The sequence below is a fragment of the Neptunomonas phycophila genome (assembly GCF_001922575.1).
GTDB lineage: Bacteria > Pseudomonadota > Gammaproteobacteria > Pseudomonadales > Balneatricaceae > Neptunomonas > Neptunomonas phycophila.
Genome location: NZ_MRCI01000001.1, coordinates 2,998,920 through 3,052,931, shown reverse-complemented (window position 1 = coordinate 3,052,931; position 54,012 = coordinate 2,998,920). Strand labels below are relative to the sequence as shown.

Annotated in this window: 41 protein-coding genes, 1 tRNA gene and 1 rRNA gene (1 of these 43 cut by a window edge); 30 read left to right on the top strand and 13 right to left on the bottom strand. The window is 47.1% G+C overall.

Annotated features, from left to right (window positions below):
- The 4 genes from rrf to pbpC form a co-directional block, all read left to right on the top strand.
- Positions 1 to 103, top strand: a 5S ribosomal RNA gene (gene rrf / locus BS617_RS13875); the annotation flags it as partial.
- Positions 104 to 250: 147 nt separating this feature from the next.
- Positions 251 to 1,021, top strand: a complete 771-nt coding sequence (fabI, locus tag BS617_RS13870) for an enoyl-ACP reductase FabI (protein ID WP_075173356.1) — start codon at positions 251 to 253, stop codon at positions 1,019 to 1,021.
- A gap of 83 nt (positions 1,022 to 1,104) precedes the next feature.
- The gene (locus tag BS617_RS13865) at positions 1,105 to 6,105 is read left to right on the top strand and encodes an alpha-2-macroglobulin family protein (protein WP_075173355.1); all 5,001 of its coding nucleotides are present in this window, start codon (positions 1,105 to 1,107) and stop codon (positions 6,103 to 6,105) included.
- A 3-nt stretch (positions 6,106 to 6,108) separates the two neighbouring features.
- Entirely contained in the window at positions 6,109 to 8,451 is a 2,343-nt protein-coding gene (gene pbpC, locus BS617_RS13860; RefSeq protein WP_139303169.1) for a penicillin-binding protein 1C, read from the top strand.
- On the opposite strand, the gene BS617_RS13855 is transcribed toward pbpC, so the two are convergent.
- The 6 genes from BS617_RS13855 to ectA all read right to left on the bottom strand — a co-directional run bounded on the left by BS617_RS13855 (position 8,441) and on the right by ectA (position 15,421).
- Positions 8,441 to 9,223, bottom strand: a complete 783-nt coding sequence (locus BS617_RS13855) for a TSUP family transporter (protein ID WP_075173354.1) — start codon at positions 9,221 to 9,223, stop codon at positions 8,441 to 8,443. The genes pbpC and BS617_RS13855 overlap by 11 nt on opposite strands.
- A 65-nt stretch (positions 9,224 to 9,288) precedes the next feature.
- Positions 9,289 to 11,517: a putative bifunctional diguanylate cyclase/phosphodiesterase gene (locus BS617_RS13850; protein ID WP_083610048.1), complete on the bottom strand. Its 2,229-nt coding sequence runs from the start codon at positions 11,515 to 11,517 to the stop codon at positions 9,289 to 9,291.
- Between the two features lie 154 nt (positions 11,518 to 11,671).
- Positions 11,672 to 13,108: an aspartate kinase gene (locus BS617_RS13845; protein ID WP_075173352.1), complete on the bottom strand. Its 1,437-nt coding sequence runs from the start codon at positions 13,106 to 13,108 to the stop codon at positions 11,672 to 11,674.
- A 27-nt stretch (positions 13,109 to 13,135) separates the two neighbouring features.
- Positions 13,136 to 13,534, bottom strand: a complete 399-nt coding sequence (locus tag BS617_RS13840) for an ectoine synthase (RefSeq protein ID WP_075173351.1) — start codon at positions 13,532 to 13,534, stop codon at positions 13,136 to 13,138.
- Between the two features lie 49 nt (positions 13,535 to 13,583).
- Positions 13,584 to 14,861 carry a diaminobutyrate--2-oxoglutarate transaminase gene (gene ectB / locus BS617_RS13835; RefSeq protein WP_075173350.1) on the bottom strand — a complete coding sequence of 426 codons (1,278 nt, stop codon included), beginning with the start codon at positions 14,859 to 14,861 and terminating at the stop codon, positions 13,584 to 13,586.
- 50 nt (positions 14,862 to 14,911) lie between these two features.
- A complete protein-coding gene (ectA, locus tag BS617_RS13830; RefSeq protein ID WP_075173349.1) occupies positions 14,912 to 15,421 on the bottom strand; it encodes a diaminobutyrate acetyltransferase in 510 nt (169 codons plus the stop codon).
- A 214-nt stretch (positions 15,422 to 15,635) separates the two neighbouring features.
- On the opposite strand from ectA, the gene BS617_RS13825 reads away from it, so the two are divergent.
- From BS617_RS13825 to BS617_RS13785, 9 genes are all read left to right on the top strand, one after another.
- On the top strand, positions 15,636 to 16,118 hold the full coding sequence (locus BS617_RS13825) for a MarR family winged helix-turn-helix transcriptional regulator (protein WP_075173348.1): 483 nt from the start codon (positions 15,636 to 15,638) through the stop codon (positions 16,116 to 16,118).
- Positions 16,119 to 16,555: 437 nt separating this feature from the next.
- The gene (locus BS617_RS13820; RefSeq protein WP_075173347.1) at positions 16,556 to 17,398 is read left to right on the top strand and encodes a response regulator; all 843 of its coding nucleotides are present in this window, start codon (positions 16,556 to 16,558) and stop codon (positions 17,396 to 17,398) included.
- 27 nt (positions 17,399 to 17,425) lie between these two features.
- Positions 17,426 to 17,791 (top strand): response regulator, encoded by a 366-nt coding sequence (locus tag BS617_RS13815; protein WP_083610047.1) that lies wholly within the window; start codon positions 17,426 to 17,428, stop codon positions 17,789 to 17,791.
- Positions 17,792 to 17,817: 26 nt separating this feature from the next.
- Positions 17,818 to 18,267, top strand: coding sequence for a chemotaxis protein CheW (locus tag BS617_RS13810; RefSeq protein ID WP_075173346.1), 450 nt, complete (start codon positions 17,818 to 17,820; stop codon positions 18,265 to 18,267).
- Positions 18,268 to 18,391: 124 nt separating this feature from the next.
- On the top strand, positions 18,392 to 20,500 hold the full coding sequence (locus tag BS617_RS13805; RefSeq protein WP_075173345.1) for a methyl-accepting chemotaxis protein: 2,109 nt from the start codon (positions 18,392 to 18,394) through the stop codon (positions 20,498 to 20,500).
- Between the two features lie 11 nt (positions 20,501 to 20,511).
- Positions 20,512 to 23,880, top strand: coding sequence for a hybrid sensor histidine kinase/response regulator (locus tag BS617_RS13800; protein WP_083610045.1), 3,369 nt, complete (start codon positions 20,512 to 20,514; stop codon positions 23,878 to 23,880).
- A 48-nt stretch (positions 23,881 to 23,928) separates the two neighbouring features.
- A complete protein-coding gene (locus BS617_RS13795; RefSeq protein ID WP_083610044.1) occupies positions 23,929 to 24,792 on the top strand; it encodes a type IV pili methyl-accepting chemotaxis transducer N-terminal domain-containing protein in 864 nt (287 codons plus the stop codon).
- A gap of 214 nt (positions 24,793 to 25,006) precedes the next feature.
- The gene (locus BS617_RS13790; protein WP_083610043.1) at positions 25,007 to 26,752 is read left to right on the top strand and encodes an autotransporter assembly complex protein TamA; all 1,746 of its coding nucleotides are present in this window, start codon (positions 25,007 to 25,009) and stop codon (positions 26,750 to 26,752) included.
- Positions 26,749 to 30,471 (top strand): translocation/assembly module TamB domain-containing protein, encoded by a 3,723-nt coding sequence (locus BS617_RS13785; protein ID WP_075173344.1) that lies wholly within the window; start codon positions 26,749 to 26,751, stop codon positions 30,469 to 30,471. The genes BS617_RS13790 and BS617_RS13785 overlap by 4 nt, the downstream gene beginning before the upstream one ends.
- 154 nt (positions 30,472 to 30,625) lie before the next feature.
- Here BS617_RS13785 and BS617_RS13780 read toward each other — a convergent pair.
- A tRNA-Phe gene (locus BS617_RS13780) sits at positions 30,626 to 30,701 on the bottom strand.
- Between the two features lie 336 nt (positions 30,702 to 31,037).
- On the opposite strand from BS617_RS13780, the gene BS617_RS13775 reads away from it, so the two are divergent.
- From BS617_RS13775 to BS617_RS13705, 15 genes are all read left to right on the top strand, one after another.
- Positions 31,038 to 31,943 carry a type IV pilus biogenesis protein PilM gene (locus BS617_RS13775; protein WP_075173343.1) on the top strand — a complete coding sequence of 302 codons (906 nt, stop codon included), beginning with the start codon at positions 31,038 to 31,040 and terminating at the stop codon, positions 31,941 to 31,943.
- Positions 31,940 to 32,608, top strand: coding sequence for a PilN domain-containing protein (locus tag BS617_RS13770; RefSeq protein WP_075173342.1), 669 nt, complete (start codon positions 31,940 to 31,942; stop codon positions 32,606 to 32,608). The genes BS617_RS13775 and BS617_RS13770 overlap by 4 nt, the downstream gene beginning before the upstream one ends.
- Complete coding sequence (locus tag BS617_RS13765) at positions 32,605 to 33,333, top strand: type II secretion system protein GspM (protein WP_075173341.1); 729 nt, start codon at positions 32,605 to 32,607, stop codon at positions 33,331 to 33,333. The genes BS617_RS13770 and BS617_RS13765 overlap by 4 nt, the downstream gene beginning before the upstream one ends.
- The gene (locus BS617_RS13760) at positions 33,326 to 33,697 is read left to right on the top strand and encodes a hypothetical protein (RefSeq protein ID WP_075173340.1); all 372 of its coding nucleotides are present in this window, start codon (positions 33,326 to 33,328) and stop codon (positions 33,695 to 33,697) included. Before BS617_RS13765 ends, BS617_RS13760 begins: the two co-directional genes overlap by 8 nt.
- Positions 33,694 to 35,331, top strand: a complete 1,638-nt coding sequence (mshL, locus tag BS617_RS13755) for a pilus (MSHA type) biogenesis protein MshL (protein ID WP_246283286.1) — start codon at positions 33,694 to 33,696, stop codon at positions 35,329 to 35,331. Before BS617_RS13760 ends, mshL begins: the two co-directional genes overlap by 4 nt.
- A gap of 21 nt (positions 35,332 to 35,352) precedes the next feature.
- A complete protein-coding gene (locus tag BS617_RS13750; protein ID WP_075173339.1) occupies positions 35,353 to 36,264 on the top strand; it encodes an ExeA family protein in 912 nt (303 codons plus the stop codon).
- Entirely contained in the window at positions 36,261 to 37,736 is a 1,476-nt protein-coding gene (locus BS617_RS13745) for a tetratricopeptide repeat protein (RefSeq protein ID WP_075173338.1), read from the top strand. Before BS617_RS13750 ends, BS617_RS13745 begins: the two co-directional genes overlap by 4 nt.
- A 12-nt stretch (positions 37,737 to 37,748) precedes the next feature.
- The gene (locus BS617_RS13740; RefSeq protein WP_075173337.1) at positions 37,749 to 39,512 is read left to right on the top strand and encodes a GspE/PulE family protein; all 1,764 of its coding nucleotides are present in this window, start codon (positions 37,749 to 37,751) and stop codon (positions 39,510 to 39,512) included.
- A gap of 2 nt (positions 39,513 to 39,514) precedes the next feature.
- On the top strand, positions 39,515 to 40,747 hold the full coding sequence (locus BS617_RS13735) for a type II secretion system F family protein (protein WP_075173336.1): 1,233 nt from the start codon (positions 39,515 to 39,517) through the stop codon (positions 40,745 to 40,747).
- Positions 40,748 to 40,760: 13 nt separating this feature from the next.
- Positions 40,761 to 41,294 (top strand): hypothetical protein, encoded by a 534-nt coding sequence (locus BS617_RS13730; RefSeq protein WP_075173335.1) that lies wholly within the window; start codon positions 40,761 to 40,763, stop codon positions 41,292 to 41,294.
- Between the two features lie 109 nt (positions 41,295 to 41,403).
- Positions 41,404 to 41,910 (top strand): type II secretion system protein, encoded by a 507-nt coding sequence (locus tag BS617_RS13725; RefSeq protein ID WP_075173334.1) that lies wholly within the window; start codon positions 41,404 to 41,406, stop codon positions 41,908 to 41,910.
- A 21-nt stretch (positions 41,911 to 41,931) separates the two neighbouring features.
- Positions 41,932 to 42,426, top strand: coding sequence for a prepilin-type N-terminal cleavage/methylation domain-containing protein (locus tag BS617_RS13720; protein ID WP_075173333.1), 495 nt, complete (start codon positions 41,932 to 41,934; stop codon positions 42,424 to 42,426).
- Entirely contained in the window at positions 42,407 to 42,931 is a 525-nt protein-coding gene (locus BS617_RS13715) for a type IV pilus modification PilV family protein (RefSeq protein WP_083610042.1), read from the top strand. Before BS617_RS13720 ends, BS617_RS13715 begins: the two co-directional genes overlap by 20 nt.
- Positions 42,931 to 43,755 (top strand): PilW family protein, encoded by an 825-nt coding sequence (locus BS617_RS13710; protein WP_075173332.1) that lies wholly within the window; start codon positions 42,931 to 42,933, stop codon positions 43,753 to 43,755. Before BS617_RS13715 ends, BS617_RS13710 begins: the two co-directional genes overlap by 1 nt.
- Positions 43,745 to 44,152, top strand: a complete 408-nt coding sequence (locus BS617_RS13705; protein ID WP_075173331.1) for a hypothetical protein — start codon at positions 43,745 to 43,747, stop codon at positions 44,150 to 44,152. The genes BS617_RS13710 and BS617_RS13705 overlap by 11 nt, the downstream gene beginning before the upstream one ends.
- Before the next feature lie 3 nt (positions 44,153 to 44,155).
- On the opposite strand, the gene pyrE is transcribed toward BS617_RS13705, so the two are convergent.
- Entirely contained in the window at positions 44,156 to 44,803 is a 648-nt protein-coding gene (gene pyrE / locus BS617_RS13700; protein ID WP_075173330.1) for an orotate phosphoribosyltransferase, read from the bottom strand.
- Between the two features lie 156 nt (positions 44,804 to 44,959).
- Here pyrE and BS617_RS13695 point away from each other — a divergent pair, with 156 nt between their 5' ends.
- Positions 44,960 to 45,733, top strand: coding sequence for an exodeoxyribonuclease III (locus BS617_RS13695; RefSeq protein ID WP_075173329.1), 774 nt, complete (start codon positions 44,960 to 44,962; stop codon positions 45,731 to 45,733).
- Positions 45,734 to 45,798: 65 nt separating this feature from the next.
- Here the strand turns inward: BS617_RS13695 and rph are convergent, their stop codons facing one another.
- Positions 45,799 to 46,572: a ribonuclease PH gene (gene rph, locus BS617_RS13690; protein ID WP_075173328.1), complete on the bottom strand. Its 774-nt coding sequence runs from the start codon at positions 46,570 to 46,572 to the stop codon at positions 45,799 to 45,801.
- A gap of 106 nt (positions 46,573 to 46,678) precedes the next feature.
- Here rph and BS617_RS13685 point away from each other — a divergent pair, with 106 nt between their 5' ends.
- On the top strand, positions 46,679 to 47,542 hold the full coding sequence (locus BS617_RS13685; RefSeq protein WP_075173327.1) for a YicC/YloC family endoribonuclease: 864 nt from the start codon (positions 46,679 to 46,681) through the stop codon (positions 47,540 to 47,542).
- 350 nt (positions 47,543 to 47,892) lie between these two features.
- Here BS617_RS13685 and BS617_RS13680 read toward each other — a convergent pair whose 3' ends face one another.
- The 4 genes in view from BS617_RS13680 to BS617_RS13665 are tightly spaced (at most 1 nt apart) and all read right to left on the bottom strand, a layout consistent with a single transcriptional unit that may run on beyond the window.
- Entirely contained in the window at positions 47,893 to 49,956 is a 2,064-nt protein-coding gene (locus BS617_RS13680) for an AIPR family protein (protein ID WP_075173326.1), read from the bottom strand.
- A gap of 1 nt (position 49,957) precedes the next feature.
- On the bottom strand, positions 49,958 to 50,929 hold the full coding sequence (locus tag BS617_RS13675) for a PD-(D/E)XK motif protein (protein ID WP_075173592.1): 972 nt from the start codon (positions 50,927 to 50,929) through the stop codon (positions 49,958 to 49,960).
- On the bottom strand, positions 50,919 to 53,621 hold the full coding sequence (locus BS617_RS13670; RefSeq protein WP_075173325.1) for a Z1 domain-containing protein: 2,703 nt from the start codon (positions 53,619 to 53,621) through the stop codon (positions 50,919 to 50,921). Before BS617_RS13670 ends, BS617_RS13675 begins: the two co-directional genes overlap by 11 nt.
- Positions 53,608 to 54,012, bottom strand: the 3' end of a protein-coding gene (locus tag BS617_RS13665) for an ATP-binding protein (protein ID WP_075173324.1). The gene runs 1,086 nt beyond the window's last position; 405 of the gene's 1,491 nt are visible here — the last part of the coding sequence; its start codon lies beyond the right edge, outside the window; it ends in the stop codon at positions 53,608 to 53,610. Before BS617_RS13665 ends, BS617_RS13670 begins: the two co-directional genes overlap by 14 nt.

The following is a 54,012-nucleotide window of genomic DNA, read 5'->3' as shown; positions in this document are numbered from 1 at the left end:
GCGAAGTGGAACCACCTGATCCCATCCCGAACTCAGTAGTGAAACGCTTTAGCGCCGATGGTAGTGTGGGGTCTCCCCATGTGAGAGTAGGTCATCGCCAAGCTTTTATACCGAACCCCTGATTGCGTTGCAGTCAGGGGTTTTTTTATGGTTATTGCTTTTTTAATGATGCTTTATTTGTTTTGTGTCTACTGCTTGTCATAAATTCAGGTTTATACTGCACTGCAGCAATATAAATTAGGAGGCAGGTATGAGCTTTTCAATAGCGGGTAAGCGCGGCATCATATTAGGCATTGCTAACCGTCACTCCATTGCCTTCGGCTGTGCAAAAGTGCTTCATGAGCTGGGTGCGGAGTTATGTATTACCTACCTTAATGAGAAGTCTAAACCTTATGTTCAACCGTTAGCTGATGTGCTGTCCCCTGCTTTGTTTTTGCCGTGCGATGTATCTAATCCGGGTGAGTTGGAGGCGGTTTTTGAAGCGGCAGAAAAAGAATGGGGCGCAATAGATTTTGTTATTCATTCTATCGCGTGGTCACCACTTGCAGAGCTACAAGGCCGGTTAGTTGATACATCAGGGGATGGATTCAGTAAGGCGGTAGATATCTCATGCCACTCATTCATACGTTCGGCAAAACAGGCCGAGCGGCTCATGAAAGAAAGAGGCGGAACTTTAATAACTATGAGCTATTACGGGGCGGATAAAGTGGTTGCTCATTACGATATGATGGGACCAATTAAAGCCGCTTTAGAGTCATCAGTTAGGTACTTAGCCGCTGAGCTGGGTGAATCTAAAATTCGAGTACACTCCATTTCACCCGGACCTATGCCTACTCGAGCGGCGTCTGGATTGGCTGAATTTACGCTGCTGATGGATGCGGCAATAGAACATTCCCCCTTACACCAATTAGCGACACCGGATGATGTAGGCCATATGGTTGCTTTCTTAATCAGTGATTGGGCGAAAGCACAGACAGGAAGTCTTATTTATGTCGATGCAGGGCACCATATTATGGCATAAAAAAGCACCTGCTCCTTGGAAAGAGGTCTATGTCGCTTCATACTAGCGCTCGTTGTATAGACTACTTTTTCAGGGAGTGATTAATGCTAGGCCACGCAAGGAAGTTAACAGCTTTTCTACTAATTAGTTTCGTTAGTATCTTTTTGATCGCTTGTAATGGTTCAGGTGATGAGACGTCGTCATCCACTAGTGTGGTATCAGAAGGGCCACAGGTTACTGCTGAGGCTTTACCAAAGAGTACAGGCACGAGTTTAGCTGTTAATGATCAAGCCGCGGGCAGTAATCAGGTTACAAGTACCAATGAAGAGTCAGATGACCCCGCTGATTCTTTATATAAGCAGTCTGATTTTGTGGTTTCTGATGTAAGTGCACAAACCTATCAAGGCCGGCTTGCCGCGGCAGTCACGTTTAGTACCCCTTTGCCCTCCGATCAGTTGTTTAATGATTGGCTAAGTGTCACCACCGATGATCAGGAATCACTGAGCGGAGAGTGGGCCGCTAACGATACTCGCACCGTCCTATATTTCCCGGGCTTATCTCCTAATGAAACCTATCATATCACTGTGCGTAAAGGCCTTCCCTCTGCTTTTGGTAAGTCGCTAGAGTCAGATAAAAGCGTCTCTTTTACAACCGATACCTTAGAGCCGATGATCGGTTTCTTAAATCAAGGTAACTTATTAGCTCATCAATTAACCAAAGGCTTACCCGTCCTTACCGTTAATGTTAGTCAGGTGGATCTTGATTTTTATCGTATTCCTGAAAGTAAATTGTACGATTTTTTGAGTGAAAATAGTGGGCGTGGTCAATTAGATTTTTGGCGTGTGCGTGATTCCCTAAAGCAATTTGATTTGGTGTACACAGGGCGTTTTGATCTTAAAGTGTTAGAAAACCAACAAGCCACGCGCTATATCCCTGTTAAATCAATAGCACCTCTTCAAAAGCCAGGGGTGTATCTTACTGTGATGAAGCCTGCGGGAAGTTACGACTACCAATACCCATCCACTTGGTTTGCAGTAACTGATTTGGGGGTTCAGTTAAAAATCTTTAAAGATCAGATCGATGTACATGTTAATTTACTGGCCTCTGCCGATGAAAAAGAAGGCGTTCACGTTACCTTGCTTGATGCTGAAGGTGGTGCGCTGGCCGATCAGGTGACTAATAAAGAGGGCGTTGTAAGCTTTGAGCGGTCTGCATTGAAAACGGAACCTAAGCTATTGTTAGCGCAGTCGGGTAAAGACACGACTTTGGTTAAGCTTTTTGGGCCTGCATTGGACTTGTCTGAGTTTCCAGTTACAGGGCACGCCTCTCATCAACAAACATTGTTTCTTTATAGTAGTCGTGATTTATACCGGCCTGGTGAAAGTGTAACAGTCAGTGGATTGCTTCGGGGAGCTGACGGCGACATGGTTAATGGCGCTACATTAGAAGCTTCATTGCAGCAACCGGATGGCCGGATTGTCGCTACTAGGCGGCTAGCTGCGTCAGCACTTAATTATTATGAAGTGACTTTTCCGATTACAAATGATGCACCGACTGGGCAATGGCGAATCACCATGACGTTGCCTGATAGTCGAGTTGTTGAGTACCCAATACAAGTTGAAGATTTTTTGCCTGAAAGGATGACGCTTGATTTAAAAGCCCCGGAACAATTATCACTCGACAGTCAATATAAGTTAGAGGTTGATGGACAATACCTTTATGGGGCTCCGGCTATTGGTAATAAGCTGCAGAGTAAGCTGATAGCGTCAATGGAACCTCACCCATTTAGAGCGTTTGAGGCATTCCATTTTGGGGATATACAGCAAACCGAATTGGATCGACAAGTTGATCTTGATCCGCTTGTATTGAATGGAGAGGGTAAGGCGACGGTTAGTGTTCCTTCGTTTTGGCAAGAGGCTAAAGTCCCACTGCGCTTAAAGCTGTTTGAGAGTTTGCTGGATACAGGAGGCCGGCCAGTTAGTCGCAGTGTAACCAGCACAGTCATGCCGGCCGATGAATTAATAGGCATCCGACCATTATTTGAGCAGGGTACGGTAGATTACGGCAGTACAGCTAATTTTGAGCTAGTAGTGACGAACGGGGTGGATAAATTCGCACGCCAAGGCGTAATAGTCCAGCTGATTCGTGAGCATCGTCAGTACCATTGGGTTTATTCCGATTCTGATGGCTGGAGTAGCAATTATACAGAGCGCCACTATCCCGTTTTTTCCCAAATTGTTGATATTAATGCCGATTCAAGTACCTCGATATCGGTACCTGTCGAGTGGGGTTATTATCGTTTAGAAATTAAAGACCCTAGCACCAACTTGGTATCGAACTACCGTTTTAATGCTGGCTGGAGTGAGCAGTCACAAACCTTATCGGGTAGGCCTGATCGAATAGGTATGTCACTGGATAAGCAAAAATATATGCCAGGCGATAAGGTCAAAGTGCGTTTGCAACCGCCAGCAGCAGGTAAAGGTTGGTTAATAGTGGAAGGCGATAAACCGCTTCATTCACAACCGATTGATATACCCGCGGATGGAGGGGCAGTTGAGTTCACCATGAGCCCTGAGTGGAAACAGCATGATTTGTATATTTCTGTCACCTTGCTACAAGCAGGTCAGGAACGCGAGGAACATTTACCGCGCAGGATGATGGGTATACAGCCTCTACCGCTAGACAGAGAGGATCGTCGTTTAACGGTTAGCTTAGAACTGCCTGAGCGAGCGCTGCCCGAGAAACAGCTCACTATTCCAGTGAAGGTATCGACCTCGAGTGGCAAATTACCCTCTGCTGTGCAGATGACATTGTCTGCTGTTGATATGGGGGTGCTCAATATCACACGGTTTAAAACGCCGGATCCTTTTGACGGGTTATTTGGTCAGCGGGCTTACTCACCACAAGTACGTGATAGTTATGGTGAGTTAGTCGATGGAGATGAAGGTGCGTTGGCTGAGTTGCGCTTTGGTGGTGATGCTGACCTCCAACGAGGTGGAACGGAAGCACCTTCCGATGTGCAAATAGTCTCTTTGTTTTCGGGTGTTATTCCTGTAGATGAGCAAGGTAACGCCGAGATACCGCTAAACATGCCTGATTTTAATGGTCGGGTTCGATTAATGGCCGTTGCTTTTGGCGAAAACCACGTTGGTTCGGCAGAGGCCGAACTGCAGGTAGCCGCACCGGTAGTAACACAGTTATCGATGCCGCGTTTTCTTGCGATAGGTGATCAGTCAGAGCTTGCTTTAGATTTGGATAATTTAAGTGGCAGCGAGCAGCAGATGACGATAGAAGTTACGTTAGGTGAAGGCTTAGAGTCTAGCGAAGGCGCCGCGCCACTCACAAAGGCTATCACGCTCGCGGATCAAGAAAAGACGACGCTAAGAATTCCGGTTAAAGCGACGGAGGTTTTTGGTCGCACCCCGATTGTTCTTCAGGTAACAGGATTGACCAATCTACCGCAAGGCAGCGATCACTCATTTACACGCCAATGGACACTGAGTTCTCGTCCTGCATGGCCCTCCATTACCGAGCAATGGCAAAAGCGTCTTGCACCTGAAAAGTCGCTCGTGCTCTCTAAAACAACACTTAATACTTTGATTCCAAGCAGTGCTACGTTAGCCATGAGCGCCTCATCACGCCCACCGCTGAACCTTGCATCTTATTTACGCGCCTTAAAAGCTTATCCCTATGGTTGTTTGGAGCAAACTACCAGTGGAATGTTTGCTCAAATTTATACAGACCCTGCGTTACTGCTTGAATTGGGTTTAACGGGAGAGAGCAACGAACACCGTGAAGAGACGATGAGAGTCGCTATACAACGGCTGATGGGAATGCAAAATAGTAGTGGTGGGTTTGGACTATGGGGAGCGGATAGCCCAGAAGAATATTGGCTCACTGTGTATGTCACCGATTTCTTGTTACGCGCGCAACAGGCAGGGTATGACGTGCCGGCTCATAATGTGGAGCGCAGTGTGAAGCGCCTACAAAGCTATGTACGAGATCCGCGGCGGATCAGCAGCGAGTATACTCATGATGATTCGGTCACTCGCTTTGCTGTGCGTTCGTACGCCGCGCTGGTGTTAGCTGATTTAGGGCAGGCCTCGTTGTCTGATCTACGAACGATATATGATCAGCGAGGGGATAAATGGAATGGTCTTGGGCTACTGCAGCTAGGAATGGCGCTAGATACTGCCGGTGATAGCACACGGGCTCAGGCCGCGCTAGCAAGCGCCTCTGAACGCTTACTATCTTCTACTTGGCGATATTCTGATTATGGCAGTCGTGTGCGAGATTTAGCGTTGGCTGTTTTTATGAGTATTGAGCACCATCAACCGGCTGAGTTTTGGGAGCCGCTGCTTTATCGTTTAAAAGAGCAGCTAACGAAACGCCGATGGTTGAGCACCCAAGAACAAAATGCGCTTTTCTTAGCCGGACGCCAACTGCAAATAATGGGTGGCGAACCGCTAGCGCTCACTTTATTGCAAGGGGCGGGTACGTCCGCTATTCAGTCTGAAGGTGATTGGCGGGAGCAGCGCTCAGGAACCTCGGCGGTTGGCGATCTAACATTGATTAATGCCGGCGATAGGCCTGTTTATGTCGATGTTCAGTTACGTGGCTACCCTAAGAATAACCCTAAAGCCCAAAGCAACGGGATACGGGTTCAACGCCGGTACTTTGATGCCAATGGAAACGCACTACAGCCGCTTCATCTTGCAACGGGTGATATGGTGATTGTTGAGTTAACGGCGAAAACGGATGATCCAATGCCGCATGCCTTGATTGTTGACTTGTTACCTGCAGGGCTTGAATTGGAAAACCAAAACCTTGCTACTTCTTTGGATATGGAAGATTTAAAGATTGGAGGTCAGTCAATTGTTGAACTGATGCAACAGCAGGATATTCGTCATCAAGAGTTTAGAGATGATCGATATGTAGCAGCGGTAAATATTAACTGGAGTCGTGAATCAAAACTATACTACCTAGCTCGCGCAGTATCGCCGGGGACGTTTATTATTCCGCCGACGTTTGCGCAAGATATGTATAAGCCTGATTATCGCCACATTGGTGGGCAGGCCGGTAAGGTAACGGTACAGGTTCCGTAATACGTGGTAGGAACGCCGAAAAAAGAAGGATGGTGCTGGCGGCTACGCCTAGCCGTTCTTAGCATCGGGTTGGTCGTTCTCGGGTGTTTGCTGCTTAAGTATTTAGATTGGCGATACCCGTTAGCACCGTTGCCACAAGTGAGCACTCTTGTGTTGGCTGATGATGGTACTCCTCTGCGTGCCTTCCCCAGTGATGGAGATCAGTGGCGTTACCCTGTTGGTATTGACGAGATATCGCCTCATTATTTAGAGGTGCTGCTTACCTACGAGGATCGATGGTTCTATTGGCACCCTGGTGTGAACCCATTCTCTTTAGTACGTGCTTTTTGGCAAAATGCACAATCGTCGGGCATTGTCTCAGGTGGCTCCACCTTAACGATGCAAGTCGCTCGTTTGTTGCATCCACACGACCGCAGTTATCGAGGAAAGCTGGTGCAAGTGCTGCGTGCTTTTCAGTTGGAGTGGCACTACAGCAAACCCGAAATTATCGACTTGTACCTTAACTTAGCGCCCTTTGGTGGCATGTTGTCCGGAGTGCAAGCAGCCAGTTTCTTTTTTTTTGGCAAGCAAGCCAACCAATTGAGTGATGCCGAAGCCGCTTTACTTGCTGTTTTACCGCAAAGACCCAGCGACTATCGCCCTGATCGGCATCCGCAGGCGGCTTTAAAAGCACGCAATAAAGCATTGGCTCGTATGGCGGTGCTCGGTGTGTGGAGCCAAAGCCGGGTGGCAGAGGCGCAAGCTGAGCCGTTGCTTGTTTTTGCAGAAGGGGTACCCAAGGTTGCACCAATCTTGAGTCGTCGCCTTTATCAGCAATGTACGTCGTGTAATGTTATCCACTCCACTATTGATTACGGGCTGCAATTGCAGCTTGAGGCGCTGGTTGATCAGTATCTTTATCAGCTTTCACCGGAGCAATCCGTGGCGGTTATGGTAATGGATAACAGAGACGGCTCTGTTAAAAGCTATATCGGCTCTGGCGATTTTTGGTCGGCGACACGCCATGGGCAAGTAGATATGATACAAGCGGTTCGTTCGCCGGGGTCTACGCTCAAACCCTTTCTCTATGGTATGGCTATTGATGAGGGGTTAATCCATTCGCATTCGTTGTTACTTGATGCGCCTCGATCGAAAAGCCAATACCGACCTCACAACTTTACAGGTCAATTTAACGGCCCTGTCACGGCGACCGAAGCCCTGCAACGCTCGTTGAATGTTCCGGCTGTTCAGTTAATAGAATTTATAGAAGCCGGGCGCTTTTTGACACGTTTACAACACGGTGGCTTGAAAAGCTTTGGTCCGGGTAGCGCTGATCCTAATCCATCAGTGATACTGGGTGGAGTGGGTGTCAAGATGGAGCAAATGGTGGGTTTATACAGTGCGTTTGCCCGCCAAGGGTTGGCAATTAAGCCGCGTTTGCGCCCAGAGCAACCTCAGCAGGAACGCCGGTTATTATCAGCGGGCAGCGCCTGGATTATTTGGGATGCGCTCGCTCAGCACCCGTATCGTAGTATGCATCAAAAAACACAGGGACAATGGAATCTCGCTTGGAAAACGGGAACGAGTTACGGTTACCGAGAAGCCTGGGCGATGGGCGTCTCACCTCGGTGGACAATAGGAGTATGGGTTGGACGGCCCGATGGTAGCCCTAGCCCAGGTAAGTTTGGTCGTGACACTGCCGCACCTTTGTTGTTCCGCGTACACAGTGCCTTGTCTGATGGCGAACGGCGTCTCATAAAGCCTAGTGGGGTTACAAAAGAAGAGATTTGCTGGCCGTCTGGCACGGCGCTAACGCGCCCAGAGAATCAGAATGGTCAATGCTTACGTCATCATGCGGCATGGGTGTTAGAGGGCGTTGTTCCTCCGACATTGCATGAGCTACCTGATCTAACGACCCAGCGCCTTATTACTCAAATTTGGGTGGATCCTGTCTCTGGGCTGCGGGTCGATCCCTCGTGCGCTAAACGATCACCTTTATTAACGAGGAAAATTGCACTTTGGCCAGAGGCGGCGGAGCCCTGGCTACCGACGTTTTGGCGAAACCAGCAGCGTCTGCCTTCCTTAGCCCCCGAGTGTGCACTGTTTGCCGCTGAACAAAAAACGATACGCATCACGACATGGCCGGATAAGGCTCTTGTTAAAATACCACCGCATGGAGGGGAGTTACGCGCTGATCTAATGGCTCAGGGCGGGAGCGGAGCGCGCGATTGGTATGTGGATGGTCGTTACGTTGGGAGCAGCGAGCGTGCGTTATCCTATCAATTTTCTAGCGTGGGGCTGCATCAAATTAGTGTGGTTGATGAGCAAGGTAATCGCGATATGATCCAATTGACCATTAGCCAGTGATCCAGCTGAACCATTGAGGGTGATCTTGCCATAGTAGGCGGATACACATCACGATTGAGATACACACCAGTAAAGGTCGAATAAGTTTAACGCCTTTACTAACCACTAATCCTGAACCTATTCTGCCTCCGATATATTGGCCCACGGCCATGCTAAAACCAATACTCCAGACAATCTGGCCGCCAATGGCAAAAAACAAGAGAGAAGCGAGGTTGGATGTTAAGTTTAGTAGCTTGGTATGAGCGGTTGCTTTCGCCATACCGAACCCTAACAAAGAAACGAAGGCGATAGCGAAGAAAGAGCCGGTTCCAGGGCCAAAAAAGCCATCATAAAAGCCCACGGTCGTACCTATCACTAATGCAAAACTCAAGGAGCTGATGCGCTGATGGCTATCTTGATCGCTGATGCGTGGTGAGAACAGAAAATAGAGAGCAAAACCGGCCAGTAATAGGGGAAGCAGCTTACTGAGAAAACTAGGGTCAAGCTGTTGTACTAAAATTGTCCCTAATACGCCCCCTGCAAAGGTGCAAACAATGGCTAGGCGCATCGAGGCGAGGTCGATTAGCCCGCGTTTCACAAAATAAAGGGTAGCGGCTAACGCACCAAAGCTACTTTGTAGTTTGTTAGTGCCTAGCGCCATTGTTGGAGGCATGCCTGTGGCCAGTAGTGCGGGAATAGTGATGAGTCCGCCGCCGCCCGCAATGGAATCTACGATACCGGCTAACAAAGCAACCCCTGATAAAATGAGCAGGGTAAGGAGGTCGACTTCCATGTGAGGCTTCCAAAATAGCGAATAGAAGCCTTAATCTTATCAGCGGATTCTTATATCACCTATGCTTAAAATGACAATGATGGGTTGTCGTTGAGCCAGTCTAGCAACTCGTCAAATGGCATTGGTTTAGCAAAAAAGAACCCTTGTGCTTGATGGCAGCCTATCTGACGAAGCGTGTTGGCTTGCGCTTGCGTTTCTACACCTTCTGCTACTAATTTTAACCCTAGCTTTTGCCCTAATGATATTAATGTTTCAGCAAACGGCGGCCGGGCGTGTTCAGCATTTGAGTGGGAAATTTCATGTATAAATTGCGTATCAATTTTTAGACGGTCGATAGCAAGATGCCGGAGTGTGTTTAATGATGAGTAACCGGTGCCAAAGTCATCAATAGCGGCGTGCACTCCAAGCTTTTGAAGCGTGTGCAGGTTTTCGATAACTAGTTGCGGGTCATGCATAGCGAGTTGTTCAGTTACTTCAATAACGAGAGTGCCAGCCGGCAACTTGTATTCTTGCGTTAGCCGTTGAATGGTCTTGATGAGGTTAAACTGTTTAAACTGTGGAATACCTATATTCACGCATACGCTTTGAAGCGTATGTTGTTGTCGCTTTAGTTTGTCAAATGTTCTACATGCCTCTTCCAATATCCAATCGCCAATGTCGATGATGAGTCCTGAATATTCAGCCAAGGGTATAAAGACTGAAGGGGGCTGAATAAAGCCGCCAGCGGAATCTGGCCAACGTACAAGGGCTTCTATGCCGCAGACAGCTCCTGTTTTTAGATTAATTTGAGGCTGGTACCACAATGATAAGTGGCCTTCATAAAAATCATTTTTGAGCTGGTTGATAATGTCAGTACGCCAACGGTTATCAAATTCCATTTCTTCTAAGAAGAACTCGTAATTACGCGCGCTATTACGTTTTGCCCGAGCCAGTGCGATGTAGCTGCGTTTTAACAAGGTCAAACCGGTCATTTCCCCTGCGAGCAAACGGCATAAGCCAACATTGTATCGCATCGAATAACTGAGTTCTCCGACGTCAAATGGTGTAGAGAGTGTGGCTCGAATGCTGTCGGGATTCAGATCTTGTTGTTGCCCTATCAGACCAAAAACATCGGCTCCGATGCGCGCTATGTAGCATGTATCGCCAAGGTAATTTTGCAGACGCTCCGTCACGTTGATTAGCAGCCTATTACCCGTTTCTACGCCTAATCCCTCATTAAGGTCGGCAAAGTGAGATAAATCAATCAGCGCTATCACTGTATTTACGTCTTGGGTTTTGGCGCGTTGATCCAGTTCTAGCAAGAACCGTGTTCGGTTAGGTACTTTTGTTAATGTGTCGTGATAAGCAATAAAACTCAGCTTGTTAACTTTGCTAATTAGCTCATTACATTGTGAAATGTTGCTAGCAAAAATTTCCAATAGTTGTTGATAATCATCGCTAGGGCAGCACTCACAATCTATATAGATAGCCCCTTCCCAGTGGCTGTTGTTGTAGTACAGTGCTGTGTAGTGGGTATCGAATATCGGGCCTTGCTGTTCAATACAGGTTTCGAAAGCGGATTGTATATCAAGAGCGGCGAGCTGGCTTAGTGGCTCACCTATTAAAGAGGCATGCTGGCCAGTAGCTGCAGTTATGTAAAGCGGACTGCAGGGCGAGCTCGGGGTTCTGACGCGGCGCTGAACACAAATTAACCCATCTTCATCTAGCCCTAAACTAGCGGATAGCTGGTCCAAAATACCTTCTGCAAAGTGGCGCAACGATGTTTTATTGAGCAAGTCGGTTGTGGCACTGATGACCTTTTCCAGTCCTCGTTCTTGCCGGTTGTTCGCCATACTCAACTGATAATTTTGACAGGCTTGGGTGACGATCATTAGCCAATCATTGTCGTTGATGTGTTGAAGGTGTCTATAGTCCTGAATATGCATTTCCAGCAGCCATTCAGCCATAGGTGTTTCGCCTGGTTCACTATCCACTACAATATAGCGCGTGTGATATTGCTGGAAGTCTTCTCGCATGACGCGCACTAAGTTGTCCGGATCATTTAAGTCCAGTAAACCGGCATTAATGATAACCAGCGCGTAGCGGCGCTCTAAGAGTTGCTGAAGTGCTTTTTCAGGCGTATGACATGGCATTACCTTGATGACATGGCCAGAAATAGCATAGTCAGAGAAGAGGTGTGCGATATGAGTACACAGGTCGGGGTCGAAGCCGACCATCATAATAGGCCAAACCGGTTTCGGCCTTTCATGAAGCATTAGATGCGGCCTGCTAGGCTGGGTAGTAGGTGTCGTCATCTATGTCCTCATTATTTGGGTTGTCATTACACCAAATGCGGCTTAATGCTCAGGGAAAAGTGTAATCTCTAAAAATAAAGATAGCTGAGAATTAGCAGAATAAAAGTAGCGGGCGGGGAAATAGAGCCCACATTGGGCTCTGGGAGGAGTGGCATTAAGCGGCGCGTATGACAGTGCCGTGGTTCTCTTCTTCGATCAGTTGAGCATGCAATGCTTTAATAGCGGCGTCATAATCTTCTTCCGCTACGATGCATTGAATTTCTACTTGCCGTACCGATTGGTGTAAGGCCATGATATTGATGCTGGCGTTAGACAGCGCAGCAACTGTTTTGGCTAAGATACCTCGTACTTTCATATCTGAGCCAATGGCCGACACTACGGAGATATTATGCAGGTCAACGACTGCTAATGGGTATTGCTCTTCAATTAAGCGGACGGCACGGTTAATCATTTTCCGATTTCCGGTCACGTAATACGTGATGGTGTTGGCGTCGGCATCTTTGTTGATTGTGTAGAGTTTGAGCTGGTTGAGTAAACGCGAGATCTCAATATCGTACTCTGGTGTGCCTAGCATCTCTTGATCAAATACTTCGATCCCCACGACGTCTTTGCGCCCCGCTATGATTTCGACACATGGGCGTGTGTTTTTATAATCTTGAGTGATTAACGTGCCGGTATGCTCAGGTTCAAAGGCATTCTTGATACGCAAGGGTATCTGTTGTCGGCGTAAACCTCGGGCAGCTTTGGGGTGGATCGCTTCCATGCCTAAGTTAGAGAGTTGATCGGCCACGTCATAATTTGTTCGACCAATCGGTAGCACACAGTCAGCACCAACCACACCAGGATCCGCGCTGCTTAGGTGATACTCTTTGTGGATAATCGCTTCGCGGGCATGAAGGTGGGTTGCTATTTTAGCGAAAGTCATCTCACTGTAGCCACGATCAAACGTTTGCATCAAACCTTCTTCGCAGTGCGTATATCCTGTGACGATAAGTAGCTCATTGGCTGGCTGTGCACGGCTCAGGTGTTTTTCGATCATGGCGTCAAAGGGCAGAGGCTCGGGCTCGTTCCAACCGCTTAAATCGATCATTCTGGCATTCACTTTCTGTGCTTTGAGCATTAACACGGTATTAAAAGCGCTGTGAGCTTCTCCTAAGGAGGCTAGCATTTCACGCACGCGTATGAGCTGGCTTTTTACTTGGAAGTGCCCGTGGGCGCAGAGTTTCTGCAGGTTTTCCATGCACAGTTCTGCATCATTTAGCCGTTCTAAGATAAAGTGATTGGCTTGCTGCAGCGATAGCTCGTCGGTGAACATTTCCGTGTTAATTGCGAGCATTGCTGTGCGTACGTTTGATAAATGTTTACGCCATGCGTGTTCATTTTCGGCTTCTGCAAAGCTGCTATAGACGCCGGCATCACCCGTTTTTTTATGTTCGAGCAGCAGGTTTGTGATACCGGCATAGGCCGATACCACAAAGACACGATTATAGAGAGATTGATCAGGCTGCGAGCGCAAAAAAATATTGTGTTTAATTTCGTTAAAGCGGCTCATTGAAGTGCCGCCTATCTTTTCTACGGTTGGGTTTGTCATGGTGTTTTTTGAAAGACCTCAATCAAGTTAAGCGCCCAGGCTGCTGGCATCTAACGGGTACACACCATTCTCATCATGCGTTTCTTTTCCGTTGAGCGGAGGATTGAATACGCAGGCCATTTTCATTTCAGTGGTACCGCGTAGAAGGTGCTCATCATGTTTGTCTAACACGTATAAAGTCCCCGGTTTAATGGGGTAGACCTTCCCGTCGGCAAGGGTTTCTATTTCGCCTTCGCCGGACATGCAGTAAACAGATTCAAGATGGTTTTGGTACCAGATGTGTGTTTCTGTGTTGGCATAAATAGTCGTTATATGGAAAGAAAAGCCCATGTTATCCTCTTTAAGGATCATGCGTGTGCTTTCCCAATTATCAGCGGTAATGCGGCGGTCGCTGTTTTCTGCGTTTTCTAGTGTGCGAACAATCATTAGTGTCTCCTCTGGGTGAATATCAGTGTTAATTGGACAAACAGCCCGCTTATGAGGCTTGTTGTGCTTCCTGATAGTCAGCCATTGTTAGGGCAAAGGCATTGTCTAAGCGGGAGAGTCCTTCTAGGAGTTGCTCTTCGCTGATTGTCAGAGGGCAAAAACACTTAACGACTTGGTCATGGTTGCCGCAGGTTTCAATAATGAGATTTTGTTCAAATGCATGAGCGACTATCTTGCTGGCGATCTCTTCGTTAGGGCAAACGATGCCCGTCATCATTCCACGTCCTCTGACGGTAAGAGACTCAGGCCCATAGCGACGGGCAATTTGTTGCAGACGATTTTTAAGCAAATCGGCTTTGGCTTTTACTTCCTTGCTAAAGCTGTCGTCGCTCCAGTAGGTTTCGATGGCGGCTGATGCGGTCACAAAAGCATGGTTGTTACCTCGGAAAGTACCGTTATGCTCGCCGGGTTTCCACTCATCGATAGACTTGCGAAATACAGTCACGGCAAGGGGCAGGCCATATCCACTTAATGATTTGGATAATGTGATGATATCCGGCTGAATGCCTGCGCTTTCAAAACTAAAGAAGTCACCACTGCGACCACAGCCGGCTTGAATATCATCAACAATCATCAGCATATCGTGCTTATCGCACAACTTACGAAGCCCTTTTAGCCACTGATCAGATGCCGTGTTTAATCCGCCCTCACCCTGAATGGTTTCTAAAATCACGGCGGCGGGTTTATCAATGCCGCTGCTTGGATCAGATAACATCTTGTCCACGTAAGCCAGCGTATTGGTGTTTGTGCCTAAATAGCCATCAAAGGGCATGCGATCAACGTGGTTTAAGCTATGCCCTGCTGCGCCACGATGGTGTTGGTTTGCTGTGCAGCTGAGAGCGCCTGCGGTTACACCGTGGAAACCATTGGTAAAGGCGATGATGTTTTCACGGCCTTTTACTTTGCGAGCTAGCTTGAGCGCTGCTTCAACGGCATTAGCGCCAGTAGGCCCCGTAAACTGCATAACATAATCATTGAGTTTACGCGGTTGTAGAATCTTTTCTTGAAAGAGGCGAATGAACTCTTCTTTGGCAACAGAGTGCATATCTAGGCCGTGTGTAATGCCGTCTGCTTCAATATAGTTTAATAAGGTCTGTTTCATAACGGGGTTGTTATGGCCGTAATTTAGAGAGCCGGCACCCGCTAGAAAGTCAATATATTCACGGCCTTCGCTGTAAAGAGTAGCGCCTTTGGCATGATCAAATGTAACAGGAAATGAGCGGCAATAGCCGCGAACTTCTGATTCATAGTTGGTAAATGTTGTCATGATTCGTTCCTTTGAAAGTGAAAGAATTGGGCTGCAAGTTGTGCTGATGGTTAGCGTGTTGCGACACTTGGCAATGTGGCGCGATATAGCACCTCTGTTTCATGCCGACCCGCAAAATGCAGCGTTTCATCAAATAGTGGGGTTTGCTCAACACAAAAACCTCGTTGCTCAAAAAAACGTGTGAATAGTTTTTGTGAGGCGTGATTATTTGGCGAGATGCTTGTTTCGATATTCTTGGCCTGCTCGCAACGGTCGAATAAGTGAGTCAGCATGGATAAGGCTAATCCCTGACCGCGGGCTTCTGGCGCTAACGCTACCTGCCAGACGAATAACGTGTCCGGTTTGTTTGGCAGCATATAGCCTGTTATTGAGCCGACGAGGGCGTTGTTTTTATCGACGGCGATAATGGCCGTATCTGCAAAGTGGCTAGCTTGCAACAAGTTGCAATAAGCAGAATTTGTATCTAACGGCGGGCAACGCTCAATAAGCGCATTAAGCGCTAAACCATCACATGCTGTTGGCTTGCGAAATGTAATCGAACACGTTGATGTTTTAGTCATATAGTTTCAAATGTGTAATATTTAGATTATCAAAGTACTTTTATTATAAAACACACCTGGAAATAGATATCAAATCTGTTTTTGTGGGCTTTTTTGTTTGATTTAATGTTTGCTTTTCTAAATTTATCTGAAAGGTATAAATAAAAATGTAGCTATCCAAGAAGAATATCGCGTATAATTTGGCGTCCTAATATATAGTAAGCTTTGAATATCTATGGAAAAGAGCCTGCAAGCGTTAATGATTTTGCGTCAAATCATCCGCGCTACTGAAATTCAAGAAAAAAATATCAGCCGTTCGACAGGGTTAACCTTGCCACAGTTGATGGTGCTGCAAACGTTGCGTGAAAGATCGCCTATGACAACGGGCGATTTAGCGCGTCATTTGAATGTGGCTCAGGCAACGGTAACCAGTATTCTTGATAGGCTTGAAAAGAAGCAGTTAATACTGCGAGAGCGCGGGAAAGAGGATAAGCGTAAGATGTGGGTTCAGCTAACGGACTCAGGCTTGGAGCTGCTAAAAAGCGCACCAACAACACAGCAAGACCGCTTTACCCAGCAATTTGATGACATGCACGATTGGGAACAGTCCATGGCCATTGCTTCTTTAGAGCGAATAGCGGCTCTGTTGGATGCTGATCATATTGATGCAGCTCCTGTCTTAAATATTGGTCGTCTTGACCGCGAAGACGGCGCTTGATTCGACAGGCCTGATTTTTGTAGGCCTGTCACATTTCTTTCATCCTATTATCTTACCCTTTGCCTATTGCGACAATTGTCGAGCTCCTTGTTTTGCCTTAATGGATGCGCTATTTTGGCTCTGCGCTCTATTTTGGTGCGATTTCGGCAGGGGCGTTTTGAATCCTTATTCGTGCTTACCGAGAGAGAATAACTGAGCAGATTAGGCGTGCAGTCGCTTCTTTAATGGTAATGAATCTTATTTACGTTCATTAATGTACACTGAACACTAATGGCCTTAAAATTGCTTTGAAAGGTTGTTTTTAATGGGTCCATCTTTATTGATTGTTGGTTAGCGCACTCCCAATTGATGACCTATTATGTAGTACGTGTTGGCCGCTTGCTTCGTAAAAGCGGCTGCAATTCATTAAAGATGTTTAGGTGTATTAAGGAATTGCTATGCAGGTGGGGTCATTTGGGTTCCCAGAACAGCAGCGTTCAAAAGTTGAAAAAATATTACGTTTGTCACGGCGGCGCGATTACGAGTTAGTCGCGTTTGATGAAACTGCTTTGCCTGACGTTTTGCTCGTCTTTGGTGAAGAGGCGCTGTCCGAACCGAGCGTTAGCGCGTTGCCTGCTGATTATCGCCGACGCTTAGTGGTAGTTTCTCGGCAAAAGCCTAAAGAAGTGAGCCTCCCTCATATCGGTTATCCGTTAATATCTTCGCGTGTGATCCGCGTTCTTGATGGCATTGTTGATCGGACAATAGATTCTGTTCCTTTGACAGACTCTGATGCCCCTCAAGCTGCTGATGTATCTGAGAACAAAAAAGCAGCCTTGTCTGAGGAGAGTCGTACACAGGAAACGGAACCGGACGATAACGCTTTACGTGTGCTTGTGGTGGATGACAGCGCACCTATGCGACAAGCCTTGGCTGATCAATTGATGGCGTTACCCATGGCGATGCAGATTAGCTTTGCCGAAGATGGGGCGTCTGCATTATCGGTAACGGATCAACAGCATTTTGATCTGATCTTTTTGGATATCATGATGCCGGGTATTGATGGTTTTGAAACGTGTACCCAATTACGCCAAAAAGCACATATCAAAAAAACGCCTATTATTATGCTGTCTTCCAAAACTTCACCGCTGGATGAGGTAAAGGGGATTATGGCAGGGTGTTCTACTTATCTTACCAAGCCTATTGTGCCAGATGAGTTCCAAAAGGTTATTCGCCGGGTTTCCAAGTGGATTACTGAATATAGGCCTGAGCGTGCGGCGAGCCAAGCGCGTACAAATTAAATCGGTTTTCTTTTTACAGGTGATTAAATGAGTGTGAAAAAAATTCTTGTGGTTGAGGATGATCCTCTTCAGCAAGCTCGTATTCGCGATGTTTTGAAGCAAGTGGATGCGGAAGTTGTGATGGCCGATAATGGTAAGCAGGGGTTTGAAAAAGCCATATCTTACCACCCCGATTTGATTTTTATGGACATTGTGATGCCTGAAGTCGATGGGTTTGCCGCATGCCGTCAGATAACACGTCATGAGGCAACACGAGGAATCCCCGTCGTTATTGTTTCGGGTAAAAACCAAGAGGCGGATCATGTTTGGGCTAAGCTTCAAGGGGCGTCGGCCGTTGTAAATAAGCCTTACCAAGACGAAGATGTGTTGCAGCATGTGCGAGGCCTAGGGTGACGGACTCGCTACCCCAGGACGTTTTATTGCCGAACGACACCGGTGCTCAGGTACGCCATGGTGTGCTTGTTGCTGGTGTGCGCTTGTTGGTACCGGTAGGGACACGCAGTGAGCTTGTGCCGATGGCATCTGGGTGCCGTATTCCGGGATCTCCTGATTGGTTTAGTGGCTTTATTAATCACCGTGGTGATGTCATCCCTGTGTTTAATATGGGTGTGCTGCTTAATGGTAAAAACGCTGATTTAGTCCCTCCTAAGTGGGTGCTGCTATTAGATAGCACACCCGATACGGTAGGTATCATGACCGATGACTATCCGGCATCACTAACCGATTATCAGCCATGTGATTTGCCAACTGACATTGCGTCGGCTTTGGAGGGGTTTGTTAACCAAGCCTATTTGTCTAATGACCATGTATGGCTGGAGCTAGACCATAAAGCGTTGTTCACATCGCTTATTCCGCAATTTAATGCCTAACACTGACAACAAGTAAGTAACCGCTTTAGGATGGAGCGGTTATTCGGTAAGGATGCCAGTGAAATAGTCGAGGTAACATACCTCATGCTTTCGTTTTACAGGTGAGTGCACCTAGGGATTTACTATGCAATCGTTCTCAGCTTTCCAGAATTTAAAGCTTTCGGTTAAGTTTATGTTAGCCGTATTACTTCTTTTTGCTGGCTTGGTTTTCTTGGGTTACTCCTACTACCAAACGCTTTCGTTAGAGCGCTTGGCACAGCTAAGAACTGAGAAGATGCAGGCATTTTCCGACCAAATTGACTCGATTACCTCGAATGTTTTGCAAGGTGAACTGTCGGAAAAAGAGTTCTTCCTCACCAAAGATTTGGAAAACTTGAATGTATTTAACCAACGAATGAATGAGCTCGACACAACAATTAACAGTCTTGATGGTTACTTGATCAGTGATAAAGACCGAAAGATGATTGAGGTCTTCCATTCTATTGTTGATGAGTACCAAGACCATTTTTATGAAGCCGTTGATACCTCTATTGAGCTGGGTTTGACTAGTGAAGATGGGGTGCAAAGTGATTTCATTAGTCAGTTGTTAACCTTGGAAGTGTTAGTGGAAAACTCGACGGTGACCACACTGACCGAACGGGTTGATGCATTAACTGCAAACGCCTACCGAGCGTTAGAGCGTGACAACTTACTCGCGACGCAATCGGAACTGATGGCTGAGCTTGCTTCGCTGTCACGAGCAGTTAGCACGACGCCAATTGGTGACCAAGTTCTACGCCGTGAAATTTTGGCAGATATTAGCCGCATGGAAGAGCAGCTATCCCGGTTAACCGATGTACGTCAGCGGTTAACTGAGCAGACGCAAATGATGGCGCAGACAATCGCTAAAATAGAGCCGCAGATTGTGTCTCTCGGTGCACTTGTAGAGGATTATCGTGCGGCTGATGCGGTAACGCGTAACGAGAATGCCAAAGATATGAACTCGTTGTTCTTCTTGTCTATTGTTTTGATGTTAATCGCGTTAGGCATCGCATTATGGATTTTGCAAAGTGGTGTAATTAACCCGCTGTCTTCAATGCAGCAAACAATAGAGCGTATCCGAGATGGGGATAACTATGCGCGCACAGGTTTTCGCCATGAGGATGAGGTCGGCCAGCTAAGCACCTTGTTGGACTCGCTTTTGGACGAAAAAGAAAAAAGCTTACGAGAAAAAGAGCAAGAAAACGCACGGTTAAACACATCGGTTATCTCGTTGATCCAAAACGTATTTATGCTAAGTGAAAAAGATCTAACGGTGAGGGTGCCTGTATCCGAAGATATTACCGGAGCGGTGGCCGACTCTATTAACCAGTTAGCGGGCTCAATGAATGAGGTTTTACATGACGTAACGCGCTTTGCTGAGCACGTTAACAACGCTTCGCAACAGGTAAAGCAGCAATCGGGTACGGTTATTACCTATGCAGAGCGTGAGCAGGATGAGATTCACCAAACTCTTAAGGGATTGGAATCGGTGGTACGTGCCATGCAGTTAATTTCTAAGTTGGCGCATTTATCCAGTAAAGCATCGCAACGAGCCATGAATACGTCAGAGAATGCCATGCAGTCGGTGTCGCAGACGGTAACGAGCATCAATAAAATTCATCAAACGATTCATAACGCCGAAAAGCGTATCAAGCGCTTGGGCGAACGTTCGCAAGAGATCGGCGGCATTATCAACCTGATCAACAGTATATCTGAGCGTACGCATGTGCTCTCTTTGAATGCGAGTATGCACGCTGCCTCTGCTGGTGAAGCCGGACGTGGATTGATGGTTGTGGTAGATGAGGTACAACGTTTGGCTGAAAGTTCGCGAGAGGCTACCGCTGAAATTGAAAGCTTAATTAGTAATATCCAGACAGAGACCGCTGACACTATTGCTGTTATGAACGACGTAATAACCGACGTTGTTGAGGGGACACGTCTTGCCGAGGAAGCGGGTACGCGGATGGAAGAAACACGAGCCACCACGAGTACATTGGTAGAGTCTGTTGTACGTATTTCCCAGAGTGCGGTTAAACAGGCGAAGTTGGCCGAACAGCTACAGGTACGTGCGGCGCGGATTAATGATTCAACAGCGGCCACCAACGACGAGATGATTCGCCAAGCCGAGCTGTCTAGTGAGCTGGTGGCTTCAGCCGAATCGTTGCAGTCATCTGTGAGTGTCTTTAAATTGGCTTCGTCGCCTGCGGCTTAAGGGGCGTTGTCATGAGTGAGTTATCCCAATCAATTACGGATTTTATACCGTATTTGCAGCAGGTGCTGACAAGTAATGAACGATCCGAAGCGGTGGCTTCTCTTGACGAAATGGTTGAGACGCTTGTTGAACAGGCAAGTGAAGAAGAGCTGCCAGGCGCTGCGGATGCCTTAGCGCTGCAGCTGGAACTTTACGGTCAACTGCCGGATGTATCTAGTGCTTCGATGAATTCGGCCTGCCAATTGTTGGTGCTATTCCCCAAAGATTTACTGCGCCTATTGGCAGGGGATTCTAGCGCAGTTGATGACATTATTGAGGTGCTCAGTAGTGACATTTGGCCGCGACCTATCTCGTTAGATGATCTGACTTTTTTGCTTGAGTTACTGCACGACGATTGTGCCGCTATTGTCGCGAAACAAACGAACGACAAACCGGCGCAAAGTGCTTCCTTGGACGAAGAGGAAATCGTATTTTGCACACAAGATCCGGCGTTATTAACGGATGATATAAGCCAAGTCGATGGCGAAGTATTATCGATGCTAAGTGACTCAATACGCGCTTTATTAAGCGATATTGATGAGGATCTATCTACCCAAGCATTGCAACAGTTGCCCACGGACTTAGCCCCTATTATACGTGCTGCTAAGTCAGTCCAGTTATACGCTGTTCAATGCCTGTTAGAAGGCTTATGTATTAATGTGCACAGTGCCGCCGAGCAGGGCGTGGAAGACGCGGATACTCGTTGGGTAACCTCATGCGTATCGGCTGTTGCTGCGTATCTAGATAGCTTGGCTGAGTCCACCGCGGATGACGCATTGAGCGATGCCTTGCTGCCGCTATTTAGCCAGCCTAGTTTGCCTGTGCCTCTAACGCCTGACCAAGCTGAATATTTGCGCCAGTTAATGGCTGTTGCCTCGGTTAAAACCGCAACGGTAATTGAACCTGAAGTGGTGACAGATGATCACTTATCAATGCCTGATGCCGGAGATATCGATGAAGGCTTGATGACGATGCTTCATGACGAGCTACCAATGCTTGTCGATTCATTGATGCTGTCGTTACAACATGCTCAAAAAGCCGACAATGACAAGCAAATGGCTGCGGCTCAGCTCATGGATGCACAACGTTATGCCCACACGCTTAAAGGCTTGGCTAACATGGCAGGTTTGTCCGCTATTTCGCATATTACCCACCGGATGGAAGATATTCTGGAGGCTGTCTGCGATGCGAAGGTCTCGTTAGGACGCGCGATTAGAAACGACCTGCAAATGGCAACGGATAGCTTGGCGCAAATAGTCGATGCTTTGTTGGCCGGCTCTCCAGTACCTGATGTAGCCAGTACCGCATTGCAGTCGATGATGGATTGGTATTACACATTGCGCAGCCAAGGAGTTGATGCTGTTGCCGGTGATGCCATGTCGTCTGACGATGATGATAGCGCCAGTGTGTTTGAGGCCCGCGAGGTGGTTCAAGAGGAAGTAGAAGCTGAGCCTCCGGTAGCCGTAGTTTCCAGTGCACCCGCTGTCGATGATACGCAATTTAGAGTACCGCGTGTCTTGCTTGATGACTTGTTCCGTATAACGGGTGAAAATACTGCGTTAACATCTCAGCTTAGTGACGAGCTCGCTGAGCTGAGAGGGCTTACGAGGATCAGCCGAGACCGACACCGCCAGCTTCAAAAGCTATTGTTAGAGCTAGAGCAGCACCTCAACGAATCTTACACACTGCAATCAGACGAGCAAACATCGCACTCTCCAGAGGAAGGTGACGAATCCAGCGTGTTTGATCCATTAGAAATGGACCGTTACCACGAAATGCACACCAGCTTTTCGATGTTGAATGAGACCGCGGCGGATGTGCGGGAAGTCGACTTGCAAATGGCCGGGCGCGTACAAAAGCTGAATGATCTACAAATAGCTCAAGCCGGTGTGCAGCGAGAAACCTTGGATGCAGTGATGCGCGCACGCCAAGTAGCGGTGAGTACCTTAACTGCCCGCTTTGAAAGGATTATGCGCCAAGCCTGTCGTGCAACGGATAAACGGGTTGAGTTGACAATCGAAGGCGGTAGTACGCTCATCGACAGTCAAATCCTCAATCAGTTGACGGGCCCGTTGATGCACCTAATTCGTAATGCCGTTGATCATGGAATTGAAACACCACATTTACGTTTTGAGGCATCTAAGCCTGAAACTGGGCGCCTAACATTGCGTTTTCGTCAGCAACAAGATCGCATCTTAATTGAGTGTGAAGATGATGGTGCAGGCATTGACGCTGAATTGGTTCGAGCTAAGGCGATAGAAAGAGGGCTCATTAGCGAATCGCAGGAAGTATCAACAGCCGATATACAGCAGTTGATTCTATTACCTGGGTTTTCGACACGCCGTGATACTAGCCAGCTGTCCGGGCGTGGTATCGGCATGGATGTAGTGCATCAAGAGATTCGCCGTTTGCATGGCACGCTCTCCATTGAGGCGCGCCAAGGGCAAGGCACCCGCTTTTTAATTTCGTTACCTTCAAGTTCGCTTATGATTAGAGCTTTGCTAGTGCGTTCGCGCCAGCAAGTGTACGCGCTGTCATCCTCGGGCTTGGGACAAACGATATTGTCATTAGATGGGGCGCTGATTGAGTCGCAAGGAGAGCTCTATTTTGAGCACCAAGGGGAGCGTTATACAGCTTATCCGTTAGAGTCTTTGGTGGGCGAACCCTTGGTGGACTACCGCCAACATCCTATCTTTCAGGTCATATTGGTTGAAGCCGGAGGCGAAACTGTCGCTGTATTAGTCAGCGAAGTGATTACATTACGTGAGCTCGTCTTTAAGCAAATGGGGCCGTATGTCCCTGAAATTCCGGGAATTCCAGGGCTAACATTATTATCCAATGGTGCTGTCGCCCCTGTGATTGACTTAGCTACGCGACTCGATCGACTGACCGGCCAGAATCACAATTGGTTGTCGCAGCTTGAACAGCAGCCGGTTTCTGAGCTGCCGTTGATTATGGTCGTAGATGATTCATTGAGTGCGCGAAAGTCGTTGGCTTTGTTGCTTAAAGATGCCGGCTTTGAGGTGTGCACTGCCATTGATGGTGTGGATGCTATTCGTCAGATAGAGAAAAAAGCGCCTCACTTAATCGTGACCGATTTAGAAATGCCACGCATGAATGGCATGGAGTTAGCGTCCACTGTGATTAGCCGAAGTGAGTTGGCGGATATTCCTGTCATGATGATTACATCACGCTCGACCCAAAAGCATCGTGTAGAGGCAGCCGCAGCCGGTGTGAGTGTCTACCTCACCAAACCGTGGAATGAGAATGAATTGTTGGATCATGTGGAAGCCTTGCTGGGCAAGGTGGCCAATAAAAGTTTACAGGCGGTGATGACGTAAACTGGCGGTTATTGAATAGTAAACAAGGAACAGTCAGCGGGAAAAAACATGTATCAATTGTACAGTGGAACTTCAGTACTGGTGAGTACGAACTTAATGCTAACCGCTTTTTATCAAGTAAGGCATCGTGTGGTGTTGATGCTAGCTTTGATAATGATGCTTGTAGTAGGCATAGCATTACCGACCGCCAAAGTGCAGGCAGAGTCAATCAATACGCTTGGTGATGCGATTAATCAAGCTGGCAGCCAGCGTATGTTGACGCAGCGAATGCTGAAAAATTATGCCTTAATAGGGCAGTCAATTCGTGGCCGCAGTGCGCAACAGCAGCTAGATGAATCGATTGCGCTTTTTGATCAGCAGCTTGTCAATTTAAAGCGCTATTCGAATGATTTGGAAACGCTTGAGTTGTTAGCGAACGTCACTGAACAGTGGGCTATTGTTAAAAAAGAGTTTCAGCAAACACCGCAAAAAAACAAAGCCTTATCACTGCGAAATAAGAATGATGCGCTGTTGGCGGCGGCGAATCAAGTTGTCTTGTCGCTGGAGCACCAATCTCAGACAAGAACAGGGCAGTTGGTCAATGTAGCAGGCCGTCAACGGATGTTAAGTCAGCGCATGGCTGCCAGCTACGCATTGATGGCGTGGGGCTTTGAAGCAGAAATTAAGCCTATTTATGAACAAGCCTATCAAGAGTTTGATTCCGCCTTGGATTACTTATCATCTAACCCGACCAATAGCTCTGCTATTTCATCATCATTAGCCGATGTGCGGCAGCAATTTAAGCGCTTTACTATGACCTCGCAAGCAGCGGACGAACACGTCTACGTGCCCGGTTTAATTGATCGTTCTGCAGAAAAAGTACTAAAGCGTATGAATGAGGTAACAGCTTTGTATGCTGGGGCGTTTCAATAAAAAGTTGCTGCTTGCTCAATGCCTCGTTTTTATATAAAACCCGATAATTAAATCGGGTTTTTAGTGTCTTACGTACACGCTTTGCTATCATCCATATTTTTGTAATTTTTATAGTAAGAGGCAGCAGCGAAAAGCGTGCTGCCTCTTAATTATGGACGATTGAAAAATAGCCTGCTTGAATAGCGTCTTGCTGGCGATTGTAGGAGTATGAGTATTGAGTCGTTACCGCAGTAGAGTCATCGTTTGTTTCTTAGTGGGTTTGTGGGTATTTACTTCCAATGCATCGGCAGCCAAGCTTGATGTGGTTATTCAAGGTGTAGAGGGTAAAGTTGCTGACAACGTAAAAGCCTTTTTAACGATTGAGTCCCTTAACGGTGAAACCTTTACAAGTGAGAGCCGTGTGCGGTATTTAAACCGCAAAGCTGAAGACGAAATTCGTACCGCCTTGCAGCCTTTTGGTTACTACAGCCCTATTATTACCTCAGAGCTTAAAGATGGCCCCGATGTTTGGGTGGCGACCTACTCCATCGTACCGGGTAACCCTATACCGTATGGCAAAGTTGATATCGCGATTGACGGAGCTGCTGCTGAGGATGTGGTATTTAAAAGGCTACTAGCGAGCACACCTGTTAAGCCGGGTAACCCTTTAATACACAGTGAGTATGAAGGGCTTAAAAGCCAAATTTTATCGTTGGCCGCTGAGCGGGGATACCATGAAGGGGAGGTGACCAAGAGTCAGGTCTTGGTAAAAATAGACAGCTACACGGCTGATGTTCAGCTCCACTTTGCCAGCGGCCCTCGATACAGCATTGGTCAGGTTAATTTTTCTGACAGCCCGATTTCTGAAAAACTGCTGACTCGTTATTTGCCATTTGAAGAAGGGCAGGCTGTTAAAACGAGTGAGCTGGTTGACCTGCAAACGAACTTGTTAGATAGCGATTACTTTTCTCGTGTTGAGGTTCGCCCGCTATGGAGCGATGCAAGTAACCAGCAAGTCCCTATTGATATTATCCTCGAACCTCAAAAACGTACACGTTATGAGGCCGGTGGTGGCTATGGTACTGATACCGGTGCGCGAGTGCGTTTAGGAGTAACCCGGCGTTGGGTTAACTCGCTTGGCCATCAGTTAAGCGGGGACGTGCAGTTATCGCAAATTACTAACTCCGCTTCATTGGAGTACGCGATTCCTGGCCAAAATCCCATGACTGAGCGTTATACCATCAATTTGAACTATGAGGATGAGCATTCCGATACCGTTGATTCAGAGAGTTTGTCTATCGGTGTTTCCGAGCAGTGGCAATGGAAGCAATGGCAGATGGTGACTTCATTACAGTATGAAGAAGAAACCTATACGCTGGACGGCGAGACGGATAGTTCTACGTTACTGTACCCCTTATTTAGTGCCTCGACGGTTTCCACGGGTAATCGATTGAATGTAAAAAATGGTTACCGTTTGTCAGGGCAGATCATCGGTGGCGCTGATTCAGTGTTGTCTGATACCAACTTTGTGCAAGTGCAGGCTAGCGGTAAAGTTATCCACAGTTTGACGGACCAAATTCGTGTTCTGGCTCGCGTTGAAGCCGGTATAACAGCGGCGGATGATTTTGACAAAATACCGGCCTCTCATCGCTTTTATGCCGGTGGTGATACCAGTGTGCGTGGTTACTCGTACCAAAGCCTAGGCCCTAAGGGCGATGACGGTGATGTGGTTGGTGGACCTAACCTGCTGGTGGGTAGCTTAGAGACCGATTACCGGTTTACGGGCTCTGACTGGGGGGTTGCCGCTTTTATCGATATGGGTAATGCCTACGAAGATGCCGATTTATCCTTAAAAACTGGGGTTGGTTTTGGGGTTCGTTGGTTTTCTCCAATTGGTCCTATTCGCTTGGATTTGGGTTTCCCGCAAAATAACAGTGATGACCGTTTCCGCATTCACTTCACCTTGGGAGCTGATTTATGAGTCCGGGTAAAGTGGCTAAGTGGACAGGCTTAAGCTTATTAATGCTGGTGCTGTTGATTATTGTGCTGGTCGTAGGAACGGTGTCTTATTTAGGTGGTACGCAATCGGGTACCCGTCAACTGTTGGACTTGGGTAAACGCTTTGCTCCCGGTGAGTTGTCGGTGGCGCAGGTCGAAGGTGCGCTATTAGATGAGCTGACACTGCAATCGTTAACCTACGAGCAAGAGGATGGGCTACGTGTGGCTATTCCTCGCTTATATCTTAATTGGGAACCATCAGCGCTCTTATCCCTGACAGCACATATCATCTCGCTGGAGGTTGATCAGCCGACACTGGTGTTGCCCTATACGGAGCCTGAAGTAGAACCCGTTGATGAAACACCCTTATTTCCGATCAATTTACCGAACGTTAGCTTACCGGTTCAGCTTGCTATCGATAACGCGACTATTACGGGCGTAACTTTACAGCCAACCTTAGCGGATGGGTCGCCGGGCGTTGTTCAAACGATTGATAATTTGCGGCTAAAAACGCATACAGAGGGCAATCAGCTCATTATTGATCAGCTAGCCATTAGTGCTCCTCAAGGTAAAGCGGAGATTGCCGGGGACGTTACGCCAACTGATGCATACCCGTTAGATCTTGCCGTTAACTGGTCGGTAAACCTTCCGGATAAATCGCCGTTAATGGGCGAAGGTAAATTGACCGGTAATACAGATGCGTTGGAGTTAACGCAGCAATTATCAGGCTTGCTAAAAGCGAAGTTGGTTTTGACGCTTAATGATGTGTTACAGGCGCCGACCGGTACGCTAACGCTCGATCAGTTGTTGGTCGACTTAGGAGTTGCCGCGCCCGACTTTGCTGGACAAACAGTGTCTGGCTCGGCTGATATCGGCTTCGACATGGAGCAAGTGACCGTGACTTCACTTGCATTTACGCAGGACCAATCTAAAGGCACTGTAACGCTGAGTGGGGATGTCTCACATATCCAAGAGCAACCGACCTTTGATCTAAACGGTGTGTGGAAAGGGCTGCGTTATCCGTTGACGGGGGATACACTCCTCGCGGGTAGCGAACAAGGTACACTAAGTGTGACAGGGCCGTTAGATGGGTACACCATTGCTATGTCAACGCAGCTCAATGGCGATGCCATACCTGCCGGGCAATGGCAACTCAATGCTCAAGGAAGCACCGAGCGCTTTAAGCAATTCTCGTTAACGGGCAACACACTAGAAGGCGAGTTAGCGGTCACTGGTAATGCGCAATGGGCACCGCAGGTTAAGTGGCAAGTTGCATTAACGGGTAAGGGTATTAATCCGGGTGCTCAGTGGCCTGAATGGCCTGGGAAATTGACGACTGAACTGACATCGCAAGGTCAAATATCAACCGCTGGCGTCTTATCACTAACGGCTGATATCAAACAGCTAACGGGTTCTATGCGAGAGCAATCGGTCGGTGGGCAAGGTAAAGTCGCGCTGAATGGTGATGTGGTCAATATTGAACAACTGCGTCTATCGATGGCTGGTGCAGAACTGACGACATCCGGGCGCTTAGCAAACAACCTTGACCTAAACTGGGCGCTTAAGGCCCCCAAACTAGCCGATATTTTGCCGAATGCTCAGGGCAGTATTACCGGGCAAGGCACGGTAAAAGGCACACAAACAGCGCCGGTTATCATAGGTAATATAGCGGGCGATACGTTACAGTTTTCGACGAATCGAATCGCTAAGCTCGAAGCTGATGTAAACGTAAATCTGGGCGCGCAGCAACAGTCTACGTTAGATCTAACCGCAACACAGGTTAACCTCAGCGGGCAACAATGGTCTGATATTACGCTTAAAGGGCAAGGTACACCGGAGCAGCATAACCTCACATTGGTTACGCAAGAAGGCGAAGTTGATGTGTCCTTAGCGTTAAATGGTGGCTGGAAAGCGCCGCAATGGGCAGGCTCCTTAACGCAGCTTGATATTACTAATGAACTGGCAGGGAAATGGCAGTTAGGCAATCCGGTAGCCATTACGGGCAGTGCGGAGCAAGCAAGCGCTTCACAATTGTGCCTTAATCGTCAGCCTACTGGCAGTGGCGCTGCGTGTGTGCAAGGAAGTTGGTCGACTAAAAGCGGAGCTAAAGGGGCGGCCACGTTAAAAGAAATTTCACTGGCTCTGTTGGAACCCTTTATGCCTGCAGGCACAGTAACTAAAGGGGTTTTGCAGGCATCATCCGATTTCAGCTTACCGCCGGGTAAGAACCCAGTTTTTGATGTTAGCGCCACTGTGCTTCAAGGTGGAGTCTCGCTTGAAGATCAGGACCTGAATATATCCACAGGCGATGTGTTGGTGAGCGTGATAGGTGAAAAAGAAACCCTCACCGCGAATTTGCAAATTCCTGTGTTGCAGCCAGCGGGTAGTATCACAGCAAAAATGACTGTGAATGATCTTTATAATCAAGGGATACTTGCCGGTAGCTTTAACGCTCAACTGAGTGATCTTAAATTTATCTCGCTGTTTTCTCCGCAAGTTCAAGCCGTAAAAGGGCAAGTACAATCCGAACTAACTATCTCAGGTAATCTTTCTCAGCCAAAAGTTTTAGGTTACATGGAGCTGCAAAATGCCAGCGCAGAACTACCCGCTCTTGGTATTGTGATGGACCCCATCAAGCTCAATATCAAAGACAGAGAGGGTAGTGACACGCTGGACATTACGGGGGCGTTAACATCTGGAGAAGGCACGATCGATATAGCCGGTAATTACAACCCTCTGGCGGGGGCGGGTGAATTAACGTTAGCAGGCAAGCGCTTCTTAGCGATGGGAACTAAAGAGATCCAGGTATGGATTTCGCCGGACCTGCAGGTGGGGCTCGACCCTGACTTGATCAAAGTACGCGGAGAACTCACCATACCGGAAGCGAACATTACGCCCCCTAAATCCAGTGGTGTTAACAGTACGAGTGTTTCTTCTGACGTAGTGGTGGTGCAGGATGAGAGTGAATTAAACGAAGTCGCCGCGGGCCCAGCCATTGATGCCGCTGTGCGGTTAACCCTCGGTGATAAAGTTAATGTTGATGCCTTTGGATTCTCAGGTCGGCTATTGGGTAGCATCTTGATTGAAGATGACGGTCGTCAAGCAACACGAGCGACTGGGAATATGGATGTAGCCGCGGGTGAGTACACGCTTTATGGACAAGACCTGACCATCGAGCGAGGCAGCGTTGTATTTACCGGTGGCCCTGTGGATAACCCCGGCCTAGATCTGCGGGTATCCCGCACCATTGACAGTGATGATGTTACGGTAGGCGCGCAAGTGTCTGGCACCATCAACAGCCCGCGCTTTACTCTTTACTCGTCACCCTCACTACCTGAAAGCAGTAAATTATCCTACCTTATGTTTGGACGCGCACCGGGAACCGGCTCGAGCTCTGAACAAGCGTTACTTTATCGGGCTGCCGCCGCGCTCGCTATGAAAGGTGGTAACAGCATTGCCGAAAATTTAAACGAAACCCTAAAGCTGGATGACTTTGGCTTAGAAGGCGACTCGGCGAATGAGACATCGTTATTCATTGGCAAGTACCTCTCGCCCCGCTTGTATATTAAGTATGGCGTTGGTTTGTTGGAACCCTCCAGCACCTTCTTCTTGCGGTATAAGCTCAGCTCGAAATGGGATTTCGAATCTGAAACAGGTACCTCGGGCAGTGGCGGTGACGTGATATATACTTACGAGAAGTAAGCAGTCATTATTAGCCCCTCTTGCTAATGCTTGATCGGGGCTTTAGCTAAGCACATAAAGGTAATCGATGAATTTCACCCACAAAAAAGCCCCGCTTAACACCTAGTGAGGTTGGCGAGGCTTTAATATATTACTTGGTACCATTTGTAGGAAATGGTGCCCGGAGGCGGAATCGAACCACCGACACGAGGATTTTCAATCCTCTGCTCTACCGACTGAGCTATCCGGGCTTAAGTGGCGCATATTCAACCATTTAAGCCTAGTTCTTGCAAGCAAGAATTCATAATTATTGATGATTTTACGCATTTTTTTCAGTGACCTTACAGGCCTTTAGGCTTTTTCTGCGTTTTAAACGAGAGCTTGTTGGTGTTAGCGGGCTTCCTCCTTGTTTCCGATACTCTTTTTCTTGCTATGTCATACAGGCCTACCCAGTCACTGAGCGGGCGAACTTTGAATCTTCGTCTAAACTTAATGGGGCGTTGGTCGCTATAAATTAAACGTTTGTTGGTTTACGAGCTTAACCATTCGGGTTTAGCTGGGTGTAGCGTGGATGAAGGGATTAGTAGGTGTTTTCATTTAAGAAGCGGAAAAAAACACACGATAGCTTATTGGCGCTACAGGTTATGCCCGACGGCGTGGCGTTGGCTGTTAATCATTTGCGCGATGGGGCGCCGCATTTAGAGACGGTGGCGTTTATTGAGCAAGCTCAACCGCTTACAAACAGTAAAGTTATTGCTGAGTATTTATCTGAGCACCGTTTAACCGATGTTCCTGTTAGTTTGGTGCTACAAGAGGGCGAGTACCAACTGTTACTGATTGAAGCCCCTGATGTGCCAGTGGACGAGTTAAAAGATGCGTTGCTTTGGCGTGTTAAAGACTTAATCCAATTTAACCCTGAAGATGCTTATCTCGATTACATTGAGTTACCTGACGATGCTTATCGGGGGCGAGGTAAGATGATTTATGTGGTTGTGGCCGAGCGGACGTTAATTGATCAACGCGTAGATTGGTTGGATGCACTGGGTGTGTCCGCCGTTACTATTGATATCCCTGAATTGGCCTTACTAAATATCACTGAATCGCTATGTGCCGAAGAGATGGGCACGGCTGTTCTCTTTTTAGAAGAAGATCGAAGTAACCTCACCATGTTATCGGGCAGTGCTTTGTATTTAGCTCGTGGGTTGTCTTATAGCCCTTTTGATCAGGTCGAGAATACGGTTCTAGATATCCAGCGCTCTATGGATTACTTCGAAAGCCAGATAGGTAAACCGCCGTGCGTGCGTATCCTTATATTGCCGCTGCAAGTAGGTGAAACACCGTTGTTAATGGAGCTGCGTAACAACCTATCTGCGGATGTTCAGTCGTTGGACTTAGCCGATGTCGTTGGTTCTGATGAGCCATTGCGCGTTGATTTGCAGCAGGTGTGCTTAATCGCTATTGCCGCGTCTTTGCGTAATACGGAGGCGAAATGAGCATGTTAAAACAGCGGATTAATTTATTGCCTGAAAGGGTGGCCCCCAAGACTGATTGGCTCAGCTTTGATTATGTCATCCGCGCCTGCGTGGCTATTGTGCTGGTAGCCGTATTGTGGGCCGCTTGGGTGTATTGGGTGGACATGAAAACGACTGCCGAGTTAGACGCCGTTACCCTGCACGCTCACACCTTGGAGCAACAAGTTAAAGAGGCTGAAGAAGCGATTGGTTTGTTAAAGCCTGATGCGCAGTTGCTGCAGCGTCAAGCACGCTTAGAGCAACGTTTACGCACTAAACAAAGACTCATGACTTTGCTGTCGCACATTTCTCCTGATCGTCATCCTGGATTCTCTACCGCGATGCATGATGTGGCCGCGACAATCCCTGAAGGGATGTGGCTAACGCGGTTAGCTTTCGATAACCCTCTGCAGGCTGCTGATTTTAGCGGTGTCACCACGGAGGCATCTTTGATGCCGGTGTTTTTCAGTGAATTATCGCTTATGCCATCTTTTAGGGGGTTTAGTATCAATACATTAGCGACTACAGCGCTTGAAGGCTCAAACAATCATCAGTTTGATGCCGCCGGGTCACGTCTTGCTGATAGTGATGAACAATTGACCTCTGATAAGTCGAATCCAGATACGCTTACAGGTGGTTCGCAATGAGTACGGAAGGGGTTACAACGATTGAGTCGTGGCGCCAGAAATTTAACGCTTTAACGCCACGTGAGCGTGTGTTGATCGCAGGAACGATGGTTGTTTTGGTGGTAGTTTTGCTATTTCTATTGGTTATTGAGCCTAAACAAAAAGCCATCCAGTCATCTACGCAAAGGATCACTCAACAGCAGCAGGCTATTAAAGCGAATGAAGCCAGTTTGGTTATTTTAAACCGTGCGTTGTCCCAAGACCCTTCAGCCCCCATTCGCCTGGATATTGATGACTTAGTCTCTCAAGACTTAGCAATGTCGTCACGTATCGCTAATGAGTCCGCTAAGCTCGTTGATCCTACGCAAATGAGCCGGGTACTAGAGGCGGTTTTGGATCAGTCATCTGATTTACGCCTTATATCCTTACAAACACTGCCTGTTCAGCGTTTAGATATCACGGGTCAGCCGTCTAGCGATAACGCAGGGGCGGCGTCAAACACAACCGCCGGCCTGTCAACAGCTACAGAAACCCCGATCGATCCTGTTCCAGTATATGAACATGCTTTTGAGCTAAAGGTTAGTGGCAGTTATGCCGCTGTATATACATACCTGCATCGCTTGGAACAACTAAGCCAAGCTTTCTTTTGGGATGTACTAGAGCTCAACGTTAAAGAATATCCGACAACAGAAGTGACGCTGCGTATCCATACGTTAAGCGGCGAGGAGGGGTGGTTGGGTGGCTAACTTAAATCCGAAGACCGTTTCTACCTTATTGGTAAGTAGCTTGCTGCTAGCCATGCTGTTTACAAATAGGTTGGCAGCTGAAGAAGCGCCCGCTTTAGTAAAAGATCCCACCCGACCTGGCCAGTACTCAGCGCCGGTTGCCTTTGCTGCCCAGCCAGCTGCGAGTTTTCAGGTAGCGTCTATTATTAAACGTAAAAAAGGCGCGCAAGCCATTATCAATGGCCAGACTGCGAGCTTAGGTAGTTTTGTTGATGGCGCTAAGGTGCTTCGAATTACACCAACGCGTGTGTTATTGCAGATCGATCAAAAGACGATGTGGGTATCAGTTACCGATCAATCCGGTATGAAGGTACACCGGAGATGAGAGACCAATTATTAATGAATATACAATTAGAAAAGATACTCCCAATGCCCGTTCGAGTTGGCTGTTTACTATTGCCGATTGTGTTGGCTGGTTGCCAAACGGTTGGGCATGTAACGCAAGAGCCTCCCGCCAAAGAGTCTGAGTTAGTATTGGAACAGGCAATAGCGCATAACCAACTGACGAATGCACTAAAACCGCCTCCTGCACCCTTAGCGCTCGCTCCAATGTCAATCGCTCAATTAGCGGCGGTTGAGGACGAACGCTTCGATGTGTCGGCAGACCGGTTGAGTGCGCGCACGTTCTTTATGGGGTTGGTTGAAGGTACGCCTTACAACATGATCGTTCATGAAGAGATAGCAGGGGCGATAACACTGCACTTAAAAGACGTGACGGTCGCCGAAGTCATGAAAGCGGTGCGCGATGTCTACGGTTACGAATATAAGCGTAACGGTAATCTGTACCAGGTTGTCCCTAAAGCCTTAGAAACACAGATATTTCAAGTTAACTACTTAGATATACAGCGCATAGGCAAGTCGCAAACATCAGTGAGTTCGGGCTCAGTATCGCAAGTGAGTAATGATGACAGCAGCGATGATAGCTCTGATTCATCTGATAGCAGTAGCACGCAAACGGTCCAAGGTACGCAAATCAGTACGCGTAGCCAAGCGGATTTTTGGGGCGATTTACAACAAACATTATCGGCTATTATCGGCCAAGAAGCGGGTCAGCGAGTTGTGGTTACCCCGCAAACTGGCGTAATAGTAGCGCGTGCTTATCCTAGTGAGCTGCTCACGCTTAAGTCATACCTTGAAAAAGCCGAATTGATATTACGCCGTCAGGTAGTGATCGAAGCTAAGATCCTAGAAGTGACGCTAAGCAATGGCTTTCAGGCAGGGATTGATTGGTCTGCCATAGGTACGCCTAATTCTCGTAATAACCTCGTGGTTGGGCAAAGTTCTGCATCTTTCACAAACCCAGACAATATTGGTGGCATTTTCAGTGCTGCACTTAACTTAAATGATTTTACGGCGCTTATCGATTTGCTAGGTCGCCAAGGTAATGTGCAGGTACTGTCTAGCCCTCGGGTGTCTACGCTAAATAATCAAAAAGCAGTTATTAAAGTGGGGACAGACGAGTTTTATGTGACCGATATTCAAAACACGACAACCACCGGTACGGCAACCACATCAACACCGGATGTAGAGCTCACACCTTTCTTCTCTGGGATAGCCTTAGATGTGACTCCCCAAATTAGTGATGACGACGAAATTATTTTGCATATCCACCCATCAGTGAGTGAAGTTCAGGATCAGCAAAAGCTCATTAGCATAGGCGATGATGCGTTTAACATTCCGCTGGCGCTAAGTTCTATTCGTGAATCCGATAGTGTCGTTCGGGCGGGCAGTGGGCAAGTCATTGTGATTGGCGGTTTGATGAAATCAAGCAGTAACGATGTGCTTGCGAAAGCCCCAGGCTTAGGTGACATACCGGGTGTTGGCAAGTTGTTTCAGCAACGCCAGCAAAGCTCCGATAAAAGTGAGCTGGTGATTTTGCTCAGGCCCGTGATTGCTGATGGCAATAGCTGGAAGCAAGAGCTGCAACGCTCGCTAGATAGCTTCCGTGGCTTGCAATAACCGGTTATAGGAGCGCTCGATATGTATATGGATCACTTTGGGTTACAAGAGCTGCCTTTTACACTAACGCCTAATACGCGCTTCTTTTTACAGTTGCCGGCGCATCAAGAGGCATTAAATTTAGTGCTGGTGGCGCTTAGCGGTGGCGATGGCTTTATCAAAGTTGTGGGTGAAGTGGGTACCGGTAAAACCATGCTGTGCCGCACGCTACTAAACACGCTAGATGAGCAAAACTACATTACCGCGTACCTGCCTAATCCGTTCTTAAACCCAGAAGCCCTGCGTCAGCACTTTGCATTAGAAATAGGTATCGAAGAGGCATTAGAGCTGGGCGATGTGGCGCTTATGGCGCGTATTAACGAGCAGTTAATCGCACATGCGCGCGAGGGACGGCATACGGTGCTCATTGTCGATGAAGCGCAGGCCATGCCGGAAGAGACAATAGAAGCGTTGCGGTTGCTAACCAACCTTGAGACAGAATCCGAAAAGCTTTTTCAGGTGGTATTACTAGGGCAGCCAGAGCTGGATACGTTGCTGGCTCAGCAATCGTTACGTCAGTTAAAGCAACGCATAACCTTTAGCTGCCGTTTACATCCGTTGGCCGATGATGCGGTAGAACTATATCTACAACAACGAGCCACTCGGGCAGGCTATAACGGCTTATCGCTTTTTTCGAAGAAGGCGATTCGCTTGTTGTCAGAGTCGTCAGCCGGTATTCCTCGCTTGGTGAATATATTGGCGCATAAAGCGCTAATGAGCGCCTATGGCAAAGGTGATGTGACGGTGAGTGCTTTTCACGTCATGCGCGCTATTGATGATACCGAGGGAGTGACTCTGCCCAATCACTATCAACAGTGGTTGTGGAAAGGACTGACCATTGCGCTCATCAGCGCTGGAGTTCTTTATGCCGCTCAATCAAGAGGCTTGCTATGAGCCTAGTGAATGACATGCTTCGCGATCTGGATGCTCGTCAACGTGGCGAGTTATCCGCAGTGGCTGCAATACAAGGGTCTAGCAAGCCCAAGCGAAGCCGTCAGCGTTTGTGGGTAACGATCATTGTATGTTTAGTGCTTTGCTTGCTAGCGGCTTATTTAGCGGTGCGCTCATTCGCCCCTTGGATATTGCAAGATATCAACAAACAGCTCGTTGCTCCTTCAACACAGCCGCAGACTCCAGCTGTTTCTGAGCCTCAGGCACTGACGCCCGTTAGAACAGAGCAACAGCCAGTCGTTGAAACGTCAGGGTTGGAGTCAGCAAGCGACGAGTTAGTCAATAACGATGCGACTGACACACCCGCAGGTGCTTCCACCCAGCCAGCTGCTAATACAGTCACTAAAATAAATTGGACTGGTTTGGCTGATGGTAATGGCTATTTATCTATATGGTTAACCAGCACACGCCCTTTTACGGTTCATGAGAATAGCGCCCAAGCGTTTGAATGGGATATTGCACAAACGCAATTAGCAATAGAGTTACCAAAGACACTATCAGACCACGTTTCCCGCTTTACTCAACTACCGAGCGACACAGGAACACGCTTTCGCATTGAAACGCGTGTACCCATGCGGTTTAAGCCATCGTTACGTCAAAATCCAGCACGTATGGTTGTGGATATGTCCATGGTTCGGGCCGCTCCTAGCGGTGCAGTAGCAACCCAAGCATTAGTCGCTAACCAGAGTTCACCGGAATCGAGCAGTATTGAAACGGAGCCGAGTGCGGCTCGGGTGACTACACCTGAATCCACACCGGCAGCCGCTAGCCCTGCGGCTGTCTCCAGTCCAGAAGTTAGCGCTGAAAACAATACGCCCGACGCAAACGAAGTGTCAGGAACGTGGCGAAAGGCGATGAACACCAAGCCCACTGATAGCTCGACCGTACGAGAAGCTCGCCGTCTATTAGCTAAAAACGATATCAATGCCGCTGTTCAGCGCTTAGAAAAGTTTGTAGCGCAATATCAAAAGAGTGATCAAAGCCGTTATTTGCTGGCGCAGCTCTACTTGTCCACAGAAAACTATTCGTCTGCTCAGCGGGTCATTGATGGAGCCCCTGCAAGTTTGTCATGGGCATTGCTCAATGCACGAGCTCAACTGCAGCAAGGCAATGGTGATATGGCATTGGCGTTATTACAACAATATCCCGAAGCGCAAGCTCGTGAGGATTATGTTGATTTGTTGGCGTCTGCTTATCAGTTGCAAGGGGACCACCGACAAGCTGTCCAATCATATTTGACTGTGCTGGCACTGAACCCTCAACAGGCAAGAGCATGGATCAATATGGGGATTTCTCTTGAGCATTTGCAGCAGCGAAGTAGAGCCATTGATGCTTACCAAAATGCAATACGGATACCTGATATCCCACCCGCGTTGCGCCAATATGCCGCACAACAACTTCAGCGTTTACAGTAAAGGGTAAAAACAATGGCATCGCCTAAAATGAAAATTCGTATTGGTGATCTGTTGGTGCAGAGCGGAGTGATTTCTGAGCCTCAGTTAATGGAGGCACTGCAGCGTCAAAAAGATACACGACAAAAGCTAGGCCGCACGCTCATCTCCTTAGGTTATGTAGAAGAGCAACAGTTCTTAGAGTTTTTGGCCAAGCAGATGAATGTGCCGCTCGTTGATTTAGCGCACTACAGCTTTAACCAGCCAGACGTACTCAAACTATCAGAGACGCATGCCCGTCGTTTTCGTTGCATTGTGCTCAAAGACAATCCCGACCACTTTTTGGTGGGGATGTCGGACCCGCTAGACATCTTCGCGTTTGATGAAATACAACGGTTATTACCCAAGACGGTAGAGCTTGCAGTGGTTGCCGAGAGCCAGCTATTACAGACTCTTGATTTGATGTATCGCCGCACAAGCGATATTGCCTCACTCGCCGATGAAGTGAATGAGGAGATGGCCGAGGATACATTCGACCTGTCTCGTCTGACGGCTGCGGATGAGGTGGATGCGCCCGTTGTTCGTCTGTTAAAGAGCTTATTTGAGGATGCTGTGCAGGTTGGCGCGTCGGATATTCATATCGAGCCAGATGAAAATGTGCTGCGTATTCGGCAGCGTGTGGATGGTGTCTTGCAAGAGCAAGTGATGAAGGAGACGCGTATTGCGCCCGTGTTGGTACTTAGATTAAAGCTGATGGCGCAGCTCAATATTTCCGAGAAACGGCTACCGCAAGATGGACGTTTCCAAATTAATGTTAAAAATCATACTGTTGACGTGCGTATATCAACTTTGCCAGTGCAATTTGGCGAATCAGTGGTTATGCGTTTGCTTGATCAAAGTGGAGGGGTGATTGGGCTCGATAAGGCCGGCTTACCCCATTATTTACTGGCGCGCTTACGCCGCTTAATTCATCAGCCTCATGGGATTTTGCTAGTAACAGGGCCAACGGGTAGTGGTAAAACGACCACATTATACGGCGCCTTAAATGAGCTGAATGAAGCCAGCCGGAAGATTATTACCGTAGAGGACCCTGTCGAATATCGTTTGCCGCGGATTAACCAAGTGCAGGTTCATCCACAGATAGGTTTAACCTTTTCTAAAGTACTGCGTTCGTGTTTGCGACAAGACCCTGATGTTTTATTAGTGGGTGAGATTCGCGATCTAGAAACGGCCGATATTGCGCTACGAGCGGCCATGACAGGTCACTTTGTTTTATCCACGCTTCATACAAATGATGCCATTTCTAGCGCCATGCGGCTTATTGATATTGGTGTTGAGGGGTACTTAGCAGGTACGGCGTTGCGCGGGATCTTAGCTCAGCGTCTAGTGCGGCGTATTTGCGATAACTGTAAAGCGCCTTACCAACCATCGGTTCAAGAAAGTGTATGGCTCGATATTAAAGCCGAAGAAGCCGGTGTAGAGGCGCAGCATCTGCATCAAGGGAAGGGCTGTACGTATTGCAATAATACTGGTTACAAAGGGCGTATAGGGATCTTTGAGCTATTAGAGCTCAATGACGAAATGACCGATGCGTTGCGTCGAAATAATAGTTCCGACTTTGCTAAAGCCGCGCGCCAAAGTGAAGGCTATGAACCCTTAGTGGTGAGTGCTTTGCGGCTAGCGTCGCAAGGCATTACTTCGTTGGATGAAGTGTTCCGCGTGACTGAGCAAATGGACGAAACAGCTTACCTGGACATTCCTGACGCGGCGCCGTCGGACGCTAGCCTGGAGCTGGAGTAAACATGGCAACGTTTGAGTACCGAGGGCGTTCGGCTGATGGCTCAGCAGCAACAGGGCGTTTGGAAGGGCTGAATAAAGCTGATATTGCGGCACAGTTAGCTGACCAAGGGATTATTCCTGTCAAGGTTGAGCTGGTCGAGAAAGCCGAAGACTCCGGTGCAACAAAGGAGAGCCTTGGGTCAAAAGTGTTATTCCAGCGCGTTAGTATTGATGAGCTTATTATGCTCAGCCGACAGCTGTCGAGTTTGACGCGTGCGGGAGTTCCGATCACTAATGGTATGCGAGGTCTTGCAAATACAGTTAGCAACCCCTTACTTACTTCAACGTTGACTCAGATAGCTGATGACCTAGAGCGGGGTAATTCGTTATCTACAACGATGGCGAAACACCCCAAACTGTTTAGTAGCTTATATGTCAGCTTAATCCATATCGGTGAAAACACCGGCCGTTTAGATGACTCGTTTAGGCAGATGGCGGTCTACCTCGAACTGGAAAGACAAACCACCCGCAATATTAAACAAGCAACGCGTTACCCGATGTTCGTGTTTATAGCGATAGGGTTAGCGGTGGCCATTATTAATGTGTTTGTGATCCCCGCATTTAAGTCCGTATTTGAGAGTTTTGGTGGCGATATGCCATGGCAGACACGGGCACTGATTGCGTTATCTGATTTTACGGTGCAGTGGTGGTACATCATCGTATTTGTATTGGTTAGCAGCGTTATTATGTTTAAGCGCTGGAAGAAAACGCCCGCAGGTCGGCTTAAGTGGGATCAAATCAAACTCAAATTCCCTTTGGTTGGCGGTATTTTTTACCGCGCAGTGTTAGGTCGCTTTGCGCGTACCTTTAGCATAGTGCTTAAAGCCGGTATCCCCATTGAACAGGGCCTCACCATCGTTTCTCGGGCGATGGGGAATGAATACATTGGCGAAAAGGTATCGGGCATGCGTCGAGGGATCGAGCGCGGGGAAGGTTTTACCTCGACCGCCTATCGCACAGAAATGTTTAGTCCACTGGTCATGCAAATGTTAGCGGTAGGAGAAGAAACCGGTCGGGTGGATGAAATGCTGGAAGAGGTGGCTAACTTCTATGAGGAAGAAGTGGAGTACGACCTTAAAAACCTATCGAGTGTTATCGAACCGGTGTTGATTGTGGCAATAGGCATCATGGTGCTGATTTTGGCTCTGGGTGTGTTTTTACCCTTGTGGGAACTCAGCACGACAATTAATAAATAACGATGGCGTGTTTATGGCTCTAAGGCGCATGCGTTTGTTAGAAGTGGCGGTGGTGGTAACCATTGTGGCGATCTTGTATGGCGTTTTATCCAACACGCTCGTTGTTCTGGGTGAGCGTGCAGAGCGTGCGGCTGTGCAAGGCATGTTGGGGCAATTAAAACAGCAGTTGAACATTAAGTTGGCGCAATACTACATCGTAGGCAATAAAGATTTGCAGTCATTGCAAGCAGAGAATCCTTTTATGTGGCTTGAGCGTCCGCCAGAAAGCTATCGAGGTGAGCTGGCGTCGCTGGTCGACATCATGAATCAGCCAGAGACTGAAGTGTGGTTTTTTGACACGAGCAACCGCGAGCTGGTTTACAAAGTAAATCGGCATCAATTTTTAACAATAGAGGGGCAGAACCAGCAAATCTTGCGATTTGTGCTTAACTTAAACCAATCAGCGGCCGATAAACAAGGTAAAGCAGAGACGGCGACGTCAACGGTATATCACGGTGTCTTTAGCACTGCAGTACCTTTTACGTGGCAAATAGATACGTCACCTTGATAGGACGTATCAAATTCACTGTTCGCAAGAGCCTAAACAGGCTTCCCGAATAACCAATTTAGAGCAAGCGTATGGCGGTTAACCGTCGTTTAACAGCGGAGTTGTAACAATGAAACGACAATCAGGTTTTACGATAATCGAATTAGTAGTAGTCATCGCACTGCTGGGTATTCTGGCGGCGGTTGCATTGCCTCGCTTTATTGATGTCACTGATGATGCTCACAGAGCGTCAGTCCAGGGTACAGCCGGTGCATTAGCCTCCGCTGTGAGCCTTGTCAAAGCGCAAGCGATCGTGGAAAACACCACACAAGGCAACTCAGTCCAAGTGGATAGTAACCATATCGTAGTGAACAGCGCTAAATACCCAGTAACTTCGGGTACAAGTGCGGTAACTAATGCTACAACAAGCCCAACAGTGAGTGCCGCTGGATGTGTTGCCGTGTGGGATGCCGTTTTACAAGCGGGCGCGCCTTCGGTTGCGACGGCTGCAGGCTCTGATTTTATCGTAACGGCGGCATCTGATGATTGTGTATATACCTACAATAACTCTACGGCTATCACGGATAGCGATGTTATTACCTATGATACAGCGACAGGCGAAGTGACTCTTGATTAAGTTATGTTGCTAACATGACCTATGTTGTTAGGTAAGAAGCAGCAAGGCTTCTCCATGATTGAAATGGTCACAGTGCTGGTGCTTTTAGGAGTGCTCGGTGCTGCGGCCTTTTCGCGTTTTGGGAACACATCATCGTATACCGAGGCCATTGTTCAGCAAGAGTTGCTGGCTTATTTTCAGTTAACACAGCGTGTTGCGGTAGCTCATCAAGATAGCACCACAAGTTTTACGTTAACGCGTAATGGCGATCAATGGGATATCGCCTTACAGTTTGATGGACAAACGGTCAATGATCAGTTGAATGCAGAGCAGGTTATAACTGTTCAGCTAAACAGTTTTTCAGCCGATTTAGACGAGGGTGTCACCTATCGAGCCGAATACAGCGACGATGGAGATTTAGTGGCAGTGACCTCGCCAACCAATCTTTCGGTGACACACAGTGTTCAATTTAGCATAGGCACGCGCGCACTATGCATTGCACCAACGGGGTTTGCCTATGAAGGCTCCTGCCTCTGAAGCGGGCTTCTCGCTCATCGAAATAGTGCTTACCATTGCCATTATTGGTGTGGCGCTCACGGTTATGATTGCGGCGTGGGCGCAAATGGCAAAGCGCACAGGCGATCCTTTTTTCCAAGCCAAAGCCGCATTTTTAGGGCAAGCCTATATCGAAGAAATACTCACGAAACGGTTTGACGAGAACACGCCGGTAGGCGGGCTTCCTGCTTGCACCGCAACGAACTGCTCATCTGCGCTTGGGCCTGATGTTCAAAGCGATGGCTCAACGGAATTACGCAGCGCGTTTGATGATGTTGATGACTATAACGGACTGGTTGAAACTCCCTCAGAAAATGCACTCGGCCTAGTGCGTCCCGAATATAATGATTACCAAGTATCGATTGTTGTGGCTTATGCCGGTGGTGATTTTTCTCGGCCAGCTCATACCGCTAAAAAGGTCGATGTGTGGGTAACGCCTCCCGGCGAAACAGCGATTCGTTTTACCGCTTATCGGGGTAATTACTAATGGCAGGGTTGCCCAAAACACAGCGCCAACACGGCTTTACATTGATTGAATTGATTGTTGTTATTGTGTTGCTGGGGATCATTTCTGTTGGAACTACGGGCTTTATTGTTAGCTCTGTAAAGGGTTTTAGCGACCAGTCTCGTCGGCAAGGGATTGCAGCCGCAGGGCGTATTGCTATGGACCGCTTAGTGCGAGAGGTACGTAACGCGTTACCTAATAGTGTACGGACTACCTCAGATGCCTCTGGTACCTGCTTAGAGTACATCCCAATACAAGAAGCCACTCAATATATTGACGCGCCAGTTGGATTTGCAGCCGATTCGCTGTCGGTTATCCCGTTTAGTGACACGCCTCGTTTTACTGCAAACCAAAGTCGCGTGGCGGTTTACCCCATTAGTACGGCCGCGGTTTACCGCGAAGGTGCATTGGGAGCGATATCGTCGACGGTTAGCTCAACGCCTGCTAGCTTGGTGGCATCCAATGCGGTAACACTGACCTTAAACAGCGCACATCAATTTGAGCGAGCATCCCCGCGTCAGCGGCTGTTTTTCGTTGATCAGCCTGTTAGTGTTTGCCTAGTGGGCGACCGGCTTTACCGATACAGCAACTATACTCGTCGGGCGTCTCAGCCAACGCCGAGCAGCTTGCCGAGTACAGAGCCTGATCGCGGGCTATTGGCTTATCCTGTCAGTGCAGCAACCCCCTTTAGAGTGATTGATGCGACCTTGCAGCGTAACGCGTTGGTGTTACTGGAGTTTTCCGTCACTAATCAGGGCGAATCTTTATTAATTCAGCAAGAGGTGCAAATTCGAAATGCGCCGTGATCGGAGTTTACTTGCTAAATACGAGACAGGATTGGGCCTAATATCGGCCATTTTTGTCATCGTCATCATTGCCTTATTAGTAGCCGCCATGTCGAAAGTGATGACGATAGGGCAGGGGTATCGCTCGCAAGAGGCGCTGGCGACACGTGCGTTATTAGCCGCTCAGACAGGTGCAGAGCTACATTTATCCGAACTGCTGCACCCTGATAATGGCAACAGCTGTGCAAACACGACGCGAACGCTCACGGTGGACGGTTTGCAAGACTGTAACTATCAAGCCAGTTGCGCTGTGATAACGATCAGTGGTCAGAATTTCTATACCATAAACAGTGTAGGGCGCTGCGGTAGCGGGGTGGATTCGGCAACACGCACCGTTAAAGTACGTGTTACCGACTAAGTATTAGGCATCAATACCGTATTGCTCGCGGTAGGCGTTAATTGCCTTAACCGACGCTTCGTAGCCGCCGACTTCGCTTAAGTAATCGACAATGTCAGTTAACGAGACAATACTCACCACTTGCATGCCATAGTCGCGTTCAACTTCTTGAATCGCCGATAGCTCACCTTTGCCTTTTTCCATACGGTTTAAAGCAATCATCACGGCGGCTGGCGTTGCTTGGTTAGCGTTAATAATATCCATGACTTCGCGGATAGCCGTACCCGCGGTGATCACATCATCAATAATCATTACCCGGCCTTGGAGTGGGGCACCAACAAGGTTGCCGCCTTCGCCGTGATCTTTAGCTTCTTTGCGGTTAAAGACGTAAGGTACATCGAGGCCGTAATCGTTCGACAAAGACACCACAGCCGCCGTTGCAAGCGGAATTCCTTTATAAGCGGGGCCAAACAGTACGTCGAACTCTATGTTGGCCTCTTGAATAGCCGCGGCATAAAAACGACCGAGCTTAGCCAGCACCGCCCCTGAATTAAAAAGGCCGGCATTAAAGAAGTAAGGGCTGACGCGACCAGACTTTAAGGTGAACTCGCCAAAGCGCAAAACCTTCTGTTCGATGGCAAATTGAATAAACTCTCGCTGGTACTTTTGCATCACTGTGTCCTGTGTACGATTAAAAAAAGCTATTTTAACACTGACAAGCCTATTAGAACGACATTTACCGTGGGATCAAATTTCATTTTGGTGAACTTACCTATACAATTCCGGTATATATATTAATACGTGTTCGCTTTACAGGAATAACTATACATGCGCGTTATCACCTTCAATACACAAGGTATTGAGCAGGCGGCTGATAGAGGGTTCTTTGACTGGATGATCCATCAGGATGCAGACGTCGTTTGCCTGCAGGATCTTCGTGCCAAAGATTATCAGCTCGACGGTGATCGTTATCATCCAGAGGGTTACAACACCTACTTTTTTGATGCTTTTGAAGATGGCTATAGCGGTGTCGCAATATACTGCCGCCAAGTACCAAAAGCGATCATGACGGGTTTGGGCTTTGAGTTGTGCGATTTCCACGGCCGTTTTATTCAAGCCGATTTCGACAAAGTAAGTGTCTCTTCGTTACACATACCTTCGGGCCTAAAGAGCCATGAAGCTCAGCTAACGAAAGATGAGTTCTTATCCCACTTTATGGGGCACCTTAAAAAGACCTTGCGCAAACGCCGCGACTTTATCTTTTGTGGCACGTTTAACACCGCGCATCGCACAATCGATTTAAGTAACTGGTACGCCAACCAAACGGTGTCTGGCTTCTTACCCAGTGAACGTGCTTGGATGGAAGAAATGCTGGGGGAGTTGGGCTACATTGATGCGTTTCGCGAAGTGAATAAAGCCGACCGCCAATACACTTGGTGGCCAGACTACAACCGTGCTCGAAGCTTAAATGAAGGCGCGCGTTTGGATTATCAAATTACCACGGCAGGCCTACGCAAAACGGTTAAGTCGGTTCAGATCTACAAAGATGAGATGTTCTCAGAGCACGCTCCTTTGATCATCGACTACGAAGGCGACTTCTAGCATGACCGCTAGGGCAATAAAAAAGGGTGCTTAATAGGCACCCTTTTTTAATGGTAGGCTTTCGCTTATTCAGCCGCTAGCGCCGCCTTTTGTAGCGCCACAATCTCTTTAATGCCTTTTTCAGCAAGCGCCAACATTTTGTTTAGCTCGTCTTGCGTGTAAGGCGCACCTTCCGCGGTGCCTTGTACTTCGATAAAGCCGCCTTTTTCCGTCATAATCACGTTCATGTCGGTTTCGGCTTTGGAATCTTCAGCGTAGTCTAAATCCAGAACAGGCTCGCCTTTATAAATCCCCACCGAAATAGCCCCCAGCATGTATTTAACAGGGTTACCTTTTAAGGCCCCGTTCTTATCTTGCTTTAGAACATTAATCGCATCCATTAGCGCCACGCAAGCACCTGTAATAGACGCGGTACGAGTACCGCCATCGGCTTGGATAACATCGCAATCGATTGTGATGGTGTTTTCGCCCAACTTCTTAAGGTCTAAAGCAGCGCGTAAAGAGCGACCAATTAAGCGAGAAATCTCAATGGTACGGCCGGTTTGTTTGCCACGGGCCGCCTCACGGTCGTTACGAGTGTTAGTAGAGCGTGGCAGCATGCCGTACTCAGCGGTGACCCAGCCTGAACCCGAACCCCGTAAAAAGCGTGGTACACCGCGATCCACGCTCGCAGTGCAGATCACTTTAGTATCACCAAACTCAACCAACACAGAACCTTCGGCGTGCTTTGTGAAATTACGGGTAATTTTAATCTCGCGTAACTGGTCCGGCTGGCGGCCGCTTGGACGGATAGTGGTGATGCCAAGATTCTGAAGTTGATCAGAGATGGAAGAACTCATAGGATCGCTATACCTTGTACTATTTAACAATTGGCGTAATAGAGAGACAGCTAATAGGCTGTTACACTATCGGAACTAAGGCTAATTCTAATCGAGATGGGATGACATGACACGTAGTATGACGGCTTTTGCCCGACAGGATAGTCAACACAGCTGGGGAACCGTGATTTGGGAAGTAAGATCGGTCAATCACCGCTTCTTAGAACCACATTTGCGTCTACCCGAACAATTCAGGGAATTAGAAGGGACATTGCGCGAAAGGCTGCGCAAACGTCTTAATCGCGGCAAAGTAGAATGCACACTGCGCTTTATCCCCGATGCACAAGCCCAATCGCTCAATATCAATGAAGGCTATGCACGCCAATTGATAGAAGCCACACAGAAAATGGAAGAACTCATGGTGATTTCACAAACCATGAATCCACTCGATATGCTGCGTTGGCCCGGCGTGCTTCAAGATGCCTCCTTGGATATGGACGCGGTAAAAAAAGCCACTCTCGACCTGTTTGACCAAGCTATTAATGACTTAGTAAAAGGCCGAGAACGCGAAGGTGCGGAGCTTGCCACTCTCATATCACAACGCTTAGACGGCATTACAGAAGTCGTCAAAGAAGTGCGCGCTAAACTCCCTAAAATACTTAGCAACCAGCGCAACATCCTACGCGCCCGCGTCGCCGACTGCGGCGTAGACCTCGACCCGCAGCGCTTAGAACAAGAAGTAGTACTCCTCGCCCAAAAAGCCGACGTCGACGAAGAAATGGACCGCCTAAACACCCACGTACAAGAAGTACGCCGCGTGCTAAAGCAAAAAGAACCGATAGGCCGCCGTTTAGACTTTCTGATGCAAGAACTCAATCGCGAAGCGAATACGCTATCGTCGAAATCGATTGTTACAGACACGACGCAAAGCGCGGTGGAATTGAAGGTGCTTATTGAGCAGATGCGGGAACAGATACAGAATATTGAGTAGCTGCTTAGGTAGAAAGTTACCCGCCAAGAATGTCTTAAAAGCCCTGTTATTTGCTCGTAAATAAAGGGCTTTTTTATTGTTTCTGTCTAAGTCGGTCTGCAGATGTTTGTCAAAAACTACCTGTTAAGTAGTGGGCAGGCCATGTATTGGCTTGCTGCTGACAGATTTAAGAAAGGGCAGCAGAAAACGACATGGTAAGGTGATCAGCCGCCAGATTAACTTAGCGAGGTTACACTACCTTTGTGAGCCGGAGAATGATGGGCAAACATTACAAACCCTGATGAGGTAGGACTCTCTGATATAAAAAATTTTTAAATGCATCAAGAGTTATTCAAAGGACAGATATGTAATCAAACATTAATACCTTCACTTTTCACTTTTTTGAGCAATTCAACTAGTAAGAGACATTGTTTTTCAGTAGGTATCTTACTTGGTATCTTTGTAGCAACGTTCATAAGGCCTATCTCTTTTTCAGTCAACAGTCCCTTTGAGCGGCATTGCTGCAATAAGCCATTCCATTTGGTTGCTGGTATTTCCAAGACCTTCCTCTGTGCCCCAATTCCATCGTCTGTTTTCTGGAGTTTTCGAGCTCGTTTTTTCTCATTCTTCTCAGCTTCTTTTGAAACAAGACTTTCTTTAAATCCCTGAGGTAGCAATTCATCTAGCGTATCTGACTGCTCTTTTAGCCTTTGCCAGCAACCTTCTTTTTTACACCACTCTGTAACGTTAGATATTCCCTGCTTAGGCAGAGTAATCTCTCCATGAACTAGCTCTGAAGTGATCTCAAGGGCCCTTTCTAAATCACTTGAAATGAATTGTTTGTTCCATATATGCATAAAGTCTATAGCCTTATTATGCGTGGTAGCATATTGCCCCAATAGAGCCAATGTATAAGCGACAACGTTTGCTCTATAACCCCCGTTATACCAAGGCTGAGCTGAAACCAGCTTTTCTGTTTTTCTAAACAGGATTGCGCGGGCAATAGCTCTTTTATAATAAAACTCGTTAAAACCTTCAGATGATTTTTCCCATTCAGAGCCAATTCGCTTCGCATACTGAGCAAAGTTTTTCTGCGCCCCAAGGTTAACGAACCTTGGGTGTTCGTCCCAGACATTCTCAAACTTAGCAAGGTCGGTTTTGGTGAACATCTGTGGTTTGGGATTTTCTGCCTGGAACTTTTTCTTTTCACCTTGAGTAAGCTTGCTTTGCGCGTCAGCATATTGACCGCGAGCACGCTCATAAAACCATTTTGTCTCTCGCAACGCCCCCTGTTGAGCAGGAGCCCAAATACGTCTTGAGAATTCTTCCATACGAATATGAAACGGATGGTTTGAAAAGAAATCAGCAGCATTTACTCTGTTCTGAGTGTTTGCATATTCAGAAATTCGCGGTACGACTGTTTCACTTTGTTCGCTATCAATAACGGATAGCTTCATCTGAACAAAAATCCCTTCCAAGGAGACCTTATCTTTACGACTTGTATGAAACAGAGAAGCTGTAGTTTGACCACCGTTCACTATTTGTAGATCTTTCATGCGCACCACTTCAAGTCCGGCATCTCCATGTCTGACTTCTACTTCCTGAGCAGTAGCAGTAATACCGTTGTTATAGGCAAAGAACATTTGTGGCTCATTGATAATGGTACTTCTGATACCCTTATTAACATTCCCTCGGGCCTGTAAAAAACATCGGACGTTTTGTTCTAATAAGCGAGCACCATATTTCTCATACATTGATGACAAAATAGTTGCTGGGATTACTATCAGATAAGACTTGTAAGTATCTGAGCCTAAATGTGCAGGTAAGCACGAAATCCCTGCCCCATAAGTTTCAGGAAAATTGATATCAAGAATTTCTTTATGGCCTCGGGAGCTTTGTTGGCGCTGTAACCTCGAAACATCCCAAATATGATATGAAACGGGCACCCCGGAAATCTCACCATCTTCAATAGCGCTAACTCGACCACTCAAAGCTCGTTCAGAAAACAGATAAAAGCTCACCTTCCGTATTGCGCTTCCGCGATCATAGATTTGCCTTGATAGGCCATATTCAGGAGCCGTCTCTTCGAGGTCTTTGAATAGCTCTTTACTGTTGCTTGCTTCGAAAAACTTCGCCACTCGCTTAAAAGCGTTATCTACATCGGTACCAGTTAAAGAAGCCAGCTCTTCTCTGCAATCGAAGTCAGCAACGAAAAGGTCTAGCGCTCCCTCATCATTAAACCAGTAACCATCAACCCTCATTCCTCTTTGTGCGCGATAGTGACAAAGCTCAAAACCCTCCAAAAATCCGGTATCCATCAGCTCATCAGCGACGGTTTCTACAAACTGCGACAATTGAAAGCTACTACTGGCTTCCGCACCAGCTAACAAGTCCTGTTTGAAATCATGAAAAAATTCCTGGATGGTTTGTTCCATTTTACCTCTCCCATACATCCTTATCTGCGCATAAAAAATCGCGAACGCTTTCTAACTTAATTTCATAACTAACTCTTGTAAGACCTGTATTTAATTCAGATCTTACGATCTTTGGAAACTCACTTTCGACACGATATGTCTGCTCTTCAGTGACAATAAATTTAGGCTTATCGTAAGCAAGCATTTGCACATAGCCAGCTTTAGCCAGCTTTGTATCAAACATCTCTATAGCTTCAGCCTCAGTTAGCATTTCCTCAACTGCCTTTACTAACTCGTTCAGGGAAATTGATGTTTTTGATTCAGGCATATCAACTAATCTAAAAACCTTAAGAAACAGGCTGCTATTTAAGCTTTCGAGCTGATCTTCAGAAGATATTTTAACTGCGTTTCTCTCACGGCCGGAGAGTGATTTAACTTCAACGGCGGTATCCGAGAATATGAAATCCTGATGAGATGTTTCAGGCCCCTGCCAAGCATCCACAGCGTCAAACTGGTTATCCAGTTGATCAAGCATCTGTTGCAGAAATTGAAGCTCACTGAATAGCCCCCTCACTTCTTCAGCGGTCAGTACACGACCTTTCTTTCCTGCTAAAAATGCTTTCCAGCGTTTTATTTGGGAGAGAGCAACGGACAACCCAACTAATGGGTCTGAGATTTCGGAAAGCTCATGAATCAAAGTTTCGCATAAACTATAAAAGAGATCTTGATCGACATGCTTCTCAAGAACCAAAATAAGGCCCTGATTTCCCGTCGTGCTTAGCAATCTGTAATCAATCTTTATCCCATGAATAGATACCATGCTCTTTCGAAAGATCTCTGTTCCATCTTCACTCATTTCATAAATAAAGACACAGTGACCGCTGGAGTCTTTTCCCCAGTAAATGGGAAGGACTCCGTCAAACTGAATTTGTCGCACGCTAATATCTTTGCTAGGAACTTTAATATCTTCCCATGGCTTTTCTCTATGATTCATGATATTCGTCTTCGTCATCGGGCATGTCGTCGATCTCTCCATTAAACTGCTCTAGATAAACCTTGTTTGCTATAACTTCAACACCGCTTGAGTAATCGCCATATGGAAAACTGATACCATAGGCAGGAACATTATCTTGACCTGTACCATTTTCACCCCTAACGTTAATAAAATGGATCATCAAAAGTGGTTTCTTTCTTTGCCTCCTGTAGTGATAATCAGAAAGCGTCTCCGAAACTTTCACTGATAGCTTAGCAGCATCAAACTGATCGGTTGTCAAACCTAGCTTTTCATCTCCGCGACTAGCTACCCTGTAGCCACTGAGACGCCAAAATCCATCACAGTTTTTTACACCTTTCTCTCTTAGTTGGGGGCCAAGAATTCGGGTATCAGAAGGCTTCTCATTAGCATTTGAAATGAACAAAACATCTGAAAATTCGTACTTTAATAAGACTTTTTCCTCCAGATAACGAATTGTCCATGACTTCATCACATAACTAGAGTGAACACGAAATTTCTTCAAAAATTCGACAACTTTAAAAGTGGATACATCACGTGCAATCCACCCTTTTGTGGTTGGGACCAGCTCTCTAACACCAAATTTCGTTTCCCAAAATTCTTTAATAAGCTTCCTATTTTCCTTATGAATCTGCTTATCAAATGCAAGAATATAACTTTCTTTTAGCTCGCCGCTGTAGTTCTGATTAAGCGTCAATTTTTCGCCGTTTCTCATTTTGTTTGCAGCTGTAACCATCAGTCCTTCCTCATGTGACTGCACATACAATCCAAACTGCATTGGACTTAGATCATTAGCCCGCATTTCGGTTATCTGTTGACGAAGATTTTCTGTAGAACCAGCGATATGTGAGTACCAGTCTATTGAATCTTGCGGAAGGTGCACTCGACAAAGATCTGCAAAGCCAAAACGATAACCAAACCATCGTCCCATCTGCATTAACGTATCGTACATCCTTGTATTTCGATACATATAACTTATACACAATCCCTCAATAGTTAGTCCTCTAGATAGGCTTAGCCCTCCAATAGCAATTGCCGTAAGTCCTGAACCAGTTTTTTCATATTTCTTATAATCAAGAACTTCATCAGATTTCTTTTTATCACTGTTCACAACAAATATTTTGATTGAGTCCACGGCACTAAAAAGTTCATTTTTGACCCCATACCATCGAAGCTGGTCGCTTCCATATTCTTCATCAAATACGCTCTTTAAAATCTGCATATACCCATCACGATCCGATACAGAATTTGGCATTGCATAGTTTGCTTTAACAGCTTCCCTGAGCCTTTTTAAATACAGACTGACATGAGATTTTACCCCTCTCTGTACGTCAACAAATCTGGAAACATTTATAAGCATTGAGCAGTGTTTGTTCCCGTGACCACGTATAATTCTAATAGCTTTTGCAATCACAAACTGACAAATTGCCACTTCTAAAGATGGTGGCAGGCCACTCAAGTCAAAATACTTATCATGCTTCAAGGGAATATAATTTTCTGCATCATATATTGGCTGCAGAACACGTGGGGATACTTGATTATCTGATTCAGGCCTTCCTAGATGATCATCTAGAAAGACTTTTCTTGGGCCGAAGTAGGTATTAGGTGCATCAAGACAATAAATAAAATCTTTAGGGAAAAGCTCTTTCCTTAACTTCTCATCGCCATAAGCATCAGGGTTAATAAGAACATTGGCATAAGGAGTAGCTGTATATCCGACATAACACCTCTTATCAAATAGTCCTAAGATCTCGCGAATCTTTCTATTTGTCTTGGTAGGGTCAATATCCTCTTTCTTGGTATTTATTGAGGCATTATCAGCCTCATCATCAATCATCAGCATCGGCAAATCTGAGATCGTACCTGCGGTATTTGCATTCAACTCTTTTAACCATGTATACAAAGACTCAAGTGTTCTAACATTCTTTTTAATTACCAGAACAATAGGCTTGTTATGATCAGCCAGTCGCCAATTTTGCGCTGCTGTGGCCTTCTTGAAATCCGATATTGTATTTGTTAGGCATGCTGGAGCCGGATAGTTCTTATTCTCTAAACCAACACCAATTAAGGATCTCCCATCTTTAGTTACTGTAGCTCCTGAAAACCCTGCATCCACTCTCTCTTGAGTTTGCTTTCTCAGATTCTCATGAATGCCTGCAATAATCAGAATAAATCTATATCCAGCACCTGCAGCCTTAGCAACCAAACCCAAGTAGTTTGCTGTCTTTCCTGATTGAACGTGTCCAATGACCAACCCTCTTCGATCCCATTGAGGAGCATCATCTTTTGGGTTTTGTAATTGTCCGAGAATGTTTTTAGTATCGTCACTTATCGTGTTTACAACATCGGGAGCCCACTCGTTCAAAAGCAAATGATTTTCGTAAGCATCTGAATATTCCCAGCTCTGATCACTCAGATTATTAACCCATTCCTCATCATGATCTGCTTGTGGGTCTACTAGCGAGACACCTACATCCATTTTCGTATCAATGTTATACAGTACTTTCTTGACGGCCTCTTCTATATCCCCACTATAACTGGTAATTGAACTCAGCATCTGAGCAAGCTCTGTGAGCTGACTCCTCGTAGGAACCTCATCTGGCCATTTATTTCTTACCGAAGTTACTAGCCCAACGATAAAGTTTTTTTCTGCATTCTGATTACTTTTTTCCACTTAACTCGCCTGTAATAAATTTCTCTATCAATCCTTTATAACCTTGAAACATAGGAATCGAAAAAATCACCTCCCTTAAAACATCCTGATCATAACTTTTGTCATCAAAAAGGGTTTCAGAAATCATACGAACTTTTTCGAGAACAGTAGATTCCTCTATATCCGCGACCTGACTTATACTTCTAGGAGCAGTTGAGTAATCTGAATAAATCATTTCAATCGGCAAAGATAGTGTAACTAAAGTCAGATAAGCCCTTATTGATCTAATTTGATCTTGAGTCATTTTGCTTTCGAGTGATTGAAATAAAGGGTGAGACATATTTAAATCAAACCTTACGCTCCCCTTATCTGCATAACGCTCCCAAACAGGCTTTAGAGCTTCCTGAAAAAG

Excerpts from the sequence above, each read along its gene's own strand:
- BS617_RS13750 (WP_075173339.1), top strand. The coding sequence starts at position 35,353 with ATGTATATGGATCACTTTGGGTTACAAGAGCTGCCTTTTACACTAACG.
- BS617_RS13805 (WP_075173345.1), top strand. The coding sequence starts at position 18,392 with ATGCAATCGTTCTCAGCTTTCCAGAATTTAAAGCTTTCGGTTAAGTTT.
- BS617_RS13840 (WP_075173351.1), bottom strand. The coding sequence starts at position 13,534 with ATGATTGTTCGCACACTAGAAAACGCAGAAAACAGCGACCGCCGCATT.
- ectA (WP_075173349.1), bottom strand. The coding sequence starts at position 15,421 with ATGACTAAAACATCAACGTGTTCGATTACATTTCGCAAGCCAACAGCA.
- BS617_RS13720 (WP_075173333.1), top strand. The coding sequence starts at position 41,932 with ATGTTGTTAGGTAAGAAGCAGCAAGGCTTCTCCATGATTGAAATGGTC.
- BS617_RS13855 (WP_075173354.1), bottom strand. The coding sequence starts at position 9,223 with ATGGAAGTCGACCTCCTTACCCTGCTCATTTTATCAGGGGTTGCTTTG.
- BS617_RS13765 (WP_075173341.1), top strand. The coding sequence starts at position 32,605 with ATGAGTACGGAAGGGGTTACAACGATTGAGTCGTGGCGCCAGAAATTT.
- BS617_RS13675 (WP_075173592.1), bottom strand. The coding sequence starts at position 50,929 with ATGAATCATAGAGAAAAGCCATGGGAAGATATTAAAGTTCCTAGCAAA.
- BS617_RS13815 (WP_083610047.1), top strand. The coding sequence starts at position 17,426 with ATGAGTGTGAAAAAAATTCTTGTGGTTGAGGATGATCCTCTTCAGCAA.
- BS617_RS13695 (WP_075173329.1), top strand. The coding sequence starts at position 44,960 with ATGCGCGTTATCACCTTCAATACACAAGGTATTGAGCAGGCGGCTGAT.
- BS617_RS13740 (WP_075173337.1), top strand. The coding sequence starts at position 37,749 with ATGGCATCGCCTAAAATGAAAATTCGTATTGGTGATCTGTTGGTGCAG.
- ectB (WP_075173350.1), bottom strand. The coding sequence starts at position 14,861 with ATGACAACATTTACCAACTATGAATCAGAAGTTCGCGGCTATTGCCGC.
- BS617_RS13725 (WP_075173334.1), top strand. The coding sequence starts at position 41,404 with ATGAAACGACAATCAGGTTTTACGATAATCGAATTAGTAGTAGTCATC.
- BS617_RS13745 (WP_075173338.1), top strand. The coding sequence starts at position 36,261 with ATGAGCCTAGTGAATGACATGCTTCGCGATCTGGATGCTCGTCAACGT.
- BS617_RS13800 (WP_083610045.1), top strand. The coding sequence starts at position 20,512 with ATGAGTGAGTTATCCCAATCAATTACGGATTTTATACCGTATTTGCAG.
- mshL (WP_246283286.1), top strand. The coding sequence starts at position 33,694 with ATGAGAGACCAATTATTAATGAATATACAATTAGAAAAGATACTCCCA.
- BS617_RS13680 (WP_075173326.1), bottom strand. The coding sequence starts at position 49,956 with ATGGAACAAACCATCCAGGAATTTTTTCATGATTTCAAACAGGACTTG.
- BS617_RS13710 (WP_075173332.1), top strand. The coding sequence starts at position 42,931 with ATGGCAGGGTTGCCCAAAACACAGCGCCAACACGGCTTTACATTGATT.
- pyrE (WP_075173330.1), bottom strand. The coding sequence starts at position 44,803 with ATGCAAAAGTACCAGCGAGAGTTTATTCAATTTGCCATCGAACAGAAG.
- BS617_RS13825 (WP_075173348.1), top strand. The coding sequence starts at position 15,636 with ATGGAAAAGAGCCTGCAAGCGTTAATGATTTTGCGTCAAATCATCCGC.
- BS617_RS13715 (WP_083610042.1), top strand. The coding sequence starts at position 42,407 with ATGAAGGCTCCTGCCTCTGAAGCGGGCTTCTCGCTCATCGAAATAGTG.
- BS617_RS13705 (WP_075173331.1), top strand. The coding sequence starts at position 43,745 with ATGCGCCGTGATCGGAGTTTACTTGCTAAATACGAGACAGGATTGGGC.
- BS617_RS13685 (WP_075173327.1), top strand. The coding sequence starts at position 46,679 with ATGACACGTAGTATGACGGCTTTTGCCCGACAGGATAGTCAACACAGC.
- fabI (WP_075173356.1), top strand. The coding sequence starts at position 251 with ATGAGCTTTTCAATAGCGGGTAAGCGCGGCATCATATTAGGCATTGCT.
- BS617_RS13850 (WP_083610048.1), bottom strand. The coding sequence starts at position 11,517 with ATGACGACACCTACTACCCAGCCTAGCAGGCCGCATCTAATGCTTCAT.
- BS617_RS13820 (WP_075173347.1), top strand. The coding sequence starts at position 16,556 with ATGCAGGTGGGGTCATTTGGGTTCCCAGAACAGCAGCGTTCAAAAGTT.
- rph (WP_075173328.1), bottom strand. The coding sequence starts at position 46,572 with ATGAGTTCTTCCATCTCTGATCAACTTCAGAATCTTGGCATCACCACT.
- BS617_RS13730 (WP_075173335.1), top strand. The coding sequence starts at position 40,761 with ATGGCTCTAAGGCGCATGCGTTTGTTAGAAGTGGCGGTGGTGGTAACC.
- BS617_RS13735 (WP_075173336.1), top strand. The coding sequence starts at position 39,515 with ATGGCAACGTTTGAGTACCGAGGGCGTTCGGCTGATGGCTCAGCAGCA.
- BS617_RS13845 (WP_075173352.1), bottom strand. The coding sequence starts at position 13,108 with ATGACAAACCCAACCGTAGAAAAGATAGGCGGCACTTCAATGAGCCGC.
- BS617_RS13865 (WP_075173355.1), top strand. The coding sequence starts at position 1,105 with ATGCTAGGCCACGCAAGGAAGTTAACAGCTTTTCTACTAATTAGTTTC.
- BS617_RS13795 (WP_083610044.1), top strand. The coding sequence starts at position 23,929 with ATGTATCAATTGTACAGTGGAACTTCAGTACTGGTGAGTACGAACTTA.
- BS617_RS13770 (WP_075173342.1), top strand. The coding sequence starts at position 31,940 with ATGAGCATGTTAAAACAGCGGATTAATTTATTGCCTGAAAGGGTGGCC.
- BS617_RS13785 (WP_075173344.1), top strand. The coding sequence starts at position 26,749 with ATGAGTCCGGGTAAAGTGGCTAAGTGGACAGGCTTAAGCTTATTAATG.